General features: G+C 41.5%; 68 protein-coding genes and 2 pseudogenes (1 of these 70 only partly in view). 24 read left to right on the forward strand and 46 right to left on the reverse strand.

Annotation, left to right across the window (positions count from 1 at the left end; translation table 11 throughout):
* The first annotated feature begins 176 nt into the window (after positions 1 to 176).
* Positions 177 to 302: a hypothetical protein gene (locus H6G32_RS27085; RefSeq protein WP_255502418.1), complete on the forward strand. Its 126-nt coding sequence runs from the start codon at positions 177 to 179 to the stop codon at positions 300 to 302.
* 443 nt (positions 303 to 745) lie between these two features.
* Here the strand turns inward: H6G32_RS27085 and H6G32_RS26730 are convergent.
* Together H6G32_RS26730 and H6G32_RS26735 are read right to left on the reverse strand one after the other, a co-directional pair.
* Positions 746 to 1130, reverse strand: a pseudogene (locus tag H6G32_RS26730) (ISKra4 family transposase); the annotation flags it as partial.
* Positions 1109 to 1210 (reverse strand): annotated as a pseudogene (locus tag H6G32_RS26735) (IS630-like element ISAcma27 family transposase); the annotation flags it as partial. The pseudogenes H6G32_RS26730 and H6G32_RS26735, both read right to left, overlap by 22 nt.
* A 403-nt stretch (positions 1211 to 1613) precedes the next feature.
* On the opposite strand from H6G32_RS26735, the gene H6G32_RS11250 reads away from it, so the two are divergent.
* The 11 genes from H6G32_RS11250 (at position 1614) to H6G32_RS11300 (ending at position 15464) form a co-directional block, all read left to right on the forward strand.
* Positions 1614 to 1976 carry a hypothetical protein gene (locus H6G32_RS11250; RefSeq protein WP_190458133.1) on the forward strand — a complete coding sequence of 121 codons (363 nt, stop codon included), beginning with the start codon at positions 1614 to 1616 and terminating at the stop codon, positions 1974 to 1976.
* Between the two features lie 209 nt (positions 1977 to 2185).
* Positions 2186 to 3469, forward strand: a complete 1284-nt coding sequence (locus H6G32_RS11255) for a cytochrome P450 (protein ID WP_190458135.1) — start codon at positions 2186 to 2188, stop codon at positions 3467 to 3469.
* 56 nt (positions 3470 to 3525) lie between these two features.
* Entirely contained in the window at positions 3526 to 4353 is an 828-nt protein-coding gene (locus tag H6G32_RS11260) for a class I SAM-dependent methyltransferase (protein ID WP_190458137.1), read from the forward strand.
* Positions 4354 to 4383: 30 nt separating this feature from the next.
* Positions 4384 to 5655, forward strand: a complete 1272-nt coding sequence (locus H6G32_RS11265; protein WP_190458139.1) for a S8 family peptidase — start codon at positions 4384 to 4386, stop codon at positions 5653 to 5655.
* A gap of 596 nt (positions 5656 to 6251) precedes the next feature.
* Positions 6252 to 6497 (forward strand): hypothetical protein, encoded by a 246-nt coding sequence (locus tag H6G32_RS11270; protein ID WP_190458141.1) that lies wholly within the window; start codon positions 6252 to 6254, stop codon positions 6495 to 6497.
* A 24-nt stretch (positions 6498 to 6521) separates the two neighbouring features.
* Positions 6522 to 8771 (forward strand): TOMM precursor leader peptide-binding protein, encoded by a 2250-nt coding sequence (locus H6G32_RS11275; protein ID WP_190458143.1) that lies wholly within the window; start codon positions 6522 to 6524, stop codon positions 8769 to 8771.
* Between the two features lie 59 nt (positions 8772 to 8830).
* On the forward strand, positions 8831 to 10246 hold the full coding sequence (locus H6G32_RS11280) for a SagB family peptide dehydrogenase (RefSeq protein ID WP_190458145.1): 1416 nt from the start codon (positions 8831 to 8833) through the stop codon (positions 10244 to 10246).
* Positions 10247 to 10265: 19 nt separating this feature from the next.
* Positions 10266 to 11525 carry a coproporphyrinogen-III oxidase family protein gene (locus H6G32_RS11285; protein WP_190458147.1) on the forward strand — a complete coding sequence of 420 codons (1260 nt, stop codon included), beginning with the start codon at positions 10266 to 10268 and terminating at the stop codon, positions 11523 to 11525.
* A gap of 81 nt (positions 11526 to 11606) precedes the next feature.
* On the forward strand, positions 11607 to 13091 hold the full coding sequence (locus tag H6G32_RS11290) for a radical SAM protein (protein ID WP_190458150.1): 1485 nt from the start codon (positions 11607 to 11609) through the stop codon (positions 13089 to 13091).
* A gap of 377 nt (positions 13092 to 13468) precedes the next feature.
* Positions 13469 to 14941: a YifB family Mg chelatase-like AAA ATPase gene (locus tag H6G32_RS26740; protein ID WP_190458152.1), complete on the forward strand. Its 1473-nt coding sequence runs from the start codon at positions 13469 to 13471 to the stop codon at positions 14939 to 14941.
* A gap of 118 nt (positions 14942 to 15059) precedes the next feature.
* Positions 15060 to 15464 (forward strand): hypothetical protein, encoded by a 405-nt coding sequence (locus H6G32_RS11300; protein ID WP_190458154.1) that lies wholly within the window; start codon positions 15060 to 15062, stop codon positions 15462 to 15464.
* A gap of 152 nt (positions 15465 to 15616) precedes the next feature.
* On the opposite strand, the gene H6G32_RS11305 is transcribed toward H6G32_RS11300, so the two are convergent.
* From H6G32_RS11305 to H6G32_RS11420, 24 genes are all read right to left on the reverse strand, one after another.
* Positions 15617 to 16129: a thermonuclease family protein gene (locus H6G32_RS11305; protein ID WP_190458156.1), complete on the reverse strand. Its 513-nt coding sequence runs from the start codon at positions 16127 to 16129 to the stop codon at positions 15617 to 15619.
* A 78-nt stretch (positions 16130 to 16207) separates the two neighbouring features.
* Entirely contained in the window at positions 16208 to 16438 is a 231-nt protein-coding gene (locus H6G32_RS11310; RefSeq protein WP_190458158.1) for a hypothetical protein, read from the reverse strand.
* A gap of 43 nt (positions 16439 to 16481) precedes the next feature.
* Complete coding sequence (locus H6G32_RS11315; protein WP_190458161.1) at positions 16482 to 17462, reverse strand: hypothetical protein; 981 nt, start codon at positions 17460 to 17462, stop codon at positions 16482 to 16484.
* A gap of 39 nt (positions 17463 to 17501) precedes the next feature.
* Positions 17502 to 18521, reverse strand: a complete 1020-nt coding sequence (locus H6G32_RS11320) for a DUF5131 family protein (RefSeq protein WP_190458163.1) — start codon at positions 18519 to 18521, stop codon at positions 17502 to 17504.
* Position 18522: 1 nt separating this feature from the next.
* Entirely contained in the window at positions 18523 to 18840 is a 318-nt protein-coding gene (locus tag H6G32_RS11325; protein WP_190458164.1) for a hypothetical protein, read from the reverse strand.
* A 76-nt stretch (positions 18841 to 18916) separates the two neighbouring features.
* Entirely contained in the window at positions 18917 to 19225 is a 309-nt protein-coding gene (locus H6G32_RS11330) for a hypothetical protein (protein ID WP_190458167.1), read from the reverse strand.
* 91 nt (positions 19226 to 19316) lie between these two features.
* Positions 19317 to 20033 carry a 3'-5' exonuclease gene (locus tag H6G32_RS11335; protein ID WP_242046565.1) on the reverse strand — a complete coding sequence of 239 codons (717 nt, stop codon included), beginning with the start codon at positions 20031 to 20033 and terminating at the stop codon, positions 19317 to 19319.
* Positions 20034 to 20091: 58 nt separating this feature from the next.
* The gene (locus H6G32_RS11340; protein ID WP_190458169.1) at positions 20092 to 20292 is read right to left on the reverse strand and encodes a hypothetical protein; all 201 of its coding nucleotides are present in this window, start codon (positions 20290 to 20292) and stop codon (positions 20092 to 20094) included.
* Positions 20293 to 20378: 86 nt separating this feature from the next.
* Positions 20379 to 21260 (reverse strand): DUF5895 domain-containing protein, encoded by an 882-nt coding sequence (locus tag H6G32_RS26745; RefSeq protein WP_242046566.1) that lies wholly within the window; start codon positions 21258 to 21260, stop codon positions 20379 to 20381.
* Positions 21261 to 21325: 65 nt separating this feature from the next.
* Positions 21326 to 21745 (reverse strand): hypothetical protein, encoded by a 420-nt coding sequence (locus H6G32_RS11350; RefSeq protein WP_190458171.1) that lies wholly within the window; start codon positions 21743 to 21745, stop codon positions 21326 to 21328.
* Between the two features lie 309 nt (positions 21746 to 22054).
* Positions 22055 to 22516 carry a hypothetical protein gene (locus H6G32_RS11355; RefSeq protein WP_190458173.1) on the reverse strand — a complete coding sequence of 154 codons (462 nt, stop codon included), beginning with the start codon at positions 22514 to 22516 and terminating at the stop codon, positions 22055 to 22057.
* On the reverse strand, positions 22476 to 22700 hold the full coding sequence (locus H6G32_RS11360) for a hypothetical protein (protein WP_190458175.1): 225 nt from the start codon (positions 22698 to 22700) through the stop codon (positions 22476 to 22478). Before H6G32_RS11360 ends, H6G32_RS11355 begins: the two co-directional genes overlap by 41 nt.
* A gap of 94 nt (positions 22701 to 22794) precedes the next feature.
* Entirely contained in the window at positions 22795 to 23145 is a 351-nt protein-coding gene (locus H6G32_RS11365) for a hypothetical protein (RefSeq protein ID WP_190458177.1), read from the reverse strand.
* A gap of 50 nt (positions 23146 to 23195) precedes the next feature.
* The gene (locus H6G32_RS11370) at positions 23196 to 23702 is read right to left on the reverse strand and encodes an SLOG family protein (protein ID WP_190458179.1); all 507 of its coding nucleotides are present in this window, start codon (positions 23700 to 23702) and stop codon (positions 23196 to 23198) included.
* Entirely contained in the window at positions 23699 to 23953 is a 255-nt protein-coding gene (locus H6G32_RS11375; protein ID WP_190458180.1) for a hypothetical protein, read from the reverse strand. Before H6G32_RS11375 ends, H6G32_RS11370 begins: the two co-directional genes overlap by 4 nt.
* Before the next feature lie 136 nt (positions 23954 to 24089).
* Entirely contained in the window at positions 24090 to 24407 is a 318-nt protein-coding gene (locus H6G32_RS11380) for a hypothetical protein (protein WP_190458181.1), read from the reverse strand.
* A gap of 105 nt (positions 24408 to 24512) precedes the next feature.
* Complete coding sequence (locus tag H6G32_RS11385; protein WP_190458183.1) at positions 24513 to 25109, reverse strand: alpha-ketoglutarate-dependent dioxygenase AlkB; 597 nt, start codon at positions 25107 to 25109, stop codon at positions 24513 to 24515.
* Between the two features lie 107 nt (positions 25110 to 25216).
* Complete coding sequence (locus H6G32_RS11390) at positions 25217 to 25624, reverse strand: hypothetical protein (RefSeq protein WP_190458185.1); 408 nt, start codon at positions 25622 to 25624, stop codon at positions 25217 to 25219.
* 428 nt (positions 25625 to 26052) lie between these two features.
* On the reverse strand, positions 26053 to 26319 hold the full coding sequence (locus H6G32_RS11395) for a hypothetical protein (RefSeq protein ID WP_190458188.1): 267 nt from the start codon (positions 26317 to 26319) through the stop codon (positions 26053 to 26055).
* A gap of 103 nt (positions 26320 to 26422) precedes the next feature.
* Positions 26423 to 26854: a hypothetical protein gene (locus tag H6G32_RS11400; RefSeq protein WP_190458190.1), complete on the reverse strand. Its 432-nt coding sequence runs from the start codon at positions 26852 to 26854 to the stop codon at positions 26423 to 26425.
* A 148-nt stretch (positions 26855 to 27002) separates the two neighbouring features.
* Complete coding sequence (locus H6G32_RS11405; protein WP_190458192.1) at positions 27003 to 27386, reverse strand: zinc-finger-containing protein; 384 nt, start codon at positions 27384 to 27386, stop codon at positions 27003 to 27005.
* A 54-nt stretch (positions 27387 to 27440) separates the two neighbouring features.
* A complete protein-coding gene (locus tag H6G32_RS11410) occupies positions 27441 to 27965 on the reverse strand; it encodes a hypothetical protein (RefSeq protein ID WP_190458195.1) in 525 nt (174 codons plus the stop codon).
* A 79-nt stretch (positions 27966 to 28044) separates the two neighbouring features.
* Positions 28045 to 28575: a hypothetical protein gene (locus H6G32_RS11415; protein ID WP_190458196.1), complete on the reverse strand. Its 531-nt coding sequence runs from the start codon at positions 28573 to 28575 to the stop codon at positions 28045 to 28047.
* Positions 28576 to 28640: 65 nt separating this feature from the next.
* A complete protein-coding gene (locus H6G32_RS11420; RefSeq protein ID WP_199328077.1) occupies positions 28641 to 29252 on the reverse strand; it encodes a hypothetical protein in 612 nt (203 codons plus the stop codon).
* Positions 29253 to 29343: 91 nt separating this feature from the next.
* Between H6G32_RS11420 and H6G32_RS11425 the strand changes: the two genes are divergently transcribed.
* Complete coding sequence (locus tag H6G32_RS11425; protein WP_190458198.1) at positions 29344 to 29592, forward strand: hypothetical protein; 249 nt, start codon at positions 29344 to 29346, stop codon at positions 29590 to 29592.
* Positions 29593 to 29607: 15 nt separating this feature from the next.
* Here H6G32_RS11425 and H6G32_RS11430 read toward each other — a convergent pair whose 3' ends face one another.
* The 8 genes from H6G32_RS11430 to H6G32_RS11465 form a co-directional block, all read right to left on the reverse strand.
* Complete coding sequence (locus tag H6G32_RS11430) at positions 29608 to 29964, reverse strand: hypothetical protein (RefSeq protein WP_190458200.1); 357 nt, start codon at positions 29962 to 29964, stop codon at positions 29608 to 29610.
* Positions 29965 to 30030: 66 nt separating this feature from the next.
* Positions 30031 to 30453 (reverse strand): DUF4326 domain-containing protein, encoded by a 423-nt coding sequence (locus tag H6G32_RS11435; RefSeq protein WP_190458202.1) that lies wholly within the window; start codon positions 30451 to 30453, stop codon positions 30031 to 30033.
* Between the two features lie 151 nt (positions 30454 to 30604).
* The gene (locus H6G32_RS11440; protein ID WP_190458204.1) at positions 30605 to 31261 is read right to left on the reverse strand and encodes a hypothetical protein; all 657 of its coding nucleotides are present in this window, start codon (positions 31259 to 31261) and stop codon (positions 30605 to 30607) included.
* Positions 31262 to 31312: 51 nt separating this feature from the next.
* Entirely contained in the window at positions 31313 to 31681 is a 369-nt protein-coding gene (locus tag H6G32_RS11445; RefSeq protein ID WP_190458206.1) for a hypothetical protein, read from the reverse strand.
* An 88-nt stretch (positions 31682 to 31769) separates the two neighbouring features.
* Positions 31770 to 32114, reverse strand: coding sequence for a hypothetical protein (locus H6G32_RS11450; protein WP_190458208.1), 345 nt, complete (start codon positions 32112 to 32114; stop codon positions 31770 to 31772).
* A 254-nt stretch (positions 32115 to 32368) separates the two neighbouring features.
* Complete coding sequence (locus H6G32_RS11455; protein WP_190458210.1) at positions 32369 to 32761, reverse strand: hypothetical protein; 393 nt, start codon at positions 32759 to 32761, stop codon at positions 32369 to 32371.
* 59 nt (positions 32762 to 32820) lie between these two features.
* Complete coding sequence (locus H6G32_RS11460; protein WP_190458212.1) at positions 32821 to 33180, reverse strand: hypothetical protein; 360 nt, start codon at positions 33178 to 33180, stop codon at positions 32821 to 32823.
* A 93-nt stretch (positions 33181 to 33273) separates the two neighbouring features.
* Positions 33274 to 33516, reverse strand: coding sequence for a hypothetical protein (locus tag H6G32_RS11465; RefSeq protein ID WP_206757964.1), 243 nt, complete (start codon positions 33514 to 33516; stop codon positions 33274 to 33276).
* Positions 33517 to 33583: 67 nt separating this feature from the next.
* Here H6G32_RS11465 and H6G32_RS11470 point away from each other — a divergent pair, with 67 nt between their 5' ends.
* From H6G32_RS11470 to H6G32_RS27090, 6 genes are all read left to right on the forward strand, one after another.
* The gene (locus H6G32_RS11470; protein WP_190458217.1) at positions 33584 to 33862 is read left to right on the forward strand and encodes a hypothetical protein; all 279 of its coding nucleotides are present in this window, start codon (positions 33584 to 33586) and stop codon (positions 33860 to 33862) included.
* Between the two features lie 18 nt (positions 33863 to 33880).
* Positions 33881 to 34699 carry a DNA cytosine methyltransferase gene (locus H6G32_RS11475; protein ID WP_190458219.1) on the forward strand — a complete coding sequence of 273 codons (819 nt, stop codon included), beginning with the start codon at positions 33881 to 33883 and terminating at the stop codon, positions 34697 to 34699.
* Between the two features lie 61 nt (positions 34700 to 34760).
* Entirely contained in the window at positions 34761 to 35276 is a 516-nt protein-coding gene (locus H6G32_RS11480; RefSeq protein WP_190458220.1) for a PEP-CTERM sorting domain-containing protein, read from the forward strand.
* A 144-nt stretch (positions 35277 to 35420) separates the two neighbouring features.
* On the forward strand, positions 35421 to 36743 hold the full coding sequence (locus tag H6G32_RS11485; RefSeq protein ID WP_190458222.1) for a hypothetical protein: 1323 nt from the start codon (positions 35421 to 35423) through the stop codon (positions 36741 to 36743).
* A 64-nt stretch (positions 36744 to 36807) separates the two neighbouring features.
* Positions 36808 to 39423, forward strand: a complete 2616-nt coding sequence (locus H6G32_RS11490; protein WP_190458224.1) for a hypothetical protein — start codon at positions 36808 to 36810, stop codon at positions 39421 to 39423.
* Positions 39424 to 39451: 28 nt separating this feature from the next.
* The gene (locus H6G32_RS27090) at positions 39452 to 40000 is read left to right on the forward strand and encodes an HU family DNA-binding protein (protein ID WP_190458227.1); all 549 of its coding nucleotides are present in this window, start codon (positions 39452 to 39454) and stop codon (positions 39998 to 40000) included.
* Positions 40001 to 40077: 77 nt separating this feature from the next.
* On the opposite strand, the gene H6G32_RS11500 is transcribed toward H6G32_RS27090, so the two are convergent.
* The 12 genes from H6G32_RS11500 to H6G32_RS11555 form a co-directional block, all read right to left on the reverse strand.
* Positions 40078 to 41259: a Calx-beta domain-containing protein gene (locus H6G32_RS11500; RefSeq protein WP_190458229.1), complete on the reverse strand. Its 1182-nt coding sequence runs from the start codon at positions 41257 to 41259 to the stop codon at positions 40078 to 40080.
* A gap of 66 nt (positions 41260 to 41325) precedes the next feature.
* A complete protein-coding gene (locus H6G32_RS11505; RefSeq protein WP_190458231.1) occupies positions 41326 to 41958 on the reverse strand; it encodes a hypothetical protein in 633 nt (210 codons plus the stop codon).
* A 240-nt stretch (positions 41959 to 42198) separates the two neighbouring features.
* Positions 42199 to 42609 (reverse strand): DUF1257 domain-containing protein, encoded by a 411-nt coding sequence (locus tag H6G32_RS11510; RefSeq protein ID WP_190458232.1) that lies wholly within the window; start codon positions 42607 to 42609, stop codon positions 42199 to 42201.
* Between the two features lie 165 nt (positions 42610 to 42774).
* Complete coding sequence (locus H6G32_RS11515; protein ID WP_190458234.1) at positions 42775 to 43014, reverse strand: hypothetical protein; 240 nt, start codon at positions 43012 to 43014, stop codon at positions 42775 to 42777.
* The gene (locus tag H6G32_RS11520; RefSeq protein WP_190458236.1) at positions 42999 to 43211 is read right to left on the reverse strand and encodes a DUF2997 domain-containing protein; all 213 of its coding nucleotides are present in this window, start codon (positions 43209 to 43211) and stop codon (positions 42999 to 43001) included. Before H6G32_RS11520 ends, H6G32_RS11515 begins: the two co-directional genes overlap by 16 nt.
* Before the next feature lie 834 nt (positions 43212 to 44045).
* The gene (locus H6G32_RS11525) at positions 44046 to 44312 is read right to left on the reverse strand and encodes a hypothetical protein (RefSeq protein WP_190458238.1); all 267 of its coding nucleotides are present in this window, start codon (positions 44310 to 44312) and stop codon (positions 44046 to 44048) included.
* Between the two features lie 122 nt (positions 44313 to 44434).
* A complete protein-coding gene (locus tag H6G32_RS11530) occupies positions 44435 to 44689 on the reverse strand; it encodes a hypothetical protein (RefSeq protein WP_190458240.1) in 255 nt (84 codons plus the stop codon).
* A gap of 365 nt (positions 44690 to 45054) precedes the next feature.
* On the reverse strand, positions 45055 to 45537 hold the full coding sequence (locus tag H6G32_RS11535; RefSeq protein ID WP_190458241.1) for a hypothetical protein: 483 nt from the start codon (positions 45535 to 45537) through the stop codon (positions 45055 to 45057).
* A 42-nt stretch (positions 45538 to 45579) separates the two neighbouring features.
* Positions 45580 to 45942 carry a hypothetical protein gene (locus tag H6G32_RS11540; protein WP_206757965.1) on the reverse strand — a complete coding sequence of 121 codons (363 nt, stop codon included), beginning with the start codon at positions 45940 to 45942 and terminating at the stop codon, positions 45580 to 45582.
* Between the two features lie 45 nt (positions 45943 to 45987).
* Entirely contained in the window at positions 45988 to 47547 is a 1560-nt protein-coding gene (locus tag H6G32_RS11545; protein WP_190458245.1) for an AAA family ATPase, read from the reverse strand.
* A gap of 228 nt (positions 47548 to 47775) precedes the next feature.
* A complete protein-coding gene (locus H6G32_RS11550) occupies positions 47776 to 48843 on the reverse strand; it encodes a hypothetical protein (RefSeq protein ID WP_190458247.1) in 1068 nt (355 codons plus the stop codon).
* A 194-nt stretch (positions 48844 to 49037) separates the two neighbouring features.
* A complete protein-coding gene (locus tag H6G32_RS11555; RefSeq protein ID WP_190458249.1) occupies positions 49038 to 49484 on the reverse strand; it encodes an XRE family transcriptional regulator in 447 nt (148 codons plus the stop codon).
* Positions 49485 to 49496: 12 nt separating this feature from the next.
* Here H6G32_RS11555 and H6G32_RS11560 point away from each other — a divergent pair, with 12 nt between their 5' ends.
* From H6G32_RS11560 to H6G32_RS11580, 5 genes are all read left to right on the forward strand, one after another.
* A complete protein-coding gene (locus H6G32_RS11560) occupies positions 49497 to 49850 on the forward strand; it encodes a hypothetical protein (protein WP_190458250.1) in 354 nt (117 codons plus the stop codon).
* A 35-nt stretch (positions 49851 to 49885) separates the two neighbouring features.
* Positions 49886 to 52993, forward strand: a complete 3108-nt coding sequence (locus H6G32_RS11565) for a DUF5906 domain-containing protein (RefSeq protein WP_190458253.1) — start codon at positions 49886 to 49888, stop codon at positions 52991 to 52993.
* A gap of 70 nt (positions 52994 to 53063) precedes the next feature.
* The gene (locus H6G32_RS11570; protein ID WP_190458255.1) at positions 53064 to 53261 is read left to right on the forward strand and encodes a hypothetical protein; all 198 of its coding nucleotides are present in this window, start codon (positions 53064 to 53066) and stop codon (positions 53259 to 53261) included.
* 34 nt (positions 53262 to 53295) lie between these two features.
* On the forward strand, positions 53296 to 53541 hold the full coding sequence (locus H6G32_RS11575; RefSeq protein ID WP_190458257.1) for a hypothetical protein: 246 nt from the start codon (positions 53296 to 53298) through the stop codon (positions 53539 to 53541).
* A gap of 9 nt (positions 53542 to 53550) precedes the next feature.
* A protein-coding gene (locus H6G32_RS11580) for a hypothetical protein (RefSeq protein ID WP_190458259.1) crosses the window boundary here: on the forward strand, positions 53551 to 54501 show its 5' portion. The gene runs 234 nt beyond the window's last position; the window shows 951 of its 1185 coding nt (coding positions 1–951); its start codon is at positions 53551 to 53553; its stop codon lies off the right edge, out of view.

Consider the following 54501-nt stretch of genomic DNA (forward strand, 5'->3'; position numbering starts at 1 on the left):
CCCCGTCCTGTCAAACCTATGGTTTGAATTAGTTGGGGGTCAATTCGTCGTCGCCCAAAAATTCATCCCACACTCCTAAGAGTGAGTGTGGGGCTTCTTTTCGTTTAAGCTAAAACTTTTGATTGGGTATAATCAACAAACGCAAAATCTACAATAGACTTATCCGTAAATGTGAAATGCATACTGTACTTGTAAAATTTTGGGAAAATGAAGGTGTAATCAATTCACTTTCAGATATTACTGATAGTCAAGCCTATGCTCGTGAGTTACGTCATCAGGCTGAAACACGGGAGCGATCGTAGGTAAATTCCATGTATTTATTGGATTCTGACGCTGAGATATTTTACCTTCAAAGTAGGAATCGATGATCTTCTGACGTAAGTCGAGTGAGTATGCCTTCATTTCTATTGGATAATAAAATGTACAACCTATTTATCAACTGTACCTCACTAGACCGGGAACTGCTATATTTTGGATTTCTATTACTATTTCATCATCAGTGATAAAATGGTAATTAACGACCTTAATATCTTCGAGATTAATAACTTTATTAATAAAATGAAGCAAGGGATTTAGATGGCATACTTATTACAACAGTGATTTTTATTTCAATATTTTTTATAGTGTTAATTAATCTTGAATCTTCTTCAAAGACTCGTTTTAGGCTGTTAATTACTATAAATTTATTGGCAGCTATTTATTTTATTTATATTATTTTATCATAACCACTCTGGGAGAGCCTTAAATCTTCAATTTTTGATAATACCTTAAATACATTGCCATGCCACAAATACCAGTTTAAATAAGTTAAATCTTTTTAGATGGATTAGCTTGAAATACCTGTTTCCAAATCTTCTTTACTGATACCTTATTGTGATGTGAAACCAATGGAGTATATGTTCTGCATTAGGGTTAAGATAATACTATAGGTCACATATACTTTCTTCACCATCTGATAAAAATGTGACCTGTTGGTTCATTTGCATCCCTTGGGATTTTAACACCTCAAATACACGACGTTGGGGTTTGGTGTCGTAGTAATAAACCATCCCAAAACGCTTGGATGTACCGTCGGCTTTTATACTCTCGCCTGCGATAACTTGAATTCGGCTCGATCTTTTATTTTTTCTGACACCGTTGTGGCTGTCCTTAACTCAAATAAAGTTCTATCTTCTTCCTGGTTCAAAAATACCCTAAGACGTGCTGGCATTTTTTATATTTACTTATCCTATTTACTGGATTTACTTATTGTTACACATTTTACTTATCTCACGCCCACCTACTTATTTAAATAAAAAATGGTGTGCATATATATTGACAAAAATTTTGGAATATATGAATGTGATAAGAGCATTATTAAAGCCTGAACTAAATGTTTTTTATGAGTAGCCAACAAGCTCATCATCAACAACTCGCCTAACTTAATACTGAATAGTTGAGGGATGTTTACGTATGCTTACCCTACCGCCAAAAGTTTTTCCATGTCAATTTGCTATGAACTTATGCAAAGCTGTACTTAGGGAAATAAAGGTAAATACAACCACTTAAACTTTATAACTTGACAGATCAGATATTTGTTCCTGATTTGAGCCAACTTTTTTAAGGAGAGCGTTATGCCAACTGCAATTGAGAATCAGTTTGTACACAACTACTCTAAGTTATTAATTCAAGCTTGGACAGATCGAACTTTTATGGCGCGACTAGAAGCGCAACCAACTCAAGTACTTAAAGAATTTGGAATTGCAATACCTCCCAATGCAAGGATTGATATTGTCAAACAGGTAGCTGACCCAAGTTCTGCGTCCTTGAAAGTACAGGTTGATGGTTGGAAACAAGTGGAGCAAACAGGGGTTTTACAACTATTTGTTCCTCAACAGCCTCAACTATTCCAACAAACGTCCTCTGGTGCTACAGAATTTGATGTTCAAGATGTAACAGCTTGTTGCTGCTGTTGCCCATGCTGCACCTGCACTTAACTTGCACAATGTATACAGAAGCCATCGCAAATAATGCTCCTTGTAACTACAGGGAAAATCACTATTCCTATTGGATAAGCATTCTAGACAACCTTTTGAGCTAATTGTCGTTTAAAAGAGTGTTATGACTTAGCCGATGCTCATCAAAACCTAATGCTATGTCCTATCTAACTCCCTCGCTTAAGCTCCCGCCTGGACCAAAAGAAAACGTGTCAGTCAGCGACTTAAAGAAAGACTCGCTTAAGTTTCTGCTGCACTATACCCAAACCTATGGGGATATTGTCCACTACCGCGCCGAGTCTTGGTTGGTAATTTTGGTCAATCATCCCAACTATATTAAGCACGTTTTACAGGAAAAACATCATAACTATACCAAGGAAGGTACTCCTGATTTGATGATGCTTAAGCCGATGCTTGGCGAGGGATTAATGACCAGTGAGGGAGATTCTTGGTTTCAACAGCGTCGGCTAATACAACCCGCCTTTCATCGGGAGCGCATCGAAGCCTTCAGCACCACCATCACGGATGCAACTCAGTCCATGTTGCAGCAGTGGAAATTAATTGCTGATCGAGATAAACCTTTAGAAATTGCTGAGGAGATGACTCGCTTAACTCTACAGGTTGTCGCCCAAGTATTGTTTGGGGTCGATCTAAATTGCGAAGCCGACAACTTTGGTCAGTCGGTTGGGGTTATCAATGAGTGCATGGCGCATTTTGACCCCAATAATCAAGATCAGCTTCGAGAGTTTCGAGAGGCAATGACAACCCTGAATCGGCTTGTCTACAAAATTATTCAGGAACGTCGTTGCCAGAACGAAGACAAAAGGGATTTGCTTTCGATGATGATGCTGGCAACTGACGAAAAAACACAAGAGAAAATGAGCGATCGCCATTTGCAGGAACAAATATTCACACTGCTTATGGCTGGTCACGAAACTACGGCAAAAGCTTTGACATGGACACTATACTTACTTGACCAACATCCTGTCGTAGCTAAACAGTTACAGGACGAGTTAGCAACCGTATTGAAAGGGCGTATCCCTACGTATCAAGACCTTCCTAACTTGACCTATACCTGGATGGTCATTCAAGAGTCGATGCGTCTGTATACTCCTGTATGGATGATGTCGCGTCTGTGCCGCGCAGACGATGAAATCGGTGGTTACCACATACCTGCCAACGCTCTTGTCTTGATTAGTCCCTATGCCATGCATCGCCATCCAGGCTTTTGGCAAGAGCCAGAACAGTTTAACCCAGAGCGTTTTCGCCCAGAAGCAGTAGCCGAGCGATTGCCCTATACATATTTACCTTTCAGTGGTGGTCAAAGACAGTGCATTGGTTTGACGTTGGCAAGGGTAGAAACTCATTTAGTTCTGGCAACTTTAGCCCAACAATACCAACTTCGTCTCATTCCTGACCATGCTGTCGAGCCGGAAGCATTAGTCACACTGCGACCGCACTTTGGTTTGCCGATGACCGTACACTCGCTTTAAACTGAGTTGCTAACGTCACCTAATCAAGCTAAATCAAAAAATAAGGGGAGTTAAGGATGGCTTCGTGTGATTCTTATGATGCCAATCTTAAATATCGCGGTTGGGATGCTGAAATTGAGCGTTTGCAAGCCCAGGCTCTTCTCAGTTGGGAGCAAGAAGCCCGTCTCCTAAACTGGCTAGGGTTACAAAATGGTATGTCTTTACTTGAGTTAGGAAGTGGACCAGGTTTTGTAACGGGTAAGCTTTTATCCCTGTTACCAAATAGTTCCATTACATCGGTAGAGATTGATCCAAAGATGCATAAAAGGGCTAAACAACATTTAGGTGATAGTGGCTTGAATCGACTCACTCAAGTTGAGGCATCGGTCATGAATATGTGTTTACCTGAACAACATTATGACTTTGCGATCGCTCGCTTGATTTTTCAGCATCTGAGCAACCCAATTGAAGCAGCTAAGGAGGTGTTGCATGTCCTAAAACCCGGCGGTAAATTAGCGATAATTGACCTTGATGCTGCCCTTTGGGGAATTGTGGAACCCTATATTCCCGAACTTCAAACGATTTATGCAAAGTCTACTCAAGCACAAACTGCTCGTAAAGGAAATCAGTTTATTGGTAGACAGTTATGGCGGATTCTCCAATCTGCTGGATATACGAATCTCCAGCTCGAAGCATTTGTATACCATAGCGACGCACTTGGACTTGAGCCGTTTATTTCCCAGATGAATCCTGACCGTTTACTACCAGCAGTTTGGGTAGATTGCGTATCTTTGGAGGAATTTGCGACAGCCCATGTTGCTTACCAGCGCTTTCTAAAATCACCCGATGCCTACGTTTTAATGCTGGGGCTAATAGCTTGTGGAGAAAGACCAACAAATTTATAGAAGGGAAACGAATAAAATTAGGAGAACCCGATGATTAATAGTGGATCCCCAGTTATACCACCCACTCAACCATCGACCGAACCAACAACTACTGGCAAATTTATCGTTCTATTCGATAATAATCGCTCTCATGTACTGAATAATCTCTTTAGTGAGAATAGAATAGCTGTATCTAGTACTGCAGAAAATAACCATGAATTGTCGAATCTGTTTTTAGAACCTAGCAATGCCCTGATTTTGCACAATCTTAACGTTGCAGTAGTTAATGCAAGTGCAGCGGATTTATCAAACCTTAGTACAGCTGATGTTGTGGGCGGAAATCCCATCCTTACCTTTGAGGCAGAGCGGTTTGTTTCTATACAAACAACTACTGCTTCTACGGAGGTTACTAGGGTCGATGAGTCCCAGGTAACTTGGGGTCTTGATAGGACGAAAATTCCTGCCTGTCCCTTTAGTGGTCGTGGCATTCGAGTCGCGATTCTGGATACAGGTCTTGACATGAATCATCCTGATTTTGCCAATCGCCAGATAGTCAGTCAATCGTTTATAGAGGGTGAAAGCGCTCAAGATGTATATGGTCATGGGACACACTGTACAGGCACATCCTGTGGTTCGAGTCGCCCTACACAGCTTCCACGCTACGGAATTGCCTACGAAACAGCAATCTACGTTGGCAAAGTACTCAATAATGAACAAGGAAAAGGTACAGACGGTTCGATTCTGGCTGGAATCAACTGGGCTGTCGATAATAATTGTCAGATTATCTCGATGTCACTTGGCGCTCGCGTTGCTGTTGGACAAGCATTTTCTCAAATTTACCAGACAATAGCTAAGCGTCTGCTGGAGCGAGGAACGTTAATCATTGCCGCTGCGGGAAACGATAGTTGGCGTAACTTAATCGAGAACCCCATTGTTAACCCAGTAAGTCATCCAGCAAACTGTCCATCTATAATGGCTGTTGGTGCAGTGGATTCTGAATTGCAAATCGCTTGGTTCTCGAATCGAGGGATTGACCGTAGTACTGGTGGGGAAGTTGATATTGTCGCACCAGGAGTTAAAGTTTATTCTAGCTGGCCATTGGAGAAGAAGTACAACATTCTCGATGGTACTAGCATGGCTACTCCTCATGTTGCTGGAATTGCCGCACTGCTAGCACAAGCCCATCCAGATGCTAGGGGTAAAGCTCTATGGGATTTACTTACAAGCACAGCTAAATCTCTTCCCCCTCTTGATGTTGCAGATGTAGGTGTAGGACTAGTTCAGGCTCCCAATACTGCTAATTCAGGAGCTATACTTCCGTAGAAAATGACCCCCTGACTGTCTTATGGTGATATCGTTTATTCCAAAGAAGCCTTTCTTGAACAGGGAGAGCGGGGGAGTGAAGAAGAAGAGTAATTTTCTTTCTCCCCCAGCCTCAAGAGCTTTCTTGCTTCATTCTTCAAAATACTAATTAGACAGTTTGGGAAAATCACACAGAAATGAAGTTCCTGGGCTGACCTATCAAAGAGTCGCAACTGAAGGTTTAAGTGGTCAGACGGAGAATCCGGTCTAGCTCAGAAGCTAGTGGTGGCAAGTCCGCTTCGTTGATCGGACTTTTGGGAAAGCATTTGAGCGATCGCAAAATACTGGAGTCCTCTACAAAGACGGGAAAAATTTAAAATAGATAAAATTTGGCTTGGAGAAATGACTTTGAAAGATGAGGCAATAACTGATTAATTCCACTGGGATAAATTCTTCCATTCCCATGTTTTAGACTCTCTGGCTGCCTTTTGTTTCTAATGTATCCGGTATCACACCAGGAGGTTAACGGAAGCTAACTAAATACTTTTACTCAAGTAGCTGCTCATGTTAACGCATGGGTCAAAACTGCAAAAGTATAGTCAGGAGCAAAAGCATAGATGGAGCCCGCAGAATACGTCATTTCTATTAAAGAAGAGAGCCTTGATTCTATACCTAAAATCATCGAACAATTAAATTCATTAGGTGCAACAAATGTCAAGACACTATCTAGTCTTGGCATTATCATCGCTTTTCTCACTAAGGATACTGTTGATGTTGTCTCTAAAATTGAAGGAGTCGCGGGCGTAGAACCCTCAAGAGATATACGCATATCAACACCAAATGAAAATACAGACTTCATATAAATAATTAACAAAGCAAAAGCCCATATGCTCACCAAACCCCAGTGGAAACAATCGTTTCATGTGGAGATACTAGAACCTGAGAATGTATGTCTTCTGACGGAGACTGGATATACGGTATTGACGGGTTGTGCATACTGCTCGCTGGCTCCTTTATTAAATGGTCAACACAGCACCGAAGAATTAATCAGTCTTCTGGCTGATAAGATGTCAATCCCCGAAATCTACTATGCCCTACATTTGTTAGAGCGGGATGGGCACATCATTGAATCCGACTCTGTACCAACTGAAATCGCTGCATTTTGGCATACTTTAGGCACTGATACGAAGACGGTTTCCCATCGCTTGCAGAATATTTGCGTGTCGGTGAGAACCCTCGGTAACGTCGATGCTGCCCCCCTCGTAAACATTTTGCAAGGTCTGAATATTCAAGTTGCTGCCGATGGAGACTTTGAAATCGTTCTGACTGATGACTATCTACAAGAAGGACTCGAACAACTCAATCAGCAAGCACTGGGAACGAATCGTTCCTGGATGTTGGTCAAGCCAATTGGCACAAAACTTTGGCTGGGTCCTATCTTTCGACCGGGAAAAACAGCCTGTTGGCAGTGCCTGTCTCAACGGTTACAAGCTAACCGTCAAATGGAAAGCTATTTGCTCAAACAGAAAAACACCTCAAAACCCCTGCCCACAAGTCGGGCAGCTCTGCCAGCTACCCAGCAGATAGCTTTGCAGATAGTTGCTCTACAAATTGCCAAAACCATTGTATTAAACCAAAATGACACACTTGAAAATTGCGTAGTACTTTTTGACACTATCACCCTCGAAACCGAAAAACATACGCTTGTTCGCCGCCCTCAATGTTCAGCCTGCGGTAATCGCAATTATCATACTATTCCTAAACCAATTGTTCTACAGAGTCAAAAGAAAGCCTTTACTCGCGATGGAGGACATCGAATTGCCTTGCCAGAAGAAACCTTAAAAATATACCAGCATCATATTAGCCCAATTACTGGGGTTGTGAGTTCCCTGTTTCGCACCTCGGAGGATAAGAATGAGGGATTGGTTTACAGCTACAATGCCGGACATAATTTCGCTTTGATGAACAATAACCTGTTTTTTCTGCTCAAAAACCTGCGGGGTAGGAGTGGAGGTAAAGGGATGACAGATATCCAGGCGAAAGTGAGTGGGCTATGTGAAGCTATCGAACGGTACTCTGGTGTTTTTTGGGGTGATGAAATTAGCAAAGAGGCAACATATCAGGAGATCGAGACAATCGCTTTACACCCGAACAGCTTGATGTTATTTAGCGAGGAACAATATAAAAACCGTATTACTTGGAATCATGCCCATGATTCTGCCTATCATCGAATTCCCATCCCCTTTGATGAAAGTCGGAAAATTGCTTGGACACCAGTATGGTCGTTGACGCATCGTGAGTTCCGTTATGTACCAACAGCTTACTGCTATTACGGGCATCCTGACCTGAAAGAAAGTTTCTTCTGTACTTGTGATGCCAATGGAAATGCTGCGGGCAACACTATAGAAGAAGCAATTCTACAGGGATTGATGGAACTAATCGAGCGCGATAGCGTCGCCCTTTGGTGGTATAATAAAGTGCAACGACCAGCGGTAGATTTGGCGAGCTTTAATGAGGCATACTTTGACGCGCTGCAAGGTTTTTACCGGAGTATCAATCGCGATATTTGGGTTGTAGATATTACAAGCAATCTCGGTATTCCTGCCTTTGCTGCCATTTCTAGACGCACCGATAAAGCCATCGAAGATATTGTTCTCGGATTTGGTGCCCACTTAGACCCCAAGCTAGCCGTGATGCGGGCGCTTACGGAAGTGAACCAGTTTCTACCTGCTGTGAGGCGCTCTATGGCAGACGGTGCGACCCTTTACTGGTTTGACGATACAGAAGCGATTCAATGGTGGAAAACTGCCACCGTCGCGGAGCATTCCTATCTCCTGCCGAATAACAGCATCAAGAGCAAAAAGCTATCAGATTATGCCCAATTATCTAGCGATGACTTACTAAACGATATACAGACCTGTGTCGATTTGCTATGGAAGCAAGGCATGGAAACTCTGGTACTCGATCAAACTCGTCCAGATATTGGGCTAAGTGTCGCGAAGGTGATGGTTCCTGGCCTTCGCCATTTCTGGAAACGTTTTGGAGGGGGTCGCTTATACGATATTCCTGTGGCTTTAGGGTGGCTGACCAAACCACTAACGGAGTCACAGCTCAACCCGATTGGAATTTTCTTTTAGATGGATTTCTCCTAACTCTTCAAGTCTCCTTTTTTACTTTAAATCAACCCCAAATTTCCATGTCCCTATCCCATGTGCTATCGCTTAGGCAAGATGTCAAGCTAGTTGAACGCCCTAGTAGTGAGGTGGCGTTGCAGGGCCCTCAAATTGACTTTGTATTTAACCCCTTGCCAACGGGAGTGCTAGCAGCCTTAAGAAAACTGTTAGCAGACGGAGCTACTGAACAGGAACTAAGTTATTTAGTAACGCAAGAAGAGGGAATCTCTGTAGTACCGTACCTTTATTTATGCCTATACCATCTCAATGCACTAAATGTGATTTGTCGCACTATTCGATATAATCATTTTCCCTTAGCTACCCTAATACCAATTTCATCTCAACATCATTACCAAGGTTATGAGGTTATACCGGATACCCCATATGTCTTATCTCGCTTTGTCTATTGTCGCCAGGAGAACAACCAAATTGTTTTGGAATCGCCCCTAGCGCATGAGAAAGTAGTATTACATAATTGGCAAGCTTCAGCACTGTGGGCAGAACTGAAAGTTCCGCGAAACTGCTATGAACTGTCTCAAGTCATCTCTGGGGTTTCTGTCGAATTAGTTGAGGCATTCTTAAATTTACTCCTCAATGCTCAAATGCTGGTAGAAGCTATACCGGGCTATGAGTCGGGAAATAATCATCCTGCTGTGGTTCAGTGGGAATTTCACGATTTACTTTTCCATAGCCGCAGTCGGTTAGGTCGGCACGCGAATCCCTACGGAGGAACATACCGTTTTTTGGGCAAAATTGAACCATTACCGGTAGTTAAGCCAGAATCGGTGATGGTAACAATTCCTTTGTTTGAACCGGATATTCAACACTTGCAGAAAAATGACCTCCCATTTACTTATGTGCTGGAGCAAAGGCGTTCTATTCGTCAACATGGCGAACGTCCGCTTACCCAACAACAACTGGGTGAATTTTTATTCCGAACTGCCAGAGTAAAATTACTAGTACAAAGTGAACATGGACACCTCAGTAATCGCCCTTATCCCAGTGGTGGAGCCATCTATGAGTTAGAGTTATATACTGTGATTAATCAATGTGCCGATTTGAGCGCAGGTCTCTACCACTATTGTCCCCAAAAACACGAACTTGCACAGATATGTGACCTTAACCCGTCTGTACAGACTCTTTTAGAAGCTGCTTGGCATACGACAGAAAGAAAATGCCGACCGCAAGTATTAATTATCATTACGGCGCGTTTTCCAAAAGTGAGTTGGAAATATCAATCGATGGCTTATGCATTAATCCTTAAGCACGTTGGGGTATTGTATCAGACGATGTATCTGGTGGCAACTGCGATGGGGCTAGCACCGTGCGCTTTAGGAGGTGGCGATTCTGATTTATTTGCTCAAGCAGCAGGGTTAGATTACTACAAAGAAACATCTGTGGGAGAGTTTATCCTGGGCAGCTATCTAGAAACTGATTAATTGGTAATGGAGAAATGAAATGAAAAATACCAGCGAACTTGATAAAAGCGGAATTTCTGATTTAGCCATTTATGTTAATATTCCCTTTTGCAATTCCAAGTGTCATTTCTGTCATTATGTTGCGGATATTGACAGTAGAAATTTAGTTGGTCAGCACAATTGGTATAGCGAATATGTTGAGGCGATTAAGAGGCAGATTCTTCACTATCTTCCCCAACTTACAAGCGATGGACACCAAATAAACTCAATCTATTTTGGCGGTGGTACTCCCACTGCTCTGTCCACTGAGCAACTTATAGATATTCTTCAGGTTATTGAATCCAATTCAAAACCTTCGTTACATTTCGGTAGCGTCACACTAGAAACTACACCAGAGAACGCTCCACATCACGACTTTCGCGCCTTGTTAGATGCTGGCTTCAACCGAATTAGCATGGGCGTGCAATCGATGGATAACAATCGTTTGAGAATGATTGGACGCTCGCACTGTGTTGAGCAGGTGCAAAAAGCCATCGAGATTTTTTGGGATGCTGGCTTTACGAATGTGAACATCGATATGATGTTTGGTATGCCTTCGGAGAGTAAAGAAGAAATCTCTCACAATCTAGAAAAGTTAGTTGCGCTTGCAGGCAATCATTACTCGATTTATTTATACGAACCCGACCCCAGAACAGTTATGGCGAAGAGATGTGAGTCTTCCTATACTACCGAAGACTTGTATTCAAAATTCGATCTAGTGCTTAATTACATGGAGAATGCTGGCTATGAGGGCTATAACTGTTTCTACTACGCTAACGACAACTCTCGATGCGACTGCGATGATATTTACTATAACCTTGGAAATGATTGGATAGGGTTTGGGGCTGGTGCCCACTCGCTTTTGCAGCAATGCTTATACCGGACTTCAAGCGACTATAAGCATTTCATTGCCACTCCCCTAACTATAGGTTCTCCTATTCCCGCACGTGAAAATGCAATTTATCTTTACATGACTTCCACTTACCTACTCTACTCTGACAAAGGTCTGAACCTGAATCAGTTTGAACGTATGCTGGGAATCTCGTATCAAGATGCCTTGGCGATGAGCAAGGAACTACAACTTTGGCATGAACATCTGACGACTGAAGGCAATTTGGTGCTTGAAGGAGGGCATTGGCGCTTTCGCAACCGAGAAGACCAGATACGCTATATCTGCCATCATATGGAGCGAAGATTTAAACACGATATCTTGAAAAGCCAGCAATTTGCACAACCCTATGCGCCTCTGTCGTCAAAATAAATTCTGGTTGGAAACGCAAATTTTCCTAATGCCTAAATGGTTTTTTTATTACTAATAAACTCAAAATACAAACGAGAAATTATGAAAATTGGGCTGGTTGAATTACCAGATATACAACTGATTGACCAAAATGGAGAAGATCGAAATTTAGCTAGTGTAGACTATCCGTTATTAAGCAAGCAAATTTTGATGTCGAACTTGGAAGCAGGCGGGTTCGACCCGCATTTGGTGAATCTCAAAATTGGCAGCGATCAAGAAACCTATGGCGAGGTAAAGTGGGGTGGCATAACGCTCACCAAAACGCTCAAAGGCAAGAAGATATCGACGCTAGACCCACAAACTTACGATGCTTGGGGTGTTACCTGTAACTATACGCAACAGCGAGAAGTCGCGTGCATGGTAATTAAGCGACTGAGTAGTGGTGATAGACCAGTTGTCGTCGGGGGTTCAGATGCCATCGCCCAACCCAAAATTTACCTGCAAGCGGGTGCCACCGCAGTAGTGACCGATAAATCCGGCGCTGCCAATTGGGCAATCTTTGATTACGTTCTTGGCAAATCATCGCCAGAGAAGCTCACGGGTGTCATCCTCGCTTCCGGAACTCAATACCCTAACAGCCTCCGCCCACTTAGGCCAGAAGAGTGGTCGCTGCCATCTTTGAGGATAGCCAAGCAATGCTTAACGAACCCATCTTGGATCGCCAAAAAATTCTGTCCTGTAGGCGCAGTGTTTCCTGATATGGGTTGCGATCGCAAGTGTGACTTTTGTCAGACTCCGACTTATAAATTGGGGTATAGCAGGATGTCACCTAAACGGGTGTTGGAGTGGTTTGCATTACAAAAAGAAGCTGGTGGACGGGCAGTGTTAAATTATTCCGATCAATTTCTTGGTCGTGTCCTGTTTCCAGAAGGACGGCAAGAAATTCTAGAAATTATGAACGGGTTACGGGAAATGGAACTGCCTGTTGGCTGGGTCAACGGGTTAGAAATCAAAAAAGCCACACTTGGTCGGGGAATCCGTCCCGATGGCGATTTGAAGCCAGACGAAGAACTGATTCAATCACTTTGGGGGTGGGATGGCAAGGTTGGCTGTTTTTTTGCGTACATTCCTGCTGAACGCCCGTTAGTGGGTCGAGAATCTTACGCCAAACTTTTGCCCTGGAAAGAACACGTAACTATGCTGCGGTCAATCGTGCAAGCAGGTGTGCCAAGAATTTCCTATGGTGTCATTATTGGACTACCGGAAGATAGCCACGACAGTTTGCAGTACTTGGAAGATGCGTTATTGGAACTCCGTCAAGAACTCAAGACCATTAATCCTTCACTGGAATTTGGGGTTGCACCATTTGCCATCTCTCCAATACCGGGCACGCCTCAGGAGCAAAATTTACGGAAGTTGGGGCTGATCCGCTGTGAAGATCCCGTTATTCTTGGGGGGTGGTGGACACCTTGTGCTGATACTTTTCACCTCAGCTTTGAAGATGTTGCCGCGTGGCAGTTCCGTCTCGCTAACCGGGTGACTATACAATCCCATCTCGAAGAAGCTATGCTGTCATTTTACAAATAGTTTTGTAGTATCTGTTGGGAAAATGGAGCCTGTACTCGGAATTAATTAATTCAAAATTGTTTTTATTCTGACTAACAGAATTTTGGGCGTTGCTGATTGAGAATATGAATTTGTTTCGCGCAGAGGCGCAAAGGCTCAAAGGTACGAAGAAAAAGAAGGGTAATTTTGGCATTTCATACTTTGATTCAGCAACGCCGAATTTTGCATTTTGAATTCAAAAAAGGTCATTAAACTGTGCCTCACTCAACAAAGTGCGTATGTAAGCCCCACCACAAGGATTACATCTTTAATTATTCATCCTCTAGTTGTGATTTCACTCATTGTTAATGCACCCAAGAATCTGCTTTGATATTCTTAAGGTTTATTAATATATAAAAATGCTGGCTAGAGTCTGGAGTGCATCAATTGTTGGCATCGATGCCGTTAAGGTAGGGGTAGAAGTCGATGTTTCTGGGGGTTTACCGGGAACTGTTATTTTGGGATTGCCAGATTCAGCGGTTCAGGAATCAAAAGAAAGGGTAAAAGCAACGCTGAAGAATGCGGGTTTTGCTTTTCCCATGCGAAAGATTGTGATTAACTTAACTCCAGCAGATTTACGGAAGGAAGGTCCTGCTTTTGATTTGCCGATTAGTGTGGGAATTTTAGCGGCTTCTGAGCAAGTTAGCGCTGATTTGTTGGGGGATTATTTATTCTTAGGGGAAGTTTCCCTGGATGGTACCTTACGCCCTGTTGCTGGTGTGCTGCCGATCGCAGCGACGGCTCAAAAAATGGGTATTGCTGGGTTAGTTGTGCCGACTGATAATGCTCAAGAAGCGGCGGTGGTGGAAGGTTTGGCTGTTTATGGTTGCAACACGATTGCAGATGTGGTGGATTTTTTGAATAATCCGGGGCGTTACCAACCTGTGAGGGTAGATGAGAATGTAGAGACATTGCAGACAAAGTCTTTACATCATTTGGCAGATTTGCAAGATGTGAAGGGACAGGCTCATGGACGACGTGCTTTAGAAATTGCGGCAGCTGGTGGACATAATTTAATTTTTGTCGGGCCGCCTGGTAGTGGTAAAACTATGTTGGCGAGACGTTTGCCGGGGATTCTACCGCCGTTGTCTTTTGCTGAGTCTTTGGAAGTGACGCGGATTCACTCGGTGGCTGGGTTGCTAAAAAATCGTGGTTCGTTGGTGCGCGATCGCCCTTTTCGCAGTCCCCACCACTCAGCATCTGGGCCTTCTCTCGTTGGTGGCGGTAGTTTCCCCCGTCCTGGAGAGATATCTTTATCCCACTTTGGTATATTATTCATGAACAAGTTTACATTACCGAGTTTAATAATGGGCAAAAAAATTGCTTTTGCATCTGCTGTGTCCGCTGCTTTGTTTTTGATGCCAATGCCAGGTTTCGCCCAGCGCCAGCTAATCACCGGGAAAATTATAAATGTCGGAGATGGTGATACAGTTCGGGCCCAATTTGGGTCTCAAAAAGCCACCATCCGGTTAGCTTGCATTGATGCCCCCGAACTTAAGCAGAAGCCTTGGGGAGGGCGATCGCGTAACAGACTTAAACAACTGCTGCCAGTGGGACAGCCGGTTAAATTTTCCATTAAAGAAAAAGACAGGTACGGGCGGTTTGTTGCTGAGATTTTTTTGGGGAACCGAAACATTAATCTAGTTTTGGTACAGGAAGGCGAAGCCGTGGTTTATCGGCAATATCTCAAAAACTGCCCCGTCAGCCGGGATAGTTTGTTGTCCGAGGAAGCGATCGCGAAAACGAAAAAGCTTGGATTTTGGAACCAACTTAATCCCGTGATGCCTTGGAATTTTCGGCAAAGTAAAAAAGTGCCGACACCAACGCCATAACGATGGGATCGGGTGTGAAAGATAACTGTGTATCAATAAAGATTTTGTGTTGGTCGAAACTACTGTGATTTAAATCACTGACAATCGAGTATTCTTAACAAATGCAGTGGTTTATTTTATGGATAAATTTGACAACTTAGATAGTTTTAATATAAATGGTGAAGAAGAATTAAACAGCCAGCAATTCAATGCTGACAGAAACCTTGAGAACAAAACTCGGATAATCCGATTAGAAGAAATTGTATTTGCGCGGCGAGATTCTTTAACTTCCAGGGTTCGGGCGCTGGAAATATTTCAGGAAGTTGATGAAAATAATTGGAAAAGCTTGCAATCTGAAAAAAACGCTTTGGCTAAAAAGATTGAGATTATTGATACAACAGCCAAAATTCTTAGCATTCCTGGAGGAACTAAAACACTTATAGCGATATTTATGGTACTTCAGTTCGGTTACACTTTCGCCGCAGAAATGGTAATTCACGAGTTTAACTTAGGAGATGTTAAAGAGGCTGTTGAAAAAAGATGAATAAAACCGTTGTTGTTGTTTTAAACAGCAAAAGTTTTTGTACTGACTAGTCCTGACAAGAAAAAGCTACTGTCCGAGGAATTGTTAGTCAATGAACTGGAAAAGTTTTCCCCTCAAGACAATTGTCTTAATAACAATTCTTTTGGGAGTAATTAAACCGCCTTTTTAACTTCATAAGGCAACAGAAAATCAGTTTGCTCCCAGACGCCAGTGCGTTTTAGCCTAGCTTGTACAGTAGCGTTTAAAATTGCACTATATAAAGAAATTTCACTGGCTGAAAGATCATAGCTGTTGGGTGTTTGGAAAAACGGGGATGCGATCGCCATTCCAGTAACACACAGCTTAACCTGAATATTTTGCTTATCTGCCAAATACCAGTCACAAACCCAGCGGTTATACTGGTCAAGTTCGTAGGGAATGACGATGATTTTCTGCAACCCTATTAATTGCCCCAGAAATGATTTGGATTTTGCGCCATATTCCCAATGTTTGAGCAATCTAGAGTCCTGCGATTCATTGCCCTTGCGGGTTTCAGGTGAATCAATCCAGCGTGCGCGGCTGGTAAAGTACTGCCCATTTTGGTTTGTCAATCCTAGGGTATCACCATCGATAAAATTTACTGGTTGACAAACAATTGCTTTTTTAAGAATTAAAGAAACTGTCATATATTTTAGATTAAAAAAAAGACCTTCTCTATTATAGAAAAAGTCTTTTTATTTGGATGTAGTTTTGCAGCGTTTGCTCTAATTTTTTCCTTTTTCAATTTCGTTGAATTTACTCAAAGAAGCTCTGAATAAATCGGATGGTGCTGCGTAATATTCAACCTGTTGCACCTCGAACGTATAAGAATCGATTTCGATGCGATCGCCCTGTTTTACATCGTACCCGTAAGCAGTAATTGTTGTTTCTTCAGCGCTGGTTTCAAAAACATAGTTAAGATTGTTGGTTTGTCCTTTGAAATCGTGGTTTTTCATTTTTTGTGCATGAGTGTTAAAACCAAGAAGCGGTAGACAAAAATTAACCATTTACCAACACAGGTTGAATCCACATCCGCCTTGATTTTTTCCAGCGTTTTCCTTCCCCGGACTCAATAACTCGCCAGTGACCACGCCGCCAATGAGTGTAAGGTGATGCGTGAGTTCTGCTGTTATTGTTTTCACGTTTGTTTTGGTAATTCTTCCCTAGCCACCTTGCGTGGCGGATATTGGAAGAACTATTATTTTTCTGTTTAGGCACACCAAAACCCTTTGGTTGTACCTGTAAGTTTTCTTCAGCAACATCACTAATAAATTCTGGCGAATACTCCAGTGAAAGCAAAATGTTAATGACAATGTTTCTAACTCTTTCAAGAAACACCCTATCTATTTGGTCGATTTTGTTTCTTCCAAGGCTATTGTTATCATTGTGAATCAGTTCGCCAGAGCTAGAAACTGCGGTATTTGAAAGCCAAACTGTTTCTTTTTTGTCAGTGGTTGACCAGTCAAAGGTCAAACCGTTCCCTGAAATAACCGGAACTTTAATGTTTTTCCAATGTGCCGACTCCCATTCAGGATGTTCATCGGTGCTGGAATGAATGCATAAATAGTCTATTTCACCACTGGGCGATCGCAATACTCCACTAGGTAAAGCAACTAAAAATGTTGGTAGAGATGGTTTCCAGCCAGCAAAGACTTCTGGTTTGTGCAAAGCGTCTGTATTGTCAAAAGCTTGGAATAGTTCTTGAGAAATGCAGTACAGCGGCGCATCCTGACAGAACCACAACGCCATTCGGTGACTGTGCAGAAATGCTGATAAATCAGTTTTAGCGTACTCCAGTTGGCAGGTTGATAGGGCAATTCCAGCGATCGCGCTCAATTCATGCCAAGTTATGTACCCTTTGGGAATCTGATAATTTCTATCAGTACGAATTTGCTTTAAGAGTTGCCGTTGGGGCTTTTCAAATAGTTTTAGCGTTCTAAAGCGAGATAAATTATTTGGATCTAAATTGATGTTTTTCATCTTAAATATCTCCAGAGTGTTGCCACCCTGGAGTCGCTTTTATGGATTACGCATTAAAGCCGGGAATTTGGGAAACTCCCTGATGTTGAAGGATTTATCCCACAGTTCCGGCGTTTCACCCTTGGGGTCTACCCTGTAGGTTTTGGATTGTTTCGCCCAAGCTGTGCCCATTTGCTTGCAAAACACTGGAACCTGATTAACCCGACACTCTGAGATTATGCCTGCGATCGCATCCAACCCGCAGTCACGAGCGCCACTGCCAGACTCAGCACCGACCACAACCCAATCAACTCTTTCATGATTTAGGTAAAGGATAGTTTCCTCTAGCAGTGGCTCAACGCTGTACCAAGTTATAAACCCCCGGTTGTGGAGTTTGTACAGGTGTGATGCCCGATTGGTTACAGCTTTCTGATTTTCGATGCTGGCACCAAACCAGCAGTTCTCAAAGGTGAATTTGTCGGGGTAATGTTTGAGTCTATGCAGAATATAAGCGCTGATTTTCCGTGACCTTAGAAACTCATCAGATTCAATTACGCTGGCTATTCGGGCTTTGCAGTTGTTATCTGCTAAATACTTCAGCATTCTGTCCGGTCGTTTCGTCAGAAACTGTAGAGTTTTGTGGGTTGCGATCGCGGCATGAGCAAAAATCACGTCTAACTCTTCATCTGTCACCCAGTCCCCGAAACAATCAGTCATGCTAAAACAGAATATTTTCTCATTTTCAGTGCGAGAAGAAATCCATTGTCTAAGAATATCAACATCTAAAATTAGGTTTTTGGGACGGTTTCCTGTGTATTTTAGGTAAGATGCAAACTTAAAGTAAGCAGACTGGTTGATTTCCTCTGCATAGCAGTTGGCGCACCCCGCCGAGATTTTTTTGCACCAGTGACCGCCGTGAGATATCTTAATTGCGCTGAACCAGAAATTAATTCCAGTTAAAAGGTTAACTGTGCAAAGTTGAAGCCAGAATTTTACGGGAAAATTCTTGTCAAGACTTAGTTTGATTAGGTGTAAAGGATTGCTTGTTTTTTGAGTCCAGGGAATTGTAGTTATACTCATTTTATCTGCCTGAATAGTTTTGAATACAGCGATCGCAAATACACGGACTTACAACGGGCGCACCATTGAACTCAGTTAAGTTTTTCTCTGGTACAGTTTCGCCACAGGCATCGCAAACGCCTTCTGGCTCCTCAGAAATTACTGATTCGTACTCAATAATTTCATCAGAAAGTGTTTTAATTTGACTTTGCAAACCATCAGTGATAGCCTTCTGCAAAAGTGGGTGTAAATTTGTCCCTGGCTGATTATTCTCAAGCCTAAATCGAAGTGATTCAAGCTGCTGTTTCGTTACTAGATATTGCGTTCTATTCTCAATCATTTTTACCTTGTAATAGTTAGGCTAGGATTTCTCTCAACCTAGCGATACATAGTTGATATTTGTGAATTTGTGGAAACTAAACTTTCCAATTATCTGGATTATCTGGTGAAGCTATTATATCTTCATGATCCCAATTTATAGTTTGAAAATGAAATTGTTCTATAGCCATTTCTAGCCCCAACTTCTTGATTTTTTCATCAGTTTCTTCACTCCACATAATTCCGCAAATAATTGCCTCAAGTAAACGAGAATTGCAATCATTTAGCGCGTTTTCGGAGTCGAGGTATTCAATAACTTTAATTAGTCGCTCCTTTGGCAATATCCGACGTTCTAAGCATTTTGCGGTCAATAATGCTTTTGGTTGAAATCCAGTCAGTAGTTTCATGGCAGCCTTTAACAATTAATCAAAATTTTTAAGCGGTAGCATTGGAGAAAGTTAGCGATCGCCCCATCAAGAAGCTATCGCCATAAAACAGTTAAGACAAAATCTCAGTCTTGAAAGACAGCGTTTTCACAAAGCTGTCAAGGTGGCATTCCTTAACTTTTTTCACCCAGACTTTGCGATCGCCATCCCAGAAGAATCCAGCGTCACTTGCCAAGCCGCGATTTTCATAGCTGACCAGCGCTTTAAGTTCAAGCACTGGGGATTTGGCAACAACTGTCGCCGTCTCAAGCATTTCTGGTAGGGATTCTTTTCGGCGATTTAGGCACTCCACCAGCAGCCGCACATCATCCCCAGCCCTATGAGCAGTGCTTACACCGATTCCCATCCACAGCCCTAAATCAACCAGCTTAAAGTTCCCGTGGGGTTTGGCAGGATATCCCCAGTTAATATCCTTCATGGCGCAAATCCATTTAAGGCGTTCCAGGTTCAGCAATTTGTTGACTATGGGTGCATCGAAATCTGCATTAAATGCGATCGCGTAATCGCAGGTTTGAGCAATTCTAGAAATCAAGCTGATTGAATCCCAGGCAATTGAATCTGTATGAGCTATTTGAGTCAGTTGCCACGGAATACCGTTGATTGCTTCTGCTTTGTTGCTGGTCACTGGGAGCAGACTTGACCATGACGCGATCGCTCCAGTTGACTTTATGCTGTCACCAAGTTGATAGAGTGTTGCTGAAATTTCGCAAGGTATACCACTTTCTATGTCTGTGGTTTCGGTGTCGATAACCAGTAATCTCAATTCCATTTTGTTTACCTATGTAAAAATAAATTTTGGTAGGCGGTCGTGCTAGAAATTCCCGCAATTAATGGGCTTCGTACTCTTCAACTACAACCCAGTGACCATTTTGGTATCTTTCAATAGTTACCTTATTGTTGAACGGTTCACCGTCTTCTACTCCGCACCGAGAAAGCCACACCCTCTGTGTTGCTTCCTGAATTTTTAAGTCATCAGCTTGTGCAGTGCATATAGTTTTCAGCTTTTCCAATTCGTCCAGTGTGTACATTTTTCTTTCTAGAAAATTACATCACCTAAAAGCGGTAGCACTGATTTAAAAAAAGAGCCGGGATTTCTCCCAGCCCTAATCAATAATTATTCACTAACACCAGCTATCATTTTGAGTTCGCTAGTAACAGGGTTCAACAGCGCTCTCACTGTTTCGTCGAAGCCAATACTGGTTTCATATTTTTCTGAAACTGCCAGCATTTTCTGCTTCGTTCCCATGAACAGACCTGCAAAGTTTTCAGCGTCAGGCTTAATGTAACTTTCGACTTTGCAGCAGAAAGAACGGTTTTTACCTTCACCTTCTTTGACACCTTTGAAAGCCAAATCAACAATGCAGAGCGATCGCCATTTGTCATTCTTGCTACTGTTTTTGCGATTAAACATTTTTGCAAATGTTGATTCAGCTTGAGAGTAATACTGTTCAAGACATTCCCTGAGACTCCACAGAGCCACATTTTTAAATCTAATTCTGATTGGGGTTTCATGCAAGAAATTGTTTGCAGCATCCAAGAACATTACAAGATGTTCTGATACTGCTTCCATCAGCTTCTTGTCAATTTCTCCAGCGTATTCGTCATACCAACCAATGAGTGTGCCGGACAATTTACCGTTTTCTTCCAGGTCTTTATACCTTAAGTACGGACGAACGCTACCTAAAATAATCATTCTAGCGTTAGGAATAAAGAGTCCTGTTTCAACGCCTCCTGAAAGGTCTTTTTCAACCATTTCAGGACTGCCAAACCAGCCAGTCTTTACTAGATTCTTTTCAGGAATAAATAAGCCTGATTGTTCGGCATTAACGACAATTCCATAAGGGAACCGCTTCGGGCGTCTACAGTTGAACTCTTCGCTCAACAATGAAGGGTCAATTTCAAATTCATTGGCAATGTCATCAGCACCAATATCACCAGCAGCTTCAGCATTAACATCAGCGTCGACTTCGCTAGCAGTGCCATTTTTCTTTGTCATTGTTCGTTACCTAAATTGTAAAATTGGTTAAGTTGTAAAATTCTGAACAGCTTACATTGCAAATATTAACTAACTTGCAGAGAGGCAATCAGCGATCGCATCCTATCCCCTAATCCAGGCTTTCCAGGAATTCCAGAAAAGCTGTAATCAAAGTAATCACCATCACCCTCAATCAGGGAGATAGTAGTAATTACTCCACAAAGCTGGTATTTCTGCTCAACATCAGTTTTGTACTTGAGCCAACCATCCAGAGCGTTTGTAGTCCCGTTGTTTAACAATGCGTTTGATAGCGCACCGCTAACATCTACAAACGTCAACCTCACCCAATACTGAAATTGTGCATTTGGAAAAGGCTGTTCCCATGTGGGATTTGTTGCACTTAGGACAATCATTTGCAAACTAGAGCCTAAGTTTTGTAGACTGCCCTCAGACTCTAGATAAATGATTCCGTCTTTCCGGTTGAATCGATAGTTTTTCAAGTTCATCACCACGAAATATCAAAAACAAAAAGCGGTAACACGGAGCTAGTTTTTAATTCTTGGCAAGATTTCAGCGATCGTATCTTTATCAGATTTCCATCCCCAGGCAGGATAACTTTTGTTTGCTTTCTTGCAAATTCTGGTTATCGAGCGTAAAATCTCAGAAATGCTGTAGTGGTTGACCAAGAACTCAACCGCATCATCAAGTTTTGTTGGTTTCATTATTCAAAGACAAACAACCAAAATCACTAAGCGGCAGCACAGAATTATGTAGAGATTTTAGCCTAAAAATCAGGCCAGTTCTCTACATTAATTCTACAAAAAGACTGACAGATTTGGTACTTGAACAACGGACTCCTCACGATGTTTCTTGTACTCGTTCTGGAGCCTTGTAAGATATCGGTTGGATAACAGTTTATTTCGTTTCACTTCGAGAGTAGCGATCGCATCTTTGTGCTTTTGAACCTCACTTTCAATAATCTGAACTTCAACAGCATTGTCATTGGCAATCTTTGCCGCCGCAGCCATGATATCTGAATCTAATCGGCTGAGTTTCAAATCAGTTTGAGGAGTAGGAAACTGTTTCTTGAATACCATAACGATTTTGCTCGTACCGTTTTGGTATGCAACTTGGTTTTTACCTTTGTGATCGCTTAGTATTTTCATAGCCTCATTGATCGCGCCCGGCATAACTCCCTCAACTTCAGCCTGTAACTCGCTGATTTTGCTACGCAGTTCAAGCAACTGTTTCAAGTGCTGGGTTTCTGCTTGTTCCATTATTGCTAATAATGTTTTCTAGTGTTTGAGCGTCAAATCTGAGTAAGTTTTCAGCAGCGCGTTTAAATTGCTGAAACTTGTTTAGCGAATTTTGGCAATCACGTAATCCAGTTTTGTTTAGGAAATCGTAATAATCCATGTTGGTGTAAGTCTTAGAAAGCGCTTGCAGAAATTCTTTGGTCATTGTTTTTCCTTCAATAAAAAAGGAGTCAGGATTTCTCCTGACCCCAAGTTGTTAATTGTCAAAATCAAAAGGCGGTAGCACAAAATAACAGTTATTATTTCCAATCGTAAGGAATTGCTGTCGGGTCTTTTGACTTGCAGCTAGCCTTGCTCGGCGCTTTTGCTAACGATGAAATTGTGTATGTTGTACCGTTAACTTTGATTGAGTTTTTGATTGGGTTTTTTGCTGAACCAAACTTCACAGTTCCGCAAGCGTTTGCTTTAGCGGTTTTAGTTTTAGTTTCTGTAACTTCAGCACTAACGGCTTGGTTTGCAGTGTGAACCCAAACCTCATTGTCTCCAACACGATAAACTGAGTTGCCTTTGTAGGCTAACGCGTGTGCTGGGAATGTGATAGCCAACGTTAAAGCTACCATCATCACAAAGCTAATTAGTTTTTTGAGCATGACAAATCAGTATTTCTGTACTATCAAATCGTAGTACAGAACAATTTAAACTACAACAAACTAAGCTGTTTGCTCGGTTCAAAAATTGAAATCTTCAAGGTTTTAGGATTAACTTGAATAATTGAAAGATTGCGATCGCGTGCCATCCTCACAGTGCCCGCAGTGCCGCCGGTAAGTCTGCCATCATAAACAGCAATGCAAATATCAGAATGCTGAACCATGTACTTGTTTCTAACTTGCATACATCCTGCGTAGTACTCAGGAGAAAGTATGATTTTGCCGCTAGCGCCCTTAAGAATGCCTCTGTACTTCAAACGCTGTTCTGGAGACCATTTTGCATAGTTCCCCTGTCCAGCATAGGGAATGATTCCAGTCCAGATTAGCCCACGTTGATTGAGGATTTCAGCAGCAGCCTGGTCACCACCGAGAGCCATACCGTTACCAAATCTGTCTACCCCCTGGTTTATGGCCATATCGATTGCTTGGTTCAGGAGGGCGATCACATTACTATTGTTGAGGTTGCTGATATCTCTATGCCCAGTGAAGAATGCTTTCATAGTTCTAATGCTTTAATTGCGCTGTCGATGAATTCATTTGTTAATTGCAGTCTAGTTGCTGGAGAAAATACAGCGTTATTGTTGAGGTTTTCGAGTTGAAATTTTGCTGCTTTGAGACAATTAAGCGCGATCGCTTCCTTTGCTGTGAGAGAAAGCTCATCTGGTAAATCATCTTCTGGATAATCCGGCTCAAGGAATTTTTCAGCCCTTGGCACTCCGTGAGCCTCATTCCATTCAATAATTTGATTCATGTATTTTAAGATAAAGTGCCACCATAAAGCGGTAGCACAGAAATATGTCCTTACCTTTGCTTTCTTTTGCTTCAATAAAATAGAAAAAGTAGCGATCGCCCCCTTATGAGAAGCGATCGCAAGTTATCAACAATATTTAAAATTGAACCTCTGCTAGCTTGGAAAACTCGTTAACACTAACATCTTCTAAAAAATCTCCATCTTCGTCGTATCCAGATATATACCAAGTACAACGAACTTGTTTAATTTCACTCACACACAAGTCGTAAGTCTTAACAAGGTAAGTTTTGCCAACCTCGATTGGGTCACCATTTCCGCAAACCAGCAAATCACATTCGTAGGGATCGTACCCGTCCAAACCGTAATGGTGAAGCATTCCACCAATCATTAAAACCCGACTAGAGCTAGGTAAATTAAACTCCTTGATAATTGCAGCATATTCTACGGTATTCATCGTTTAACTCCAATAAATATTAGTTAATTTCTGTTCGCGGTAGCGTTGCTTGAGTTTTGATTTAATAAATAGCGATCGCCCCCACGCGAGAAGTGATCGCCTATATCAATAAACCTGCCGAATAGTAAGGTTTAGCCTACCTCCAGCTTTCAATAAACTAGAAGTGCTGGGAATTATCTTCTTAATACCGTGGTAAATCATCCTAGATTCACCAGCAAGAATAATAACATCGCCGCTTTTGAGAAGAATCTCTCTAGTTTTATCAGAGCGTTTGTTACCACCAACTAAGAAAATTGCATCATCTCCAAGACTAATAGAGATAATTGGAGCAGTTTTGTTTGGTTCAGAGTTATCCTGATGCAAGCCTAATTTACTACCATTTTCGTAGTAGTTTATCAAGCAAGTCTGAGGAATAAAACCAGCATCATTAGCGTGCTGTGCCGCTAGAGATTTAGCTAGATTCTTAATAATCTCTGGCATTGGGGTGAAAGGTTTGCCAGTTGTTGGATGAATTGTACTGTAGCGATAACCTTGCTCATCAGAAATCCAACCTACTTCGCCGCAATTGGTCATTTGACAAGAAAAGTTGCTGCCGTTCTTCATTCTGGGTACAAAGAGAGGTGATCTCTTGCCAACTTCTCTGCAAGCTTGAAGAACTTCTAGCTGTTGTTCTACTGAAAGAAACTGCTGTAAGTGAATCATTGTTAAGTACCAATAAAAAATTAACTAGTTTCTCTTCGCGGTAGCGTGGTTTGGTTTCACTGAAAAATAGCGATCGCCCCTTTATGAGAAGGCGATCGCCAAAATCACTAATATCTGTATTCATTGAATATTGCTTTTTCGTTAGCAATTTCAGCTTTTATGTTTTGCAGTTTTTGTAAAGCATCTTCTAGTAAATCGTAGCAACCAATACAATAAAGCTTACCTTGAACAAATATTGAATATTTGCCGATATCGTTCAGCTTTACATAAAGTTGCTTGCCTACAGCCGCTAATTCTCGTTTCACTAACTCGCGTTGCTTTATGCGATTACCAATAGCTTTGGCATTAGTAATAGCTTGATCGCGAGTCTGAGAATCCCAATCAGAATCTTCAGAAACTACGAGAATATCATCAAGATATATTTCGTAAGCCCAAACATTGCGCTGCATTGATTGTCGATAGTATTGGCGAAGATTGCGAATACTGCCATTGATTTCAGGGTGTTGATAAAACATGGTTGTCTCCAATAAAAATTAATTTCTCTTCGCGGTAGCGTTATTTAGGTTTTAATTGAATAAATTAGCGATCGCCCCAATTAAAGAGCGATTGCCAAAAACAACTAATTAACTTTGTCGCAAGCTTTTTACTACTTTAATATTAGTTTCAGTCCAACAACCATCACTGAGAGTAGATTCAAGCCAAGATACTAATGCAAGTTTTCATTCTGCTGAATAGTTTCAATTTCTTCACGAGTCCAGTCCCTGTTATCGCCCGATACTGCTAGCTCAATTGATTGGTATGGATTTGAAGTTGTCATAAAAACCTCTAGAAAAACTAAACTAACTCCTATTCGCGGTAGCGTCATACTGAAAAGGCTCTGGTTTTTGGTTAAAAAAAGCCCCAATTCCAATCAAGGAATCAGGACTATTCAACAAACCTTTCATTACATTTGAGCTAGAATCTTGCCAACTTGGTCATAATCTTCTATTTTACCGCCGCGAAAACTATACCCATTTTGACCAACATAGTTATTTCCATCAAAAATCACACAGCGGTCATCGTAAAGACCAAATAAATCTTTCAAATGAGGTTGAATATGTTTCACATTATCCTGATGTTCCTGGTTTAGTTTTGCAAAGATATCACTAATCTTTTTAGGTTCCTCTGGAGGTAAACGGCTGCCGAATTTCTTAACAAATTTGATGGACATGATATTACTCCTAAATTGCGATCGCTAACATTCATGCATTAAAAAAAGCCCCTAATCCCAGTTAAGGAATTAGAAGCTTTACTTCAAATTAAACTAAGTGAATTTAGTATGGAGGATAACCAGATTCTTCATCAAAATCATTTTGGTCAGTTTCACCATACATTTGCTCTGGTGGATACCCAAAATCAGTAGATACAGAAACAGAGACATTGCCATTCTTTGCTGCAACTCTAGCTTTGATTTCAGATTTTTCACTATAATGATTCTTGCGATATTGCAGCAATTCATCAACAGTGAATCCTAAATCTGTCGCAACAAACTTAACTAGTTCATCTAAAGACTTCTTATGAATGTTGTCAGATTTCCAATCATCGCCAAATTCTTTATTATAACCAGCAATACCTCTTTCATAATCAGGTTTGTTTAACTTGTATTGTTCCCAGGACATTACACGAATTGCATCCAATAACGTAGCTTTACGTTTTGCGATTTCAATAACTTGTTGCTCGGACTTCGTAACTAATTTGATACCCATGATGCAGACTCCTGTAAAATACAAAAAAACAAAATCAAACTCTATTCGCGGTAGCGTCAACTGACTGGTCTAGAGTCAACTGGCTACTGCTTCTTCGGTGTTTAAAACAAAATAGCCCCAACTCAAATAAATCAGGGTTATTCCATATTTATTTCTGCAATAATTCAATTACGTGCTTACACTGCTGTTCATCAAACATTGCTATATGGGTGACTTCTCGCGAAATTTCCAACTGTTTCGAAAGCCACTGATATGCAGAATTACGGGCAATCTGTCTAGAAATGCGATCGCCCCCCTTCCATTTGACATCAAAAAGAGCGTGGCACTTATTCCTAAGCGCCCTCAGTTCTCTATTAGCCAGACTTCCAAGCGCTTTTTCTGTGCCTTTGTGACACCCAACGTAGGCATCACAAGATTTACACAAATAAATCATCCCGTAATTGGTTCCAGCGCCATAAATTATTGATGAGTGAACCAGTTCAGATTTTTGGTTGCAGTAAGGGCATATTTTTCCTTGAAGTATTTCGTTCATTTTCTAAAATCAACCTTGCTGAAATCACCAAGCGGTAGCAGCAATTACACCCACTTATTTCTTATAAATCCAAACACCATCCATTATTGGTGCTGGATTATTTGCAGATATAACAACGATATAATCCCGCATTTCATAGGTGCGCTCTCCATATAAATTATGAAAGGCGATCGCATCCCTCACTAAAAAATCTTCACCAGCTATAATTTTATAGGCTCTAGGAAATCTTTCTACAAATTCTTTGCAAGTAAAACAAAGTTGCAGAGCATCAGTGTCAATTTCGTGGTTTATAAGCTCTTCTCCACGCTTTAAAATGTACCGTTCTCTGGCAATGAATAGCAGTACATAGTCCTGCATTGCGTAAGCGCTCCAACAATCCTCTAAATTGTGTTGGAATGCGATCGCCTCTTCACGCTTGAATTCTTTACCTGTAAGTTCTAGATATTTGTCTGATAAGTCAAAATCGTCTCCATCAAAGTCCGGAGAATTATTCCAAACTAACTGTAAACCTTTGATTCTGATTATAGAATTAGCAAGCGACGGAATTGATGGTGTTAATGAGTAAGTAACTGAGTTCATAATGTACCTTCAAATTAGATAAAGAAATAACTCACAGCCAGATATTAGCCGTGAGTGACTCGAAAAAGCTTAATTTACATTATTTCCAGTAAATATAAGCTCCACAAACCCATGCATCAACACGGTCTTGGGATACAACCACAATAAAGTTTTTCATCTGGTAAATTGCTTCTTTATAGCGACTATCGTATCGGTAGGCGATCGCATTTTCTTTACTCAACTCCTCGCCAGTAATTTCCTGATACTTTATTGCCGCAGCTTTCAATGGTTTTATTTTAGATGATTCATTTAGCTTAAATTTCCACAAAGATTCGCCTTGAGTTTCAATTCTCTTGGTATAACTCCAAGTTTCCTGTGGTGCTTTGAAAATATAGTGTTCTTTTGTTAGAAATAGCACTACATAATCTTCCATTGCATACACAGACCATTTATGCTCTGCGTTATTTTGAAATGTGATTGCTTCTTCATGACTAAAGTCTTTGTTTGTGAGTTCAAAATACTTCTGTTTAGCATCAAGTCCATGCCAAACTAAATCCAAGTTTTTAATTTGGATTATAGAATTAGCAAGTGATGGAATTGCTGCTGTTAATAAGTCCCCAGTTAAGTCCATAATGTAGCTCCTTCAAATTAAAAAATAACTCACAGCCACCAAGCGGTAGCCATGAACTACTAATTTCATTTAACTGTTATCACCTTGCAGCATTTCATAACCTCAATACTGGCTTTAGTTCCCCGGCTTACACCATCCCAGATTGCCAGACCATATTTGTATTCAGCAATCAGCCGCATCTCTGCATCTCTCTGGCTATAATTGCCTGGAACTCCAACAGTTTTAAAGCCGCTGCTGTTTCGGGGACTGCCAACACCAGCAAACGTTGCATAGTAGACCGTAACATTTTTGTAGTCCCTGAGCCGGAGATAACGCTGAACTGCTGCATCAACACCAGTGGCGTCACCAATAATTACATTGAAGCCAAGTTCTATGATTTTATTGAGGGATGCGATCGCTATTTGGGGAATTTCTTTGATAGACCGCGAACCAAATATCATTACTGTGGGTTTGGTATCAACTTTGGTACTGAGAAAATCTTTCATAGCTTGAGAATATTCTGGGTCATTTTCACTAACTACACCGCATTCGTTCATATCGTAGATGGTAATTTCAGCAGAAACCTCGCCCCCAACCTTAAAACAGATATCACTAGTTTCAAACTCTTCGGTGATGGTTCCAACTGCAACGAAAGAGTCACTTTCAGGGTGATAAACGATTACTTTTTCGCCTAGCATAATAATATTTCCTTAGATTAATTTTATTGGGTGGTAGCAGCAGGTTGGTAAATGATCGCCGATTAACAGCGATCGCTCTGCTCAAATTAAATTGGAACAAAATCAATATTGTCCTGAGTCCAATACTCACGGTATTGCATCCAAGCAATTAAATAATCTTGTAACCACTTACAGTCAAGGATTTCTTGTTTTTCGTCTTGATTCCAATTCCTTGGAAAAACATTGGAAACCGCCTGAATTGCAAAATGAGGCTGTGTATATTGTGTGTTCACAAATTTATTTTGTTAGACCAACCCCAGTTGGCGGTAGCAACATTCTGGTAATTGCGATCGCCGATTAACAGCGATCGCTTTGTTCAAACTGTGATCACCCTAATTCTGTTTCTAGGCATTCGTCCGAGATTAGTTGCTACGCCTTTACTGCCGTCATGTACGGCTAGCATGAAATCAGCTTCTTGAGACATTTTGATATCTTGAGCAGGATATTTGCCAGCGTCAACTAATTGATATCCAAACGAGAGTTTACTACCAGTTTCGTAAATCGTGACATTAGGATAACCGATTAACTTCAAATAAGTTAAAGCTAATTGGTCAAAGCCTCTGTAATTACCAATAAGAATTTCGCCCTCAAGTTTACAAATTGTGTTAATTCTTTCGATAATCTCCAAATTGAGAGATTTTAGGTTTTCGGTTCCAGTGAAGAATACTTTCATGCGTCAACTCAAATAAACTAATTTCTGTTCGCGGTAGCGTTCACAAACTGCAAACGCCACCAGAACTTAGGGATAATATTCTTTATAAGCCAACACAAACCACTCTTGCTTAATCACCCAATAGGCACACCTAATAATGCCGCTTCCGTGACACTGTAGCGGGGCACAATAGCAGGTTAGTTGAATTGGTTCAACTTCATCATCTGCTTTGAAAGTTAACTCCAGAATCTTCAAGCAAATTTCTAGAAGTTCCATGATTGTGCCTTCGCCATCAACCTCTCCGGTTTCAGACCAGCGCTTAACCTTCTTGTAAAGATAAGCATCAAATTTCTTGCAAACAGTTGGGCGATCGCCATCTTCACCGATTCTGTAAGGATTGTACAATGGCGATTTTGGCAGATTGTAGGATTGATTAGCCCTACCAATATAAATCTTGTCTTTACCAAGAAAACCGTGTGTTTTGCCGTTGATAACTTCGATTAGTTCCATATTAATACTTCAGCTTAAATAGTTGCTATATGTGTGAGTAAGACAAAGCCTCTAGAATTAACTAGAAGCTTTGCCAAACAACACCAAGATTCAAACTTGAGTTAGCAGATATTCAACACAGGATTTAATCATTTCTGCATGGGGGCGATCGCTACAAATCGAACAAATAGCTGATTACACCACCGTTTCTTCTCAGACGAATGTCAAACACCACGTCATAGACCTGTCTTCCCTTCTCTGGCTTACCACTGACATCTAGATAAGCAATTCTGCCATCACCTACACCAGTCGGATAGATGTGATGGATGTGGCAATCCAAAGATTTTAATTTCATCCGCCGCTGCTTGCCATAGAAATAATCTCCAGGCAGCAAAAAGCAAACTCTAGCTTCTGGGTTATTCGGATTCAGCAACTCAAGGCTCGTTTGAATAAAATCCAAAGCATTAGAAAATGGTGGGTTATCAATAACTAAATCAAATTTGTTGTTAACAATTGGCTCAAACTCTGGGAACCCACAGTAAACCTGAAAAAAATTTCCATGAATCCAATGACAATTAGCGATATGTGCAGTGTTCGTGATGCCTGTGAGATAGCGATTGTGATTAATTTCACAACACACAATCTTTCTTGTAGTTGGCAGAAACTTCACGATTTGACCAGTGCCAGCCGCAGGACATAAAATCGTTTCGTCTGTGGTTTTAATTAACTTAGCTCCTATGAGTTTTGCTATTTCATTGGGAGTTTGGCGATCGTCTCCCTGTAGTTCTTCTTGTGATTCACCAAACAAAGATTGTTGAATTGTGTTCATTGGGTTTTATTCCTTTAACTACCAGTACTAACCAGCAACGTATTATTTCAATTATTGCAAGTAAACCTGGTTATTTTTCATCAAAGCATTTTTGCTCTCTGAGTAGCTTAAGCCTCTGCTTAAGATTATTCCTTCAATCACAGGTTTAATCCAAACAGAAGCGTCTAGTTCTTTGTGTGTTCGTGGTTGTGGAATGTCTTGTAAATATCTATTTTGCCGCATCTCCTTTAAATTAATACACTCTCTCAAAAACCCCAGCAAAGCTAAGTCTGAAAGGCAATTTAGATGATTTTCTAAATCTGTTTCACACTGTTGTTTTAGTTCTGAGATTTGTTTTTCGTACTCGCTTACAATGTTACCTAATTCTCCCCAAAACTTAGTTCTAGGTTTGTTTGGGTTTCTTACTGCTTGTTGAATCATGTTTTTTTTATGAAACACCAAAATTACAAAGCGGTAGACATAAAAAAGCAGCACTACTAAATAGCTTGGTAGTGCTGTTACTAAATCGCTATTCTTTTGGTAAACAATTACTGACTTCAAATTCCAAAATATTAGCCGCAAACTCTATTTGCTGCCAAACGTCAGGATTATTGACAAACAGTTCAGCAATATAAAGCTTTGGTTTTATGTTGGGGAAGTTTACTGTTTTAATACCCATTTTTCCAGCATCTTCCAAAACTGTTCTACAAGCTGCTAGTAAATCATTGCCGTACTTATTTGATATAGTTCCGTGTACACCGTCTAAATTGGAGTGACTTTCATCTGTAAAGTTGATGAATGCTAACCATTTGTTTTCGTTACCAGGGCAGACCTGTTTAACTTGAATCCCGGTTGTAAATAATTGTCCAATCATGTTATTTATCCTAAATCAAAATTACTAAGCGGTAGCACAGGATTTACTCCTTAAACACCGAAATCCCACACTCTGGAAACGCTATCACCGAAGTATATTCGGCTGGAATGTGAGATACTTTTACCTCTTCAGACACTTTTTCACCAAAGCCAATAACCCGAACAATTATTTCAGATTTACTTTTACTAAACAAAACTCTATCTAGTTCAACAGAAGTTTTGTAAACCAAACAAATTACACGCATTTTGCACCTGTTAATTTATTCTAGCTCTTTCACCAAGCCACCATTCAGGAATTGAAACCTGAATCCTGTTGTTGCTAATTTCTGGGTTTTGCAATCGCCAGTCAAAAAACTCTTGTTCCCTGCTAACTTGACAAACAGGTTGAAAGTCAACGTAAATAGTCCAGATTTTTGGACTTATTGAGTAAATCTCCGAAAGTCTAACAAAGTCTTCACTGTGGCGTAGCATTGCTTTAACTAACGCTAATTCAGATTGAATTTCCTGAAGCATTTTTTGATTATATTGCTGCCCGTTTTCAATTCCTGAAACTATAATAAATTCCCATTGGTTAAGCATTGCAATTTGTTCTTTAGCCCAAGGAATTCTGTCTAGATGAAGTTGGTACATATTACGGGTTTGTTTCATACTTCTCCTTTAGTTTGAATAGCGTTACTGAAGAATCAATAACGCCAACTGCTATTGTGTTATTCGTTGTGTACAAATTCAGCAACACACTCCGGCAATAAACCCCGAACTTTAATTTCTAGTGGAAATCTTTGCACTCGCTTGGCTGTTCTGGGTGTGCCGTCATCACCCTCAAAATAGCCATTATTCAGCATTGCCCAATCAGCAAAATGCTGGAACTCTGAATTAGATTTTAAACCAATATAAGTGATAAAGCTCGCAAATCCTGAACTAATATCTGGGGATTCCTGCCAATTAAATTGATTAGAAAATGTCCCACAAATAACAATGCGATCGCTCAACTGAACAATTAAATAATTTCCGTGTGGTGAAGTTTGTAAAACCTTACCTTCAATGCCAGCAAACTTGATTATATTCATCGTTTTCTTGAGGTATACTTTGTGTAATTACAAATGTTCTAGGGAAAAGATTAAATCCCTTCCCCTACTTTAATTAGTTGGCGCTAATTAAATCTAGTTGGCAGATTGCTTGGATTTCCAGTACAAGTAATCCTCTAGAGAACAGTTAATACCAGCTAGCAACTGAGATAACTGTTCATCTTCTTCAATACTCAACAAAAATTTGATTCTCGTTATGACATCCTGCAAATTAATATCAGACAATTGCTGAACTTGTTGAAATTCTTTAACCGTAATTTGAGTTGACATGGTAATACCGCCAAACGAAATAAACCAAAACCGCTTGGCGGTAGCCACGACTTTCTGATTTCCTTTATTTTGATTACATCACCGCTATCAATTGACTCATCTATCACGAAAAACTATGAACAAAAAAAGTACAGAAATATCTGAATTTGATGCTGATGGTGATTGGGAATTTATTAGCGACACTGCTGATTGCACCTTCTGCGGAACTTTGGACTATTGTCTTGGATTGGCAAAGGATTGGCATAATCCAGCAGAGTCAACTATTGAAAGAGCTAGAAAGCGTTGCCTGCGAACTGGGAGCTTTGAGTTGAAAAGGTGGCAGGTTAAGTACGACAAGGATGGAAACTGTAAAAGACTTGAGCGAATGATGAATAACAAAAAGAATAATTTCTAGCAATTATTTGTAACAACGATGCAGCCTTTATCTTGTATTGACTTCTTTGCCGGAATTGGTGCTTGGGAATTAGCGATCGCCATCATCAACGAGATGTCAGGTTTCCAGATTTTCAGCACATTTGGATTTATAGAAATTAATCCTGCCGCTCAACTGGCATTGCGATTACACCATCCTCTAATTCCCATCCACGCAGATATAAAAACTTACACACCACTACAAAACATAAATGTCTATTTCATTTCATTCCCTTGCACCGGCACAAGCAATGCTGGACACAGAACCGGACTCTCACACGCTGAATCAGGGTTGTGGTTTGAAGCTTTGCGCTGTATCTGCATTGGTAGACCCAGGTTTATCGTTATCGAACAGCCTGAAGGATTTATCCATAGAGGACTTCGAGCAGTTATTGCTGGACTCAGAATGGCAGGATATTCTACAGAAGTTGAAATCATCTCGGCAGCGGAGTTTGGCGCTCCGCACAGGCGAAACAGAGTATTTGTTGTTGCCCACGCCAACTACTTATCCTTGCAGCAACGGCAAGGGTGGAAATGCTGGGATGAACAAATTGGAATGGACATTGAGAAAATCCGGGCGTTTGGGGAGCGATCGCAAGCTTTCAGTAGAAGCATCTCTGTGGATGATGGGGTTCCCCCCTGGATACTTGGAGTGTCTTATTTAGGATGGTGGAAAACCAATAAACCCCCATTAGATTGTGGCGTTCCGAGAAAGACGGCAGGTAGAAGAGAAGCTATTAATTTAGTCAGTCGGTCTATAGTTCCTTGTCAGGCGGCGATCGCACTCATGCGAGTTAAGTTTTTGGCAGACTTGATCTAGAATACTTGCAAAATGTACTGACTGCTTCGGTATAATATTTTAATCTGTCTAGCAAAAACTTATGATGAAATATCAGTCACTTCAGAATTTAACCTTTGCCTGCGTAGCCGGCTTGATCGGAGCTATTAGCATTCAAAGCGCTACTTATGGTATGGGTTTAACTACGACTGTAGACAATTTAGGTGGAGGAACTATTACAATTCCTAAAGATACCGAACTAACTTCTTGGCAATTTGTCAATAAAACTGGAGTTGCTTGGACGGATTTCCACTGGTTTTTTAGTGATTCTTCTCAGAAACCAATTTTGGTCAATGTCGGAGGCGAACTTAAGTCAGAATATGAAATTTATTTTAGTCCCACTTTTTATATAAAACCTGGGAACATTTTTGATGGAGTGACAAACCCAAAAAAATGGAATTTCTCTACTGGGGATACAATCGTTAGTTACGCGCCTTCCTATGAACTTGCATCTGTACCAGAACCCACCACTATACTTGGGCTGGTTCTTATCTCTGCATCTGGAGGGTTTTTATCCAAGAAATATACTAGAAAGTTTAATAAGCAAGCTGTCTTTTAAAGAGTCAAAATAACTTACGTGCAAATGCGATCGCCCATCACACCGAATAAATTACAGACTGCCTCTCTAAGGCGGTCTTTTTTATTGCCCATGATATAAAATATAGTATTCAGTATTTATGTACTATATTGGCAGTTATGAGTCATGAGTAAAGAAGATATTCTGAGTCAAATTTCTGGTGAAGACTGGATTAAAAAAGGTGGGTTAGATATCCCGGATGACATTTTCGAGGCGTTAGATAGTCCTTACGATTGGCTTGATGGATTAAAACCCATCAGCTTTTCCAGAGACAATCTACCAACTATAGATAATATTCTTAGTTTCTTTCCCCAAGCCGAACTTGGGGATATTGTAAAAACTTCATCCATTGAAATGCTCCGCACATCCTACGGAATCAACAAGTGTTTTAATTCCAAAACCCACAAGGACTTAGCCGAAAAAGCTAATCAACTGCTTTCCAAATCAAAAGCTAGAAAAAAAGATGTTGGCATTTATAACGCCGCAGTTCAAGCAAACAATCTTTTCTTAAACCTGGGATTAGTAAAAGAGCAATCTGAAAGCTACAGCGGTCAGATGGGTGAAGTTTCTATTTACGATCGCATCAAACAATCAGAAGCCAAAAACAAAGACTGGCTTCTTGAAGTATTGGAAGAAACACAAGAAATATTAGGTAATGCGGCAGAAGATGCAATCGCTAAAATCAAGCGCCTGATTAGAAAGTTAACAAAATTCATGAAGGTTCCTAGACCCTACGAAAGCAATTCAATTAGTGGGCAATATATATCTTTGTCTTCTAATTTCTCACCTTCAGCAATTATTCCGGTTGCAGCGCCTGGGGTTGTCGATGTTGTGGGCGTGGTGAATGCGATCGCTTCTGAACTTCTTAAAACCTTCATCCTCAAAGCTGTAGCAATCCCAGCAGCGCTGGCAGAAGGGTTGGTTAGTACAGTTACGTCAATCGTTCTGAAAGGCTTGGGTGCATCTGGGACTGAAGCTGTTCGCTACATAGCTGGCGGGATTCTCAGAGGCGCAAAAGATTTACTACCTTCCGTGTTCAATAATACGGGAATGTTTGCAGGTGCATGGGCATTTTTAACGAGTTGTGCCCCATACATTCTTGCCGCCGCAATCATAATTATTCTGGCAATCAAGATGTCACAAAAAGTTCAAGTCGGCAACTTGGTGACATTATTGGCTACTACTGGTAACGACCAAGACCCGGATTTAGTCTCTGCAAGAATCAGCGGCGATAGCGCTGAAAGGTTAAAGGATTTAGCCGACCTGAAAACTAGTTTGCTCGAAGAAACAGGCAAAGATTACGCGAATATTTACGGTTTTACGTTTGAGAAAGGTGATCGCAAACTCTGTGTTGATATGACTTTGCCTGTACTGATTCCTATAAAAGGTGAAATCGCCGCCACACTATGGGCTAATTTTTCTGCAAGATTTGATTTTCTGACATCTTAAATATTTGCAAATCATTAGTCATTGGTTATTAGTCGTTAGTCACTCACAGGTAAAGGGGAAAAACATGGCTATACAGTTTAAAAACACTCGCTATCTTCCTGACGGTTCTCAAGGCGAAATTACAGTTATTGCAGAGTGGTCGGTGTGGAATTGCCAGCAAAAGCGGTGGATAGATTCAACGCCAACTGTATTGAGAAATATTTTACTGGCAGCACTTCACCCAAATACAGAATTTTGCATTGGGGAAATTGACAAGAATGAAACTAACTCAACGAGATTAAACCCATTCAAACCCAAAGACTACGAAAATGCTTTTTTCTTAGACTTGGCTAGCGGCTCCAGGAATCACGGACGCTTTACGTTTGCAAACAAGTCAACAATTGGCAAAAGGTACTACGGCGGCGCTGAAAAAGATCAATGGAAACGAATAATCTACGGTTCAATCGTTCACACTGGATGTAAGAAGCTCATTTACAAACAGCTAAAGTTTGTTGTTGTGGATGATGAAGCACGCGACGCTGACGGCAACTTTTTGGATGACCAGGTAAATGGTATTCACTGGGAAACAGGCGATTCCCATGCCAAGGCAAGTAGAGATTTAATGACTTTGCTGGGATTACCCGCAGATGATGAGGATAAAACCGTAGACCCTGAACGCCCGATACAGTTTAGAGCGGCATTATTTAAGGAGTGGGTTGGCAAAGGTACCGTCGCCTACAACCCTAAACTTGACGGTTCCGGTTATGACTTAGCAATTCCCCTCTCATCACTCAAAGGTAATAAACCAGCTTTGGGAAATCATGAGGGTAAACTTTTAATGGGATTAGTGTTTGAAGCTGAGGAGCGCAGAGCTAAACCGGGTTGGATGTTGTTCCAGTGGTTTGATTTCCAGACTTTGGAGAAAGACGGCATTATCAGCAAGTTAGAGGAAAAGTGCGATCGCCTTTCCCAGGCATATAACAGCATTGTTGACCTAGCCGACATACTCAGAATTGACCAAAGTGAAGCTGAAGCAGAACTTGAAGAAGGTTCTGATAGCTTGCAGTCCGAAGCTGAGTATGAAAACACCATGATTCGCGTAATCCAAGTTGATAAAAACGGATTACTGCTTTTGCATCCATATATCGTGCGGCGGGTAAAAGAAAGAATGCAAGCCGTGTGGTTGAATCTGGCTAAAGCTGCGGGTGTTCGGTTTTACAGTTTAATGGGACAACCTGATGAGTCTCTGGCTCACTACCATGTGGTTTTGCCTGATGGTCGAATCAAGGGTAAAAGGGTCTTTTGTGCCCCCGATTTCGAGCCGGGAGAGTACATGGTTTTCCGCAACCCTATGCGGCACTGGGGAGATATTCAACTCTGGGAAAATAGGCATGAGGGCACCTACCTCAACTCTACTGGCATTATGGCCGCACCCAAACTTTTGCTTTTAACAGTAGGGGGTGATACTGACGGGGATTTCTATAATTTGATTAAATCCAGCGCCTACCCCAATATGCGAAGTGCGATCACCAATTTCGCCGAACCCCCGACAACCAAAAAATTCCCCAAGATGGCATTGCAGGGAAGCTTACAGGAAATTGCCATCAAAAGCATGAATGATCTAACCGGAATTGTTGCATCACTGTTAGCCAGGGCACGGGCTGCCAATGCTGAAGATGCGGTGATTCTAATCCCCGCCGGCGGAGAACAAAAAGAAGATGAGGAAATGCGTGTTATCGACTTTCTCAGCCAACAGGTACAAATTGCAGTAGATAGTCTTAAGTCTGCATACCCCAACAATAGCAACGGGCTAGATGCAGTCAAAAAGTTCTTAGACGAAGTTGAAGGTGAAGCGCCTTGGTTGAAAGATTTTAAGGATGAGCAATGTTATCGTGACCGCACCTGCAAAGTTACACCTGGAGCCACTGACACAGTTTCTCGACTGGTTCAAACTGTTAACGGATTTTGGAAAGCGCCTGACTTAACTATTGACTCCAAGCCAAGTAACTATGAAAAGGTCTTATTTGGTGATGTGGAGTTTGAGGAAATTCAGTTGGAGAGGGCGATCGCACACCGAGCCGCTTACCGGGCTGCTATGAAAAGCGCGATCGAGTGGAAAGCTGCCAACGATGACTCTACGCGTATGATTCGGGAAGTTGCCGAGGCGACTAAGAATAGCAAGGAAAAAACTTTCGCCATTACCAAACCCGATGGTAGTTTGTACAGCCGTGAATCCTGGGTGTCTGCTTATTGGACTGCTACTCATCGTGCTGAAACTGGTGATGCTGGGTTGGTGTTCATGATTTTCGCTGATGAAATTATTCAGCAGTTAAAAAACACCGAGCTCAAAGAAGCTGAGATGATATTGGTTTACGGTGTTAACAAAGGTAAATGGGCAGCAAACTGGAAGGGGCAACAGGTTCAAATTAGGGCAATTATTCAGGAATTTGGTGATAAGCAATATTTATCCCTTGAGATGAAATGGGATGGTGCAAAAACTCAATTGGGTTGGCACTTGCTTGGAAACATCAGCGATAAGTTTAAGCCCTATGTACTTCCCGGTTTTACCAAAACCATGAAAATTTACACTATAAGTTTTGATGGGCAAAACAAGGCAAAACGAGTTGTTCTTTTTAATGCGGATATGCCGCAAGAAGAAATTAACAAAACCCTCTTGTTTGATTACTCAATAAAGTTATAATTGACCAAATGTGTTTCCTGTTAAAACAATGAATCCTGAAGTCTCTCAATACATCCAGAATGTAACTGGATTTTCTAAAACTACTGTTGAAATGGTTCTGGAATCTTTTTTCAAATTTGTTCAAATTAGGTTGACCAATAGATCAGATGTAAACATTCCCAAGTTTGGAACTTTTTCGGTAAGATTCCTGAAAGCACGCAAGGGACGAAATCCGAAAACAGAAGAAGAAATTGACATTCCCGATAGCTATAAACCAAAGCTCAAATTTTCTAAAAACTTCGACATTGAACCTGACCCAGCATTAAAAGCTGAGTTAGAACCTGTTGAGGATTTGCCAGTTGCGATCGCGCCTGATTCTAAACTTCCCCCTCCAATTCCTACCGAATTATTACAGCAGGAAACCAATAGAAGCTGGTACATTCAAATTGCTGGTCAACCGATTGAAGTGGCTGAAGACCAACTACTTGAAAAAGGTATCTTACCAACAAGTCCGGTTTGGAACCAAGAAATTACAGGTAGCTGGAAACTAGCCAAAGACGTACCCGAATTAGCCTATTTGTTTCAGAAAGCCGCTTAAATCAGTGAATAATTCCCAATAAAAAATCCCCTTCTGTTTAGAGCCGGAGGGGATTTTTGTTGCTGCCGATAATAAATTTAAAATCCAGTAATGGTGACCATGATTTCAGTAGGGCTTTTTTCTTCTAGAGAGATTTTTGCACAATCCCAGAAACCATCAGGAGTCCAAATAGTGTTGTCTAGATTCCATGCATACAGGGACAAAATCCGCTCATTTCCTGGTTGATAAGTCTGACCTTCCAAGATTTTTACAGCAAATTCTTCACCGATTTTTGCAATATTGGGGATCTGGTTCCATTTCTTAATTTCAATGCCTTTGGTCTTGTCCGCGCTAACGCCGTTTGCAAACTTGACAGTGATGGTTTTACCAGAAACAGGTAAGTACACTATTTTGTCTGCAACGACAATGGCGGGCTTGCTGCTGGCGTTGGGCAAAAAAACAATATCTTTGATGCTGTAGTAGCCAGTTGCAACAAAAACCAAGGTGTAATTCCCAGAACTAACACCAGTAAAATCAGCTTCAATAGTTTGCCACTCAGACATTACAGGTATATCAAGAGAGCAAATTTTTGCGCCTTGGGTAGAACCAAGATAAATATCCAGTTTTGCAGGGAATGCTCCGTTTAAAGTTGCGACTGATGCACTTGTAGGTGCTTCTGCAAAATACCAGTTTTGAACGTGAACTTCGGCGTTTGGTTCAAAAGTTACTAGTTCTTGTCCAACTTGACCAGAACCAGTAGCGCTGTAAAGGGTGAGAGATGGCAGCGTTTTTTTGATGAAAGCTTCAACCTTTGGAACGAAACTAATAATCCAATCCTTAAGCACACTCAGGCGGACACCCATATTATCTTTTGTCAAAAGAACTAGGTTACTGTTTGGACTGACTTCGGCGATCGCATTATCGCTAATTTGCAACTGTGCTGTCTTGACAGCCGCATATTTTGCCCCACCTTTAATAGAGGTGAGCTTGAGAGTTAAAAATTCTGTAATTTCAGGGTAGAGGTCTGCAATAGCTTTGATATCTACAGCTTTAGGTGAAGTATCACCATCAGTCCAGGTTAACGTTTGGCTGAGTTTTTCTACATCTCTACCAGCCGTGGCACTATCGCCCTTTGCTGTACTTGCAGAAACTTTAACCGACACTTCACCGCTGGAGCCGCCAGTACGAGTAACTTGAACGGGCCCAAATCCTGATTCCCATTGTCCGTTTTCAAACAACTTATAAATCGGTTTATCGAATTGCAAAATTCCTGCGGTCATGAGTTTCCCTCCTAAAAAATAATCCCCGGACCGATAAGTCCAGGGACAAAACTAAACCAGATTAGATTAGGTTTGAACTTGCAGTGTGCGGCTGATTACAATACCATCGCTTGCTTCGCCAACAATAAACACTCCCACATAGGCGTCCATTTCAGCATCTACAACGTACACGCGAACGTTATCAAGCAAACCATAGGTTTCGTAAATGTCATTTACTAATTCCACCGGCTGAGTAACTTCTGAGAGACCAGTAAAAGGGGTATCTGAGGCAGGATTAGCAACAGGCAGAAGAACGTCGTTTCCAAAAGCACCCTTAACAAGATTAGGGTAAGATTTAGCGATTGCTGTCAGCAGCTCAAGTGTTGCCGTTTCGGCTTTAGAAGCGAGAGTTTCTTTCAGCGTTTTGGTCTGAATAGTAAATTTTGCGGCGTCAGGAATTTTATAATCTGTTGGCACCACACCAATTTCAGGTTTAGCCCAAGCTCTAGTTAATGATCGGTGTAAAGATAAAAGCCTTGGCTTGATTAAATCAGCATTTTCTGATTTCAAATCATCAATAACCTTTTGGTTCTTGCTCGTGCTGATTTCAAGAGATGCAGGAATGCTGGATTCTGAGCCACCAAAATCATTGCCTTCGTCGTAGCCAATGCGGTTTCTCAATAGCTTGGCAGCAGTTGCGACTGTTAGATTAGTTGCCATATTTCTTTAAATTGAGTGAGTTTTGCTTAAAAACATTCTATCAAACCAGACACAAAATAACGCCCTCTTTTCATACTAAAAAAAATATTTTCAGCTTTGAAGTTACTAAGTGATTTGCTAAATTTACCCCTAGTAAATAGTATTTTATTAGCTCTGAGTTTTAATAAGTTCAGAAATACAGCCCTAAAAAAGCCCCCACTGATTTCTCAGTGAGGACTAATTTATTGAAAGTTAAGCAGATTAACCCCACTTACCAGCTAGGATTTTAATTTCTCCGTTTTCTTCGGTGATTTCGTCAATGTTGAAGCCTTGGGAAACTAGAGCCGCGATCGCATTCTCACGGGCGTACCAGGGAGTCAAAGATTGTATAAATTTCTTAGAATCCCGCGCTCCATAAAAGCTCAGAAATTCAAATGCTTCCTCTACCTTCCTAAACCCAAAATCACTAGAATCGTTCCAGTTAGCTTTTTGAGTTCTGCGAATAACAAAATCAACTGTTCCGTTATCGTCAAATTCATGTTCAGTAACGTTACGCCCTAGTTTTGCTCCGGTGAGGATTCCGTCTAGCCCGTCAGTAATCATTTGGCTTAGAACGGATTCTAAAACCTGTGCGTTTTTGATGGTGGTTTTGATGTGACTTAAATGTGACATTTTGCTCCTGAGTTGTTCTTGGTGGTTGTCTGAATTATGGCTCTGGACTATTTCTAGCGATCGCTCCATCCGCCCCGGTTTTTCTGGCTTCTCAAGGTAATAGGTTAACTCTGCTAAGAAGTCAGAATAAGGCGGATAATCTGAAGTAACTCAAACAAGGGTGGTTTAAGTTCCATTGGTTTTGTTCTGAACTGCTGCGATCGCTAACCGTGAAACCCTTAAGTATTCAACACTAGGGTTTTTGTCAATTTCTTGACCAGGCTTATAATGCTTGTGAACTAAAGCCTGTAAATGCGGCGGAACCATATACCAGTGGCGTTTGCACATTAAGTAAATAGGTGGTGTATATGTATTGCACCCCGGTAAATGACAGCAATGAATTGGAGTAATTAGCTGTTCTGGCATAAATTGTCATCCTGTTGAATTTCAGTTTCAATTGGTCGCTGATTGTATTCAGGTAATAATTCCTGCGATCGCACCTCACCCAACGCTGTTTCTAGTGCTGCGGTCAGGTCAGTGCAAGTTTTGCCGATGCCATTAACCACGCGTTCGGTAATAGTGCCGTCTTTGCCAATAGTCAGTTCAACTTGTTGATATTGCATTTTGGGTAATTTCCTCTTGTTTTGCAGCGTCAATCCTTGTGAATTGACGCATTGAAAAGCTTCTAACTTCTTTGTGCCTGTTTGACACTTCGACTTAAAGCCGCTAAGTTTTGTCGGATTTGTTCAGGACTCTTGCCAAATATTATTGAACCCTTCTCAACTCTGCATCCATCATTTATCCAATTTTGCGCCTCTTGATAGGTGACGAAAGTGATGGGTTGAATAGCAGGGCAATCTTTATAGGCTGAATCCTGTATATTCCAAAGAATACCTATGGTTGGGTCATTCTTTTTCGTAACGGCGAATGAACCATTGAGGTTGATTTCAGGATCTACATAGGCATCACTGCAAACCTGATAAGCGGCATTGTAAATCTCTTGCCTGATTCTCTGTTCAATGGTTTCCTGGAGTGAAAATCTATTTACACTATCAAGGTGAAAGCCAATTGCGATCGCCAGGTACGCAGCAGTAGCAGAATCGCTATTTACGATTTCGTCAATAACAGAATCACCGTTTCCGTTACCTCATTCTTTAGCTAAGTCTGAAGCTTTCTTTATTAGTTCCATGTTTCACCTCAAGTTTTTTACATAAATTGGAAACACACTCTGGCTCAAATCGGCTGGCGGTTCAACTTCTGTTTGTCGCCTAATCTCCTCAACATAGCTGGCATCCAAACTGAAAATTTGGCATATTGCAACAGTGAATTGGTTATACTCGCGATCGCAAATATCTAGGCGGTTATTTTCAAGCTTTGAAAGTTTATACCAGTCAATCTGTACACCATAATTAATCAATTCTTTGCAGAGTTCTCTTTGACTTATACCGACAGACCTCCTAGCTCTCCAAATTATCCATCCCAGAGTAATTTTGCACATTGTTTCTCAAATTGTTATTTACTTCTTTTCGCATTGCTATTATTTGTCTGAGAATTCCATTGCCTACAAACAAAATCTTGTTTGCATCTTTCAAAGGAATGCAGGGATTTAGAGCAAAAGTCAGAAGACTGGAATGAGCTTTTTCACAAATATCTATTGCGTCATCTAAAAAGCCTAGTTTTTGAGCCAAGCTAGCTCTTTCAACTAAGAAAATTATTTCGTCCATAATTCAGTCTCTTTCCTCGTAATCGTAATTTTGAGTTGTTAGCAAAGACCAGATTAGTTTGATGAACTCCAGTAATTTCATTATTTGCAGTGGTAGCGATCCAGTAATTAAGCTATTCAAGGTCATTTTTCACCAAGAGAAATCCAATTTGATTGGTCGAATAACCATTTTTGATATTCTGATTCAGATGCAAATGGAATAATTCGCCACTCACATGGAAGCGATTTAATTGGAGTATCATTTTCTCTGAATTGGGTGTATATATGGTTGCACACATCACTTGTAGTTTGGTAGATTTTTGCTCCTTTTTTGTGTGGGGCAAAGGTGACACTTCTACCAATTTCACTATCTAAGTAGAGAATATTGGATTTTGACATCCAGGCAATTACAAACCCAAACATAATTTAATCCTCGACAGGTTGATTAACTGGAATCGGGGAACCCTCGCCCTGTGTTTCTTCTGGTGCTTCTGGTTCTGGCATTTGTTATAGAAAATAAGTGGTCAGAACCAGAAAGCGGTAGCACGGTATTAGTCCTTAATTGGCTTTAACGTATCCCTGACAAGTATTTAAAGGAGTACTGCTTTCGGCTCCATAGTCTTTATCTCGGTGGTTACACTCCCATGTCCAATCATCGTTTGATGGATATGCATGGAAAAATCTGCATTTGTAGCATAGTGAAGTTTGCCATTTTCTAGGTATCATTTTAGTTTTGATTATTCCAAGACCTAAAGGCGGTAGCACTAAAACCGATACTGTTTTTTCAGATGCTTGTTGTATTCAGCATCGTTAGTTTTTACCTGACTTATCAGGTCTGGCGGAAACAGAAACAATTTTTGTTGCCCCATAATAGGTATGGGGTTTATCAAAAGCCTTATATCTTTCATCCCCCAAGCAAATCTGCCTGAACTGAAAAATCCGTAGGCTAATTCATCAGGATTTTGCATACTGATAAATGTCTCATCCATACAAATGCAATTGTAGTGATTAGCGATCGCCAAAGCTTTCCCTAAGTTCTTCTTCAAATCTTCAACAGTTAACCTATGAACACGAGGGTCAGTAACGCGTTTTTTGATTTCATCCAGCATATAGAATTCTTGTTCATTCCTACCAGCATGAATGACTAAATCCCCTCTGTGTCTGATTGGATAATCTCTGGTTTCAAATTTTTTAATTCCCAGAGATAACAAAGTTGCGTAGGGTTCTCTAACTGTCAGCGCGTACATATTTTTTGGTGGTGGGAGCGACACACCTATCACGCTTTAAATTTAATCAGAATGTGCTTTAGCCCAACAGTCATCGCAAGCATTAGGCATATCGTTATCCGCTCCTTTTTGCCAAGGTACTAAGCGATCGCATTTGTCACACTTAAAAGTCTCACGAACTAAATTAATAGCATCTTGTACTTCATTCACAGCTTGAATTGCATCTTCTAATTCAAGGTCGTTATTGGTTGTAAAACACTCATGTTGCCGTATTTTTCTGTACTCATCACTAACTGCAATTTGCCTAAGAACTTTTTCGACTCGCTGGAGTAAAAATACAATTTCTGTTGGTGCTTCTGTCTCACTAGGGCTGAGGTTAGACGGCGCATTTTCATGGTGAAATCTAAGAAATTCCTTTTCTGACATTTCAAATACCTCAATCATTAACTCCCCAAAGGCGGTAGCACTAATTCAAGCGTTCCACTCGCTATAAATTGCCTTTTTATCACCACTATCTGGGGTAATGCTGGCACTCTTCACACCATTTGTTTGCGCCCATTGTATAAGTTTGGCAATTTTCTCTTTAGAAATTTGCGCTAGTGGCACACAGCCAGCGATCGCACCTAATAAATCCCCAATCCCAAATTCTTGCGATCGACTGAAGCCAGACTGCATTGCTTCATAAATAATCTGTTCAATCTCCGCGCCTGAAAAACTGTCACTACGAGATGCGAGTAATTCAAAATCAAATTCGCTATTCGGTCTAATGCGTGATAGATGCACCCGAAATATTTGGGCCCGTTCTTCTTGATTCGGAAGGTCAAGCCAAAACAGTTCATCAATCCGACCTTTACGAATTAGTTCAGGCGGTAAAACCTCAACATTATTTGCGGTCATCACCACGAAAACAGAACTGGTTTTTTCCTGCATCCATGTGAGCAGTGTTCCCAGCACTCGTTTTGATGTCCCAGAGTCGCCGTCTGAGTTCGAGTTGGAAAAGCATTTATCAATTTCATCAATAAATAAAACCACGGGTGCGATCGCCTCAGCCAACTTAATGACTTGACGCACCCGGCTTTCACTTTCACCCACCAGCCCCCCAAACAAGCGCCCGACATCTAGCCTTAGTAGTGGTAATTTCCACTCCGCCGCAATGGTTTTGGCTGAAAGTGATTTACCAGTACCTTGAATTCCAGCGAGCAGTAAACCTTTGGGACTGGGTAAACCGTACTCACGAGCGGCGTCACTAAAACTATTGGCCCGAACTCTGACCCACTGCTTTAAATTCTCCAGTCCCCCGACTGATTCCATACCAGCTTGCACAGGAATAAATTCTAGAATGCCTGTTTCTCTGATGGTCTGGCGTTTTTCTTCGATAACTGCTGCGATCGCACTCTCATCAACTTTCCCAGTCCTAGCCAAACACTTAGCCAACACCCGACTGATGCGGCATCGGCTCAACCCCTGGCAAGCCTTAATTAATTGCTCACGTTCGGGTTCAGATAAGTTGGTTTTCTTGCCAACTAGGTGATTAATGAGGATGGAAATTTCTATGGCTGTGGGTAGAGAGAAATCAATAATCGTGGTTTCTTCCCGCAGTTCTAGAGGTAAACGCAACTGGTCGGACAGTAAAACTAGTGTGCGCCTGTCCCGTGCCATCTCTCCAGCAAGATTTTTAATTTCCCGAACTAACGGCAACTGTGCGGGCGTGATTTGACCACTTGTGCTTGGTGCAATTAAAGTGGCCACATCTTTGAGGATGAATAACGCCGCTTGATTACCAGATGCTCTTGCAACACGCTCCAAAGCATTCATCGGGTTACCAGGTTTTCTCGGATTGTCGTCTGTCCAGCCCCTGGTGAAATCCCAGAAGTAGATTTGAAATTTGCGTGATTGGGCGATCGCAATCAATTCACTCTCAACTATTTCCTCCTCTGGACTCACCACATATATCAGAGGAAACCGAGCCGACAGCATCAATTCAAGCTCTGATTTCTCGCCAGTTTTATAGGTTGCTTTGGTTTCTGTCATATCGACCTAATAGAATATTTATTGCCAAAAAACTTAGACAGTAATTCAAACCAAAATTTTGCTTGTTTTTCATTCAATCTTTTAGCAGATATACTCGACCTAACCCAGCCACAACGCTTGTTACGGAACTGAGTTAAGTAAGCTCTTTGCTCTTCGTCAAAAATCGTTTTATTCATGGTTAGTTAAAAAACTGTTCCCGTAACAGAACAAACCGCTACGGGGATAACACTAAGCTGCTACTGTTTCTCTCTGGGGTTTTTGGGGCTTATTACCCTTCTTGACAACCTGAGCCTCTAGTTCTTCAACACGGAGTTTAAGCGTGTCTCTTTCGTCGGTCAGTTTCCTAATCTCGGAGTTAAGACTGTCTACATCAATATCTACTTGAAGTTCAGAATTGGACTCCTGAACTTGTGCTTGTAGTTTGGTAATTGATTCGTTTGCCGATTTTAGTTGGACTTGGGCTACTGCAAGTTGAGTCTGTAGAATTTGCTTCTGTCCCACCTCCGCCTGAAGGTTTTGAATCTGCTCACGCATAGCAAAAGTCTCACGTTCGCGGGCCTCTAGTGCGCCGTTTAATCTAGCAATCTCGCCATCGCGCTCAACGGCTTTCCCTTGAAACTCCGCCATTTCAGAAACTTGTTTAGCCAGTTCGTTATTTTTAGCTACAAGCTCATTGCGCTCTTGTTGTAAAGCGGTTATTTGTTCACCAACAACCTCTGAATCAGCTAGTTTTTGTTTGCTGAGGTTTATATAAGCTTCTTTCAGTTCTTCATCTTTTCTTAAGTATTGCTCTCTATAAAATCCCAATTCAAGCTCCATTTTTGGCAGCCCTATAAGCTGAGATTTCAGCAAGTCGTTTTCGTCTGAAAGTAACTTAATGCGATCGCCAGAAACACTGGTGTCTGCTTTTTGCCAGGCAAAGGTATAACCAATGATTGCCTGTTGTTCCATAAATTGTAGAAACTCAGTAGGAACTTCTGATTTGTCTAGGATTGTGTTGCAGTTAAGAATAGCGCTGAATATATCCGTTTCGTTGCGTCCAGCTTTAACAGCTTCCAAGTTGTCCTTCCTCCAATCTCTGAGGAGATTGCAGAGGTTTTCAGCACTCCCACCCAATCCATAGATTTGTTTGAGCGCGTCCATAACAAGACGAACTGATATCTCAATACCGTTTTTCTGAAGTACAGAACAAGCGGTGTCAACCATTTGGCGGTTAACAGAAGTATGTCGGATTGATTTATCGATTTCAAACCCTGTCATGTCGAGGGCTGTAAATTCTCTTCTTAGTCTAGGCATGGTAGTTTTGGGTTGATTTCAAGCAACCAAAACGGTTGCTATAGAAACCAGTTTACATCAATCCACTTCCAGCAACCAGATTGGAGGATGAAAGATATGATAAATTTTATTAAGCAATATGTATATTCAGCAAAAATCCCTTGGATAACCAGCTTTTATGTTTATCTCCCAAGGGATTCGTAAATTTTAAATTATTAAATACTCTCAAGTCGGGCAGCGATCGCTCTCATGACCACTGCTAACTGCTCTTTTGAGGCCCCATTTACCATAAGAAGCAATCTATCAATGTGCGAAATCGGGTTTTTGCCGTCAACATAATCTTTGAGTTCTTGAAGAGTCTGCCCCCTTAGAAAAGCGATTTTTTCAAGGTTGGCATCGCTAACACTAACGTTGCAGTTTTCCCAATCAACAATTGTCGAGTGGCTCACACCAACAAGTTTGGCGAAAGCTCGATACTTTCGTCCTGCTCTTAAATCTCTGACTACTTCAGCAAATCGCTTTCTTTGCTCTAGCTCTCCTTGTTGTGGGTTCACTGGACTGGTTTGAATTTTATGCTCGTTAAGATTTAAATTAGTGCTTTTTTTGGTTGCTGTAGCATCCAATCTGGTTGATAATAGTGACATAGTGATTTCAGCATCCATTTTGGTGTCTGTATGGCAAGAACTAGAACAAGAAAGCAAAAACCCGAAAAGCCGTTTGTCGTTAGACAACTGAAAGTCATTGCTGGGGGAAGAGTTCAAAAAACATTGGGTTTATGTCCCGAAACTCATGAAGCGCTAGCCGCAGAATCAGCAAAGCAAAACGTATGGGAAAGCCACTTAGCCGAGAAGTTTATCCGTAAAGGACTGGGCTTAGAACCGCTTCAAGTGCCCACACCCAAAAGCAAACACGTAGAGAACATGGGCGAACACAGAAGAAACAAACCAAAAACTGATGGGCTTAATACGATACCAATCTCGGCAAATGAACCCCTCTCTCCAGAGACAGATATTGAAACTCGCCTCTAGCATTTCTCAATTTATTCAGAGTAAGTCCTAAGAAAATGGTTTACAGTCTTCAACCACTCCCAACGTTTTCGATATTCGACCACCTAGAAAAACTCCAGGTAGTCAGAGAAACCCGGTCAACCATCCGCGCCTACTGTCCGGTGTGCGGCGGCAATAATTTCGAGGTTCAGAAAACTGGCAAAAGTGCCGGGCGATTTGGGTGTTATTCGGGTGGATGTACATCACAGCAAATCAGAGAAGCGATCGCACCTTTATCAGAATCCCTCGAACAAGCTGGAATCCCTAGCGGTGGTTCAGGCAGGCGCGGAAATCTTCGGGTTATTAATTCCCCAGTCAAAGTTTATAAATCGGCACCGTTGCCAGAAGGTCAAATAGTTCTTGCTGAGTTGCCAGAAGTCCCAGAGCCTTTACCAGTAATCCAAAAGGGGACAAGTACAGAAATCACATATCAATATAGTTGCGACCAGTGGGTAGTAAGAACCGATTACTACACCGAACACGTTAGAACCAACAAAAAAACGGTTCCCTACCACATCAACGCTGAGGGCAAAGCAGTCAATCGCAAAGGTGAGAAACCTTGGCCCATTTACCGGTTATCAGAAGCTGAAGAATTTGGCTCTGGTAAATGGGTTCTGGGCGTTGAAGGCGAAAAGTCCGTTGAGGCAGCGCGTTCGTTGCAGCTTTGCACCATTACTTGGATGGGTTCAGGATGGTCAGATATTGATATTGAAGGTGGTTTGATTTCCCTGAAAAAGGCTGGTGTCAATGGTTTAATTTATTTGCCAGACAACGACGAACCTGGGGAAAAGAAAGCTGCTGCCGTCGGTAATGCAGCTGCAAAACTGCAATTCCCCTGTCTCATCCTGAACCCCCTAGAACTCTGGGACGAGATGCCCGAAAAGGGTGATATTGCCGATTGGGTAATGGGTAATGGGGATTGGAGCCGCGAACAATTTATTGAAAAGATGAATCGGCTTATTGGTGTGACATCTGACAGGTTCTCCCAAAGGCTTGAAGAGCATGACTTCGGTGGTGATGGTGGTAACGGTGGCGATCACACTCCATTTGTTGAAAGCTGGTGTGAGTCCGAGTTTAGTGACTTAATTGCTGAAAAGTATCGCGATCAGCTGGCATACGATGTTAACCAACAGCAGTGGCTTCGTTATTCTGCAAACGTTCAGGGCATTTGGGGGAATGAAACCTCTGATGCCGTAGAACTAATTTGCGAAACAGAAATCAAGCCATACAAATACCAGTTTTGTGACAGTCACGGTAGACCGCACCCCATCTCACAAAAATTCACTTCTGGCGTTGAACGCAAGCTTAGAGCAAAGCTGGCGGTTAAAGAATGGAATGAAATTAAGGGTTTGATTCCTCTGCTCAATGGGGTTCTGAATCCCCAAACCCTTGAACTTAGTGACCACTGCCCAGGTAACCGGTTAACTTGGTGCTTGCCATATCCGTATTTGGCGATCGCAACTTGTACCCCTATTGAGGAATGGTTTAAATCCCAGGTTGGCGATGAAGGAACTATTGAAGTATTGAGAGCCTATTTGTATGCGATCGCCACTGGACGCTACGAATGGCAGCAATATCTAGAAATAATCGGGAAGGGGGGGACGGGGAAGGGAACATTTACGAGACTGGCTCAAGCACTTGTAGGTTTTAGCAACACCCACTCAACCAAACTGCAAAAGCTTGAGGGTTCTAACTTTGAATCCTCTTCCTTAAAAGGTAAAAGGCTGTGTGTAATCACTGACTCAGAGCGCTTTGCCGGAGAAGTTTCAATTTTGAAAGCGGCAACCGGTTCAGACCTATTACCCTACGAGCGGAAATTTCAGCAATCCACATCCGGTTTCATCTTTGAAGGCATGGTTCTTGTGGCAGCTAACGAACCAATATCATCTGCTGACTACACCTCTGGACTTGAACGCCGCCGCATCACAGTAAGATTCGACAATCAGGTTGAGCGCCGCAATCAAAGAACATTGCTAGATTTCCGTGGCACTGGTGAGATGTTTGGGGAGTTCGCCGAATACATTCCTGGGCTTTTGAACTGGGTTCTAGCCATCGGTGAAACTCGGGCCAGAGAGCTACTTAGAAACCATTGCGAAGCTTCAGCATCTCTTGAGCGGGAAAAAGCTTTGATGCTCACAGAAACCAATCCGCTGGCTGCTTGGGCAGATGAAGCACTCGTAGAAGAGTCCGGGTTTAGGAATTATGTGGGCATTGCCCAACAAGTGAGACACACGACTGGCGATATGGGCCAGTCTGAATCTTGGTCATCCTACAGGAACATCGATACTTGGCTTTACCCTAACTATTGCCAATATGCGGAACATACCGGAACAAAGCCGTTATCTCAGAAACGGTTTACTAATTTGTTACTGGATTTATTGCAAGCACAGCTGAAGCTTGCGATCGCCAAAGCAACCGATAGACGTGGCTCATATTTTGAAGGGATTCGGCTACGCACCGATTCCGATGATTTACCACCGTTAATCACAAAGATGTATTCTGCCACACCAGAATTACAATTACAAAACACTGAATCAGCAGAATGTGATGGGTTGTGTGATGGTTCTGTGATGCCAAGTGTGATGGTTGAAGTACTTGTCCAGCAAGCCTGTGATGCGTGTGAGGCATTAAATCAAGATTCTTTAGTTGATATAGAAAAGATGAATAATTATCTAAGTAGAGAAGATAGTACTGCATTACTAACTGAGAGTACTTTTGTACCATCACAAAGTATCACAGAGGTAAGTTTAGAAGTGTCTGAAAGCACTGCTACGCAAGAAGTTGAGCAAGGCGTGATGGCAGAAATTGACCCATCACAGTCAATTCCTAACACCCAATCCCTAACACTCAATAATGAATCCCAGCCCAACGAAGAATTTGACCGCATAGTGAAGAGTTTCCCACTTGGACACTGGGTGAGGGTCACTGACAATATTTTTGGCAAAAATACATACGTGGCAAAGATTCTTGAACATCTCAAGTTTGGCGGTGATAACAATAAAGCTTGCTTGTCGCTGAGTGACTTTGAAAAGGGATTTGTAGAAGGCTGTTATAACCCCAAAAACTGCGAGTTGATGTCTCAAAACGAAATGCTTCAACTGGGTTTGTCAACAGCAATTAAGTAGGGTGTGCGCCTGTAAAACACCTACTTCGTAAAACTCTCAGGCATTTAAATCTCAATTTTGTGCGCCTCTTATGACTATTGAAACTTTCCCCCAACTGCTAAACAGGCTTGCGATCGCACATTTAGACCGCAAAACCGCTGAATATATTCGCCGCTTAGAAAATGTTGCAGTATCTGCAAGAACCTCTGTTAAATTTGACAAAAACTTTATTGGTAGACCCGAACTTGCACAGTCGTTAGAGGAACTAGCACAAATAGAAGCCGCTTAGTGCTACCGCTTTTAGAAATTAACTTTCGAGGTTTATGAAACCAAATCCATACATTGACGAAAACGCTCTCATGGAAACGAGGAGAGCGCTCAAACTGCACTGCCATGAATTAATCGATTTGATATTCCGGAATCGTTATGGAATCAAGCTTTTACTCGCTGCTAGTCAGTGTTTGGAGACAATTGCCGATTACAAAGCAAATCGTAGTGGGAACTGCGTACAGAAATTTCCACTAACAACACAAGAAGCGGAAAAACTGGAAGCGCAAATCAATAACTAGGAGATAAATATGTTCGCAACACAGGGATTACAGTTAAGTTTTCTTGACGAAACAAGATCGCCCATTGAAATAATCAGGAAGCAACCGCCCCCACACCCAGAATCACCAAGGATATTTAGTTGTGGCATGGGACGTAACTCGGTTGCCGCAATTGTAATGTTCTGGAAGCTGGGACTAAAGATTGACTTGATAATCTTTGCTGACACTGGAAATGAAAAACAGGCAACCTATGACTACATAGAAATATTTCAGAAGTGGCTTCTTGAGCATGGAATGCCGCTAATTACGATTGTGCGAAAAGAACCGGGAGAAGTTAGCCCGACTCGCAAGGTTTTGGTAGCAGCAAAGTTTAATTGGTTTAATTATCTCCGGTGGAGTATCAAGTGCGGCGGGGAAACTGAAATTATTAGATGGCTGATTCAGAGCCTTAATATTGCAGCACACAAATACACCACCCTTGAGGAAGAATGTCTTGTAAATCAGTCTCTGCCCAGTAAAGCCTACGGTGGTTCTAAATGCTCAATGATGTGGAAAATTGAGCCACAGCAGAAATATGAGCGAGAATGGCTCGTTGAAAATGGTCATGCAATCAAGCTAAGTAAAAAGAAGTTCCAAACGCTTGAAGAGTTGGAACTGGCTTTGTGGTTGGTTTCTACACTAGCGCTAGAGTTTGGGGAATCCTCGGATTTGCTGCTAAAAATGGTGCTATTGATTTGGAAATTGCGATCGCACCGAGTTTATTCTGAAGGGATTTTAGCTAAATTTCCAGTAGCTAAATACATTGGATTTCACGTTGATGAAACCCATCGGCTTTTAAACAAGGCAACAAGTCAAATGCGATCGCTAACAGATGGCATTTACCAAAACCACTACCCTTTGATGCAATATGGATTAGACGATTTAGCCTGTCAAATGCTTATAGCTTCAGTTGACTTGCCAGTTCCACCTAAATCAAGTTGT

It is taken from the genome of Cylindrospermum sp. FACHB-282, assembly GCF_014697195.1.
Lineage (GTDB): Bacteria > Cyanobacteriota > Cyanobacteriia > Cyanobacteriales > Nostocaceae > Cylindrospermum.

What these genes read in the sequence shown, in the direction of transcription:
- H6G32_RS27085 (WP_255502418.1), top strand. Translation starts at nt 177, where the DNA reads ATGCATACTGTACTTGTAAAATTTTGGGAAAATGAAGGTGTAATCAAT.
- H6G32_RS11250 (WP_190458133.1), top strand. Translation starts at nt 1,614, where the DNA reads ATGCCAACTGCAATTGAGAATCAGTTTGTACACAACTACTCTAAGTTA.
- H6G32_RS11260 (WP_190458137.1), top strand. Translation starts at nt 3,526, where the DNA reads ATGGCTTCGTGTGATTCTTATGATGCCAATCTTAAATATCGCGGTTGG.
- H6G32_RS11265 (WP_190458139.1), top strand. Translation starts at nt 4,384, where the DNA reads ATGATTAATAGTGGATCCCCAGTTATACCACCCACTCAACCATCGACC.
- H6G32_RS11270 (WP_190458141.1), top strand. Translation starts at nt 6,252, where the DNA reads ATGGAGCCCGCAGAATACGTCATTTCTATTAAAGAAGAGAGCCTTGAT.
- H6G32_RS11275 (WP_190458143.1), top strand. Translation starts at nt 6,522, where the DNA reads ATGCTCACCAAACCCCAGTGGAAACAATCGTTTCATGTGGAGATACTA.
- H6G32_RS11280 (WP_190458145.1), top strand. Translation starts at nt 8,831, where the DNA reads ATGTCCCTATCCCATGTGCTATCGCTTAGGCAAGATGTCAAGCTAGTT.
- H6G32_RS11285 (WP_190458147.1), top strand. Translation starts at nt 10,266, where the DNA reads ATGAAAAATACCAGCGAACTTGATAAAAGCGGAATTTCTGATTTAGCC.
- H6G32_RS11290 (WP_190458150.1), top strand. Translation starts at nt 11,607, where the DNA reads ATGAAAATTGGGCTGGTTGAATTACCAGATATACAACTGATTGACCAA.
- H6G32_RS26740 (WP_190458152.1), top strand. Translation starts at nt 13,469, where the DNA reads ATGCTGGCTAGAGTCTGGAGTGCATCAATTGTTGGCATCGATGCCGTT.
- H6G32_RS11300 (WP_190458154.1), top strand. Translation starts at nt 15,060, where the DNA reads ATGGATAAATTTGACAACTTAGATAGTTTTAATATAAATGGTGAAGAA.
- H6G32_RS11305 (WP_190458156.1), bottom strand. Translation starts at nt 16,129, where the DNA reads ATGACAGTTTCTTTAATTCTTAAAAAAGCAATTGTTTGTCAACCAGTA.
- H6G32_RS11310 (WP_190458158.1), bottom strand. Translation starts at nt 16,438, where the DNA reads ATGAAAAACCACGATTTCAAAGGACAAACCAACAATCTTAACTATGTT.
- H6G32_RS11315 (WP_190458161.1), bottom strand. Translation starts at nt 17,462, where the DNA reads ATGAAAAACATCAATTTAGATCCAAATAATTTATCTCGCTTTAGAACG.
- H6G32_RS11320 (WP_190458163.1), bottom strand. Translation starts at nt 18,521, where the DNA reads ATGAGTATAACTACAATTCCCTGGACTCAAAAAACAAGCAATCCTTTA.
- H6G32_RS11325 (WP_190458164.1), bottom strand. Translation starts at nt 18,840, where the DNA reads ATGATTGAGAATAGAACGCAATATCTAGTAACGAAACAGCAGCTTGAA.
- H6G32_RS11330 (WP_190458167.1), bottom strand. Translation starts at nt 19,225, where the DNA reads ATGAAACTACTGACTGGATTTCAACCAAAAGCATTATTGACCGCAAAA.
- H6G32_RS11335 (WP_242046565.1), bottom strand. Translation starts at nt 20,033, where the DNA reads ATGGAATTGAGATTACTGGTTATCGACACCGAAACCACAGACATAGAA.
- H6G32_RS11340 (WP_190458169.1), bottom strand. Translation starts at nt 20,292, where the DNA reads ATGTACACACTGGACGAATTGGAAAAGCTGAAAACTATATGCACTGCA.
- H6G32_RS26745 (WP_242046566.1), bottom strand. Translation starts at nt 21,260, where the DNA reads ATGACAAAGAAAAATGGCACTGCTAGCGAAGTCGACGCTGATGTTAAT.
- H6G32_RS11350 (WP_190458171.1), bottom strand. Translation starts at nt 21,745, where the DNA reads ATGAACTTGAAAAACTATCGATTCAACCGGAAAGACGGAATCATTTAT.
- H6G32_RS11355 (WP_190458173.1), bottom strand. Translation starts at nt 22,516, where the DNA reads ATGGAACAAGCAGAAACCCAGCACTTGAAACAGTTGCTTGAACTGCGT.
- H6G32_RS11360 (WP_190458175.1), bottom strand. Translation starts at nt 22,700, where the DNA reads ATGACCAAAGAATTTCTGCAAGCGCTTTCTAAGACTTACACCAACATG.
- H6G32_RS11365 (WP_190458177.1), bottom strand. Translation starts at nt 23,145, where the DNA reads ATGCTCAAAAAACTAATTAGCTTTGTGATGATGGTAGCTTTAACGTTG.
- H6G32_RS11370 (WP_190458179.1), bottom strand. Translation starts at nt 23,702, where the DNA reads ATGAAAGCATTCTTCACTGGGCATAGAGATATCAGCAACCTCAACAAT.
- H6G32_RS11375 (WP_190458180.1), bottom strand. Translation starts at nt 23,953, where the DNA reads ATGAATCAAATTATTGAATGGAATGAGGCTCACGGAGTGCCAAGGGCT.
- H6G32_RS11380 (WP_190458181.1), bottom strand. Translation starts at nt 24,407, where the DNA reads ATGAATACCGTAGAATATGCTGCAATTATCAAGGAGTTTAATTTACCT.
- H6G32_RS11385 (WP_190458183.1), bottom strand. Translation starts at nt 25,109, where the DNA reads ATGATTCACTTACAGCAGTTTCTTTCAGTAGAACAACAGCTAGAAGTT.
- H6G32_RS11390 (WP_190458185.1), bottom strand. Translation starts at nt 25,624, where the DNA reads ATGTTTTATCAACACCCTGAAATCAATGGCAGTATTCGCAATCTTCGC.
- H6G32_RS11395 (WP_190458188.1), bottom strand. Translation starts at nt 26,319, where the DNA reads ATGTCCATCAAATTTGTTAAGAAATTCGGCAGCCGTTTACCTCCAGAG.
- H6G32_RS11400 (WP_190458190.1), bottom strand. Translation starts at nt 26,854, where the DNA reads ATGGGTATCAAATTAGTTACGAAGTCCGAGCAACAAGTTATTGAAATC.
- H6G32_RS11405 (WP_190458192.1), bottom strand. Translation starts at nt 27,386, where the DNA reads ATGAACGAAATACTTCAAGGAAAAATATGCCCTTACTGCAACCAAAAA.
- H6G32_RS11410 (WP_190458195.1), bottom strand. Translation starts at nt 27,965, where the DNA reads ATGAACTCAGTTACTTACTCATTAACACCATCAATTCCGTCGCTTGCT.
- H6G32_RS11415 (WP_190458196.1), bottom strand. Translation starts at nt 28,575, where the DNA reads ATGGACTTAACTGGGGACTTATTAACAGCAGCAATTCCATCACTTGCT.
- H6G32_RS11420 (WP_199328077.1), bottom strand. Translation starts at nt 29,252, where the DNA reads ATGCTAGGCGAAAAAGTAATCGTTTATCACCCTGAAAGTGACTCTTTC.
- H6G32_RS11430 (WP_190458200.1), bottom strand. Translation starts at nt 29,964, where the DNA reads ATGAAAGTATTCTTCACTGGAACCGAAAACCTAAAATCTCTCAATTTG.
- H6G32_RS11435 (WP_190458202.1), bottom strand. Translation starts at nt 30,453, where the DNA reads ATGGAACTAATCGAAGTTATCAACGGCAAAACACACGGTTTTCTTGGT.
- H6G32_RS11440 (WP_190458204.1), bottom strand. Translation starts at nt 31,261, where the DNA reads ATGAACACAATTCAACAATCTTTGTTTGGTGAATCACAAGAAGAACTA.
- H6G32_RS11445 (WP_190458206.1), bottom strand. Translation starts at nt 31,681, where the DNA reads ATGATTCAACAAGCAGTAAGAAACCCAAACAAACCTAGAACTAAGTTT.
- H6G32_RS11450 (WP_190458208.1), bottom strand. Translation starts at nt 32,114, where the DNA reads ATGATTGGACAATTATTTACAACCGGGATTCAAGTTAAACAGGTCTGC.
- H6G32_RS11455 (WP_190458210.1), bottom strand. Translation starts at nt 32,761, where the DNA reads ATGAAACAAACCCGTAATATGTACCAACTTCATCTAGACAGAATTCCT.
- H6G32_RS11460 (WP_190458212.1), bottom strand. Translation starts at nt 33,180, where the DNA reads ATGAATATAATCAAGTTTGCTGGCATTGAAGGTAAGGTTTTACAAACT.
- H6G32_RS11470 (WP_190458217.1), top strand. Translation starts at nt 33,584, where the DNA reads ATGAACAAAAAAAGTACAGAAATATCTGAATTTGATGCTGATGGTGAT.
- H6G32_RS11475 (WP_190458219.1), top strand. Translation starts at nt 33,881, where the DNA reads ATGCAGCCTTTATCTTGTATTGACTTCTTTGCCGGAATTGGTGCTTGG.
- H6G32_RS11480 (WP_190458220.1), top strand. Translation starts at nt 34,761, where the DNA reads ATGATGAAATATCAGTCACTTCAGAATTTAACCTTTGCCTGCGTAGCC.
- H6G32_RS11485 (WP_190458222.1), top strand. Translation starts at nt 35,421, where the DNA reads ATGAGTAAAGAAGATATTCTGAGTCAAATTTCTGGTGAAGACTGGATT.
- H6G32_RS11490 (WP_190458224.1), top strand. Translation starts at nt 36,808, where the DNA reads ATGGCTATACAGTTTAAAAACACTCGCTATCTTCCTGACGGTTCTCAA.
- H6G32_RS27090 (WP_190458227.1), top strand. Translation starts at nt 39,452, where the DNA reads ATGAATCCTGAAGTCTCTCAATACATCCAGAATGTAACTGGATTTTCT.
- H6G32_RS11500 (WP_190458229.1), bottom strand. Translation starts at nt 41,259, where the DNA reads ATGACCGCAGGAATTTTGCAATTCGATAAACCGATTTATAAGTTGTTT.
- H6G32_RS11505 (WP_190458231.1), bottom strand. Translation starts at nt 41,958, where the DNA reads ATGGCAACTAATCTAACAGTCGCAACTGCTGCCAAGCTATTGAGAAAC.
- H6G32_RS11510 (WP_190458232.1), bottom strand. Translation starts at nt 42,609, where the DNA reads ATGTCACATTTAAGTCACATCAAAACCACCATCAAAAACGCACAGGTT.
- H6G32_RS11515 (WP_190458234.1), bottom strand. Translation starts at nt 43,014, where the DNA reads ATGCCAGAACAGCTAATTACTCCAATTCATTGCTGTCATTTACCGGGG.
- H6G32_RS11520 (WP_190458236.1), bottom strand. Translation starts at nt 43,211, where the DNA reads ATGCAATATCAACAAGTTGAACTGACTATTGGCAAAGACGGCACTATT.
- H6G32_RS11525 (WP_190458238.1), bottom strand. Translation starts at nt 44,312, where the DNA reads ATGGACGAAATAATTTTCTTAGTTGAAAGAGCTAGCTTGGCTCAAAAA.
- H6G32_RS11530 (WP_190458240.1), bottom strand. Translation starts at nt 44,689, where the DNA reads ATGTCAAAATCCAATATTCTCTACTTAGATAGTGAAATTGGTAGAAGT.
- H6G32_RS11535 (WP_190458241.1), bottom strand. Translation starts at nt 45,537, where the DNA reads ATGTACGCGCTGACAGTTAGAGAACCCTACGCAACTTTGTTATCTCTG.
- H6G32_RS11540 (WP_206757965.1), bottom strand. Translation starts at nt 45,942, where the DNA reads ATGTCAGAAAAGGAATTTCTTAGATTTCACCATGAAAATGCGCCGTCT.
- H6G32_RS11545 (WP_190458245.1), bottom strand. Translation starts at nt 47,547, where the DNA reads ATGACAGAAACCAAAGCAACCTATAAAACTGGCGAGAAATCAGAGCTT.
- H6G32_RS11550 (WP_190458247.1), bottom strand. Translation starts at nt 48,843, where the DNA reads ATGCCTAGACTAAGAAGAGAATTTACAGCCCTCGACATGACAGGGTTT.
- H6G32_RS11555 (WP_190458249.1), bottom strand. Translation starts at nt 49,484, where the DNA reads ATGGATGCTGAAATCACTATGTCACTATTATCAACCAGATTGGATGCT.
- H6G32_RS11560 (WP_190458250.1), top strand. Translation starts at nt 49,497, where the DNA reads ATGGCAAGAACTAGAACAAGAAAGCAAAAACCCGAAAAGCCGTTTGTC.
- H6G32_RS11565 (WP_190458253.1), top strand. Translation starts at nt 49,886, where the DNA reads ATGGTTTACAGTCTTCAACCACTCCCAACGTTTTCGATATTCGACCAC.
- H6G32_RS11570 (WP_190458255.1), top strand. Translation starts at nt 53,064, where the DNA reads ATGACTATTGAAACTTTCCCCCAACTGCTAAACAGGCTTGCGATCGCA.
- H6G32_RS11575 (WP_190458257.1), top strand. Translation starts at nt 53,296, where the DNA reads ATGAAACCAAATCCATACATTGACGAAAACGCTCTCATGGAAACGAGG.